The 55674-nt window shown below is 59.9% G+C and carries 55 protein-coding genes (1 of these 55 only partly in view); 34 read left to right on the forward strand and 21 right to left on the reverse strand.

The features are described 5' to 3' along the window. Window positions 1-693 precede the first annotated feature (693 nt). Window positions 694-2418 (forward strand): ABC transporter ATP-binding protein/permease, encoded by a 1725-nt coding sequence (locus tag BMH52_RS06835; RefSeq protein WP_073843250.1) that lies wholly within the window; start codon window positions 694-696, stop codon window positions 2416-2418. 195 nt (window positions 2419-2613) lie between these two features. On the opposite strand, the gene BMH52_RS06840 is transcribed toward BMH52_RS06835, so the two are convergent. Beyond that, window positions 2614-3051 carry a YhcB family protein gene (locus BMH52_RS06840; RefSeq protein ID WP_003171734.1) on the reverse strand — a complete coding sequence of 146 codons (438 nt, stop codon included), beginning with the start codon at window positions 3049-3051 and terminating at the stop codon, window positions 2614-2616. A 146-nt stretch (window positions 3052-3197) separates the two neighbouring features. Here BMH52_RS06840 and BMH52_RS06845 point away from each other — a divergent pair, with 146 nt between their 5' ends. The 3 genes from BMH52_RS06845 (at window position 3198) to zapE (ending at window position 6373) form a co-directional block, all read left to right on the forward strand. Next, window positions 3198-3827 carry an alpha/beta hydrolase gene (locus tag BMH52_RS06845; protein WP_073843252.1) on the forward strand — a complete coding sequence of 210 codons (630 nt, stop codon included), beginning with the start codon at window positions 3198-3200 and terminating at the stop codon, window positions 3825-3827. 16 nt (window positions 3828-3843) lie between these two features. Beyond that, window positions 3844-5199 carry a tryptophan--tRNA ligase gene (locus BMH52_RS06850; RefSeq protein ID WP_014716906.1) on the forward strand — a complete coding sequence of 452 codons (1356 nt, stop codon included), beginning with the start codon at window positions 3844-3846 and terminating at the stop codon, window positions 5197-5199. A 79-nt stretch (window positions 5200-5278) separates the two neighbouring features. Beyond that, on the forward strand, window positions 5279-6373 hold the full coding sequence (gene zapE, locus BMH52_RS06855; protein ID WP_014716907.1) for a cell division protein ZapE: 1095 nt from the start codon (window positions 5279-5281) through the stop codon (window positions 6371-6373). Between the two features lie 138 nt (window positions 6374-6511). Here zapE and BMH52_RS06860 read toward each other — a convergent pair whose 3' ends face one another. Next, the gene (locus BMH52_RS06860; protein WP_169918830.1) at window positions 6512-7432 is read right to left on the reverse strand and encodes a GlxA family transcriptional regulator; all 921 of its coding nucleotides are present in this window, start codon (window positions 7430-7432) and stop codon (window positions 6512-6514) included. Window positions 7433-7652: 220 nt separating this feature from the next. On the opposite strand from BMH52_RS06860, the gene BMH52_RS06865 reads away from it, so the two are divergent. Next, window positions 7653-8789, forward strand: coding sequence for an acyl-CoA dehydrogenase family protein (locus tag BMH52_RS06865; protein WP_073843254.1), 1137 nt, complete (start codon window positions 7653-7655; stop codon window positions 8787-8789). A gap of 144 nt (window positions 8790-8933) precedes the next feature. On the opposite strand, the gene BMH52_RS06870 is transcribed toward BMH52_RS06865, so the two are convergent. Beyond that, window positions 8934-9974, reverse strand: a complete 1041-nt coding sequence (locus tag BMH52_RS06870; protein WP_073843257.1) for an NADP(H)-dependent aldo-keto reductase — start codon at window positions 9972-9974, stop codon at window positions 8934-8936. 250 nt (window positions 9975-10224) lie between these two features. On the opposite strand from BMH52_RS06870, the gene rplM reads away from it, so the two are divergent. The 8 genes from rplM to BMH52_RS06910 all read left to right on the forward strand — a co-directional run bounded on the left by rplM (window position 10225) and on the right by BMH52_RS06910 (window position 16022). Continuing rightward, window positions 10225-10653 carry a 50S ribosomal protein L13 gene (rplM, locus tag BMH52_RS06875; protein ID WP_003188508.1) on the forward strand — a complete coding sequence of 143 codons (429 nt, stop codon included), beginning with the start codon at window positions 10225-10227 and terminating at the stop codon, window positions 10651-10653. 14 nt (window positions 10654-10667) lie between these two features. Continuing rightward, complete coding sequence (rpsI, locus tag BMH52_RS06880) at window positions 10668-11060, forward strand: 30S ribosomal protein S9 (RefSeq protein ID WP_002555064.1); 393 nt, start codon at window positions 10668-10670, stop codon at window positions 11058-11060. Window positions 11061-11326: 266 nt separating this feature from the next. Continuing rightward, window positions 11327-11920, forward strand: a complete 594-nt coding sequence (gene petA / locus BMH52_RS06885; protein WP_003188524.1) for a ubiquinol-cytochrome c reductase iron-sulfur subunit — start codon at window positions 11327-11329, stop codon at window positions 11918-11920. Next, window positions 11920-13131, forward strand: coding sequence for a cytochrome bc complex cytochrome b subunit (locus tag BMH52_RS06890; protein WP_003188526.1), 1212 nt, complete (start codon window positions 11920-11922; stop codon window positions 13129-13131). Before petA ends, BMH52_RS06890 begins: the two co-directional genes overlap by 1 nt. Next, window positions 13131-13910, forward strand: coding sequence for a cytochrome c1 (locus BMH52_RS06895; protein WP_014716911.1), 780 nt, complete (start codon window positions 13131-13133; stop codon window positions 13908-13910). Before BMH52_RS06890 ends, BMH52_RS06895 begins: the two co-directional genes overlap by 1 nt. A 148-nt stretch (window positions 13911-14058) precedes the next feature. Next, window positions 14059-14676 carry a glutathione S-transferase N-terminal domain-containing protein gene (locus BMH52_RS06900; RefSeq protein WP_003188529.1) on the forward strand — a complete coding sequence of 206 codons (618 nt, stop codon included), beginning with the start codon at window positions 14059-14061 and terminating at the stop codon, window positions 14674-14676. A gap of 17 nt (window positions 14677-14693) precedes the next feature. Beyond that, on the forward strand, window positions 14694-15113 hold the full coding sequence (locus BMH52_RS06905) for a ClpXP protease specificity-enhancing factor (RefSeq protein WP_014716912.1): 420 nt from the start codon (window positions 14694-14696) through the stop codon (window positions 15111-15113). 159 nt (window positions 15114-15272) lie between these two features. Next, window positions 15273-16022: a FadR/GntR family transcriptional regulator gene (locus BMH52_RS06910; protein ID WP_003188534.1), complete on the forward strand. Its 750-nt coding sequence runs from the start codon at window positions 15273-15275 to the stop codon at window positions 16020-16022. 141 nt (window positions 16023-16163) lie between these two features. Here the strand turns inward: BMH52_RS06910 and BMH52_RS06915 are convergent, their stop codons facing one another. Continuing rightward, window positions 16164-17321, reverse strand: coding sequence for a phospholipase (locus BMH52_RS06915; protein ID WP_072434179.1), 1158 nt, complete (start codon window positions 17319-17321; stop codon window positions 16164-16166). 233 nt (window positions 17322-17554) lie between these two features. Here BMH52_RS06915 and kdgD point away from each other — a divergent pair, with 233 nt between their 5' ends. From kdgD to BMH52_RS06940, 5 genes are all read left to right on the forward strand, one after another. After that, the gene (kdgD, locus tag BMH52_RS06920) at window positions 17555-18466 is read left to right on the forward strand and encodes a 5-dehydro-4-deoxyglucarate dehydratase (RefSeq protein WP_003188537.1); all 912 of its coding nucleotides are present in this window, start codon (window positions 17555-17557) and stop codon (window positions 18464-18466) included. Between the two features lie 54 nt (window positions 18467-18520). After that, the gene (locus BMH52_RS06925) at window positions 18521-19966 is read left to right on the forward strand and encodes an aldehyde dehydrogenase family protein (protein WP_072447070.1); all 1446 of its coding nucleotides are present in this window, start codon (window positions 18521-18523) and stop codon (window positions 19964-19966) included. Window positions 19967-20149: 183 nt separating this feature from the next. After that, window positions 20150-21514 carry an MFS transporter gene (locus BMH52_RS06930; protein ID WP_014716915.1) on the forward strand — a complete coding sequence of 455 codons (1365 nt, stop codon included), beginning with the start codon at window positions 20150-20152 and terminating at the stop codon, window positions 21512-21514. Between the two features lie 10 nt (window positions 21515-21524). After that, window positions 21525-23078, forward strand: coding sequence for a galactarate dehydratase (garD, locus tag BMH52_RS06935; RefSeq protein ID WP_032903376.1), 1554 nt, complete (start codon window positions 21525-21527; stop codon window positions 23076-23078). Window positions 23079-23251: 173 nt separating this feature from the next. Next, on the forward strand, window positions 23252-24193 hold the full coding sequence (locus BMH52_RS06940) for an AEC family transporter (protein WP_073843259.1): 942 nt from the start codon (window positions 23252-23254) through the stop codon (window positions 24191-24193). 124 nt (window positions 24194-24317) lie between these two features. Here the strand turns inward: BMH52_RS06940 and BMH52_RS06945 are convergent, their stop codons facing one another. From BMH52_RS06945 to gatC, 6 genes are all read right to left on the reverse strand, one after another. Beyond that, window positions 24318-24701 (reverse strand): carboxymuconolactone decarboxylase family protein, encoded by a 384-nt coding sequence (locus BMH52_RS06945; protein ID WP_073843261.1) that lies wholly within the window; start codon window positions 24699-24701, stop codon window positions 24318-24320. Continuing rightward, window positions 24698-25777 carry a calcium/sodium antiporter gene (locus BMH52_RS06950; RefSeq protein WP_014716918.1) on the reverse strand — a complete coding sequence of 360 codons (1080 nt, stop codon included), beginning with the start codon at window positions 25775-25777 and terminating at the stop codon, window positions 24698-24700. Before BMH52_RS06950 ends, BMH52_RS06945 begins: the two co-directional genes overlap by 4 nt. 26 nt (window positions 25778-25803) lie before the next feature. Continuing rightward, window positions 25804-26175: a septal ring lytic transglycosylase RlpA family protein gene (locus BMH52_RS06955; RefSeq protein ID WP_014716919.1), complete on the reverse strand. Its 372-nt coding sequence runs from the start codon at window positions 26173-26175 to the stop codon at window positions 25804-25806. Between the two features lie 160 nt (window positions 26176-26335). Continuing rightward, window positions 26336-27781: an Asp-tRNA(Asn)/Glu-tRNA(Gln) amidotransferase subunit GatB gene (gene gatB / locus BMH52_RS06960; protein WP_005784800.1), complete on the reverse strand. Its 1446-nt coding sequence runs from the start codon at window positions 27779-27781 to the stop codon at window positions 26336-26338. A 10-nt stretch (window positions 27782-27791) separates the two neighbouring features. Beyond that, entirely contained in the window at window positions 27792-29243 is a 1452-nt protein-coding gene (gene gatA / locus BMH52_RS06965) for an Asp-tRNA(Asn)/Glu-tRNA(Gln) amidotransferase subunit GatA (protein ID WP_014716920.1), read from the reverse strand. Between the two features lie 16 nt (window positions 29244-29259). Then, window positions 29260-29547: an Asp-tRNA(Asn)/Glu-tRNA(Gln) amidotransferase subunit GatC gene (gatC, locus tag BMH52_RS06970; RefSeq protein ID WP_003188556.1), complete on the reverse strand. Its 288-nt coding sequence runs from the start codon at window positions 29545-29547 to the stop codon at window positions 29260-29262. 210 nt (window positions 29548-29757) lie between these two features. Here gatC and mreB point away from each other — a divergent pair, with 210 nt between their 5' ends. The 8 genes from mreB to tldD all read left to right on the forward strand — a co-directional run bounded on the left by mreB (window position 29758) and on the right by tldD (window position 40915). After that, a complete protein-coding gene (gene mreB, locus BMH52_RS06975; protein WP_002555108.1) occupies window positions 29758-30795 on the forward strand; it encodes a rod shape-determining protein MreB in 1038 nt (345 codons plus the stop codon). Between the two features lie 139 nt (window positions 30796-30934). Next, the gene (gene mreC / locus BMH52_RS06980; protein WP_072434182.1) at window positions 30935-32002 is read left to right on the forward strand and encodes a rod shape-determining protein MreC; all 1068 of its coding nucleotides are present in this window, start codon (window positions 30935-30937) and stop codon (window positions 32000-32002) included. Then, window positions 32002-32490 (forward strand): rod shape-determining protein MreD, encoded by a 489-nt coding sequence (gene mreD / locus BMH52_RS06985; protein ID WP_003188558.1) that lies wholly within the window; start codon window positions 32002-32004, stop codon window positions 32488-32490. Before mreC ends, mreD begins: the two co-directional genes overlap by 1 nt. A gap of 50 nt (window positions 32491-32540) precedes the next feature. Then, complete coding sequence (locus tag BMH52_RS06990; protein WP_038448932.1) at window positions 32541-33137, forward strand: nucleoside triphosphate pyrophosphatase; 597 nt, start codon at window positions 32541-32543, stop codon at window positions 33135-33137. A gap of 70 nt (window positions 33138-33207) precedes the next feature. Beyond that, window positions 33208-34665, forward strand: a complete 1458-nt coding sequence (gene rng, locus BMH52_RS06995) for a ribonuclease G (protein WP_003188562.1) — start codon at window positions 33208-33210, stop codon at window positions 34663-34665. A gap of 78 nt (window positions 34666-34743) precedes the next feature. Next, window positions 34744-38559, forward strand: coding sequence for a YhdP family protein (locus tag BMH52_RS07000; protein WP_020301267.1), 3816 nt, complete (start codon window positions 34744-34746; stop codon window positions 38557-38559). Between the two features lie 48 nt (window positions 38560-38607). Continuing rightward, entirely contained in the window at window positions 38608-39456 is an 849-nt protein-coding gene (locus BMH52_RS07005) for a carbon-nitrogen hydrolase family protein (protein ID WP_072434183.1), read from the forward strand. 16 nt (window positions 39457-39472) lie between these two features. Continuing rightward, window positions 39473-40915 (forward strand): metalloprotease TldD, encoded by a 1443-nt coding sequence (tldD, locus tag BMH52_RS07010; RefSeq protein WP_003188566.1) that lies wholly within the window; start codon window positions 39473-39475, stop codon window positions 40913-40915. Between the two features lie 45 nt (window positions 40916-40960). Here the strand turns inward: tldD and yjgA are convergent, their stop codons facing one another. After that, window positions 40961-41482 carry a ribosome biogenesis factor YjgA gene (yjgA, locus tag BMH52_RS07015; protein WP_003188568.1) on the reverse strand — a complete coding sequence of 174 codons (522 nt, stop codon included), beginning with the start codon at window positions 41480-41482 and terminating at the stop codon, window positions 40961-40963. A 108-nt stretch (window positions 41483-41590) separates the two neighbouring features. Between yjgA and pmbA the strand changes: the two genes are divergently transcribed. The 6 genes from pmbA to BMH52_RS07045 all read left to right on the forward strand — a co-directional run bounded on the left by pmbA (window position 41591) and on the right by BMH52_RS07045 (window position 46844). Then, window positions 41591-42937: a metalloprotease PmbA gene (gene pmbA, locus BMH52_RS07020; RefSeq protein WP_014716925.1), complete on the forward strand. Its 1347-nt coding sequence runs from the start codon at window positions 41591-41593 to the stop codon at window positions 42935-42937. Between the two features lie 147 nt (window positions 42938-43084). After that, window positions 43085-43480, forward strand: coding sequence for a hypothetical protein (locus tag BMH52_RS07025; RefSeq protein ID WP_003188570.1), 396 nt, complete (start codon window positions 43085-43087; stop codon window positions 43478-43480). Continuing rightward, on the forward strand, window positions 43473-44849 hold the full coding sequence (locus BMH52_RS07030) for a lyase family protein (RefSeq protein ID WP_073843263.1): 1377 nt from the start codon (window positions 43473-43475) through the stop codon (window positions 44847-44849). Before BMH52_RS07025 ends, BMH52_RS07030 begins: the two co-directional genes overlap by 8 nt. Window positions 44850-44876: 27 nt before the next feature. Further along, entirely contained in the window at window positions 44877-45305 is a 429-nt protein-coding gene (locus tag BMH52_RS07035; RefSeq protein ID WP_014716928.1) for a hypothetical protein, read from the forward strand. Window position 45306: 1 nt separating this feature from the next. Beyond that, a complete protein-coding gene (locus BMH52_RS07040; RefSeq protein WP_014716929.1) occupies window positions 45307-45918 on the forward strand; it encodes a superoxide dismutase in 612 nt (203 codons plus the stop codon). Window positions 45919-45950: 32 nt separating this feature from the next. Beyond that, window positions 45951-46844 carry a ZIP family metal transporter gene (locus BMH52_RS07045; RefSeq protein WP_014716930.1) on the forward strand — a complete coding sequence of 298 codons (894 nt, stop codon included), beginning with the start codon at window positions 45951-45953 and terminating at the stop codon, window positions 46842-46844. Window positions 46845-46957: 113 nt separating this feature from the next. On the opposite strand, the gene BMH52_RS07050 is transcribed toward BMH52_RS07045, so the two are convergent. The 10 genes from BMH52_RS07050 to BMH52_RS07095 all read right to left on the reverse strand — a co-directional run bounded on the left by BMH52_RS07050 (window position 46958) and on the right by BMH52_RS07095 (window position 53966). Beyond that, complete coding sequence (locus BMH52_RS07050) at window positions 46958-47230, reverse strand: HPr family phosphocarrier protein (RefSeq protein ID WP_014716931.1); 273 nt, start codon at window positions 47228-47230, stop codon at window positions 46958-46960. Between the two features lie 16 nt (window positions 47231-47246). Further along, window positions 47247-48104, reverse strand: coding sequence for an RNase adapter RapZ (rapZ, locus tag BMH52_RS07055; RefSeq protein ID WP_019816957.1), 858 nt, complete (start codon window positions 48102-48104; stop codon window positions 47247-47249). 2 nt (window positions 48105-48106) lie between these two features. Beyond that, a complete protein-coding gene (ptsN, locus tag BMH52_RS07060) occupies window positions 48107-48571 on the reverse strand; it encodes a PTS IIA-like nitrogen regulatory protein PtsN (protein ID WP_014716933.1) in 465 nt (154 codons plus the stop codon). A 10-nt stretch (window positions 48572-48581) separates the two neighbouring features. Next, window positions 48582-48887 carry a ribosome hibernation-promoting factor, HPF/YfiA family gene (hpf, locus tag BMH52_RS07065; RefSeq protein ID WP_003171804.1) on the reverse strand — a complete coding sequence of 102 codons (306 nt, stop codon included), beginning with the start codon at window positions 48885-48887 and terminating at the stop codon, window positions 48582-48584. A 75-nt stretch (window positions 48888-48962) separates the two neighbouring features. Continuing rightward, window positions 48963-50456, reverse strand: a complete 1494-nt coding sequence (locus BMH52_RS07070; RefSeq protein WP_014716935.1) for an RNA polymerase factor sigma-54 — start codon at window positions 50454-50456, stop codon at window positions 48963-48965. A gap of 184 nt (window positions 50457-50640) precedes the next feature. Then, window positions 50641-51366, reverse strand: coding sequence for an LPS export ABC transporter ATP-binding protein (gene lptB, locus BMH52_RS07075; protein WP_003188582.1), 726 nt, complete (start codon window positions 51364-51366; stop codon window positions 50641-50643). Next, on the reverse strand, window positions 51366-51899 hold the full coding sequence (gene lptA, locus BMH52_RS07080) for a lipopolysaccharide transport periplasmic protein LptA (protein ID WP_020301264.1): 534 nt from the start codon (window positions 51897-51899) through the stop codon (window positions 51366-51368). The genes lptB and lptA overlap by 1 nt, the downstream gene beginning before the upstream one ends. Beyond that, window positions 51886-52458: an LPS export ABC transporter periplasmic protein LptC gene (lptC, locus tag BMH52_RS07085; RefSeq protein ID WP_073843265.1), complete on the reverse strand. Its 573-nt coding sequence runs from the start codon at window positions 52456-52458 to the stop codon at window positions 51886-51888. The genes lptA and lptC overlap by 14 nt, the downstream gene beginning before the upstream one ends. A gap of 8 nt (window positions 52459-52466) precedes the next feature. Next, window positions 52467-52991 carry an HAD family hydrolase gene (locus tag BMH52_RS07090; protein WP_003188588.1) on the reverse strand — a complete coding sequence of 175 codons (525 nt, stop codon included), beginning with the start codon at window positions 52989-52991 and terminating at the stop codon, window positions 52467-52469. Further along, complete coding sequence (locus tag BMH52_RS07095) at window positions 52992-53966, reverse strand: KpsF/GutQ family sugar-phosphate isomerase (protein WP_014716939.1); 975 nt, start codon at window positions 53964-53966, stop codon at window positions 52992-52994. It lies immediately after the preceding gene. Window positions 53967-54276: 310 nt separating this feature from the next. On the opposite strand from BMH52_RS07095, the gene BMH52_RS07100 reads away from it, so the two are divergent. Both BMH52_RS07100 and mlaE read left to right on the forward strand, forming a co-directional pair. Then, window positions 54277-55086 carry an ATP-binding cassette domain-containing protein gene (locus tag BMH52_RS07100; protein WP_003188590.1) on the forward strand — a complete coding sequence of 270 codons (810 nt, stop codon included), beginning with the start codon at window positions 54277-54279 and terminating at the stop codon, window positions 55084-55086. After that, window positions 55086-55674, forward strand: partial view of a lipid asymmetry maintenance ABC transporter permease subunit MlaE gene (gene mlaE / locus BMH52_RS07105; RefSeq protein ID WP_003188592.1) — the 5' portion only. Its footprint extends 209 nt past the window's final position; 589 of the gene's 798 nt are visible here — the first part of the coding sequence; it begins with the start codon at window positions 55086-55088; its stop codon lies beyond the right edge, outside the window. The genes BMH52_RS07100 and mlaE overlap by 1 nt, the downstream gene beginning before the upstream one ends.

Raw genomic sequence — 55674 nt, forward strand, 5'->3', positions numbered from 1 at the left:
TTCTTGTTGAACGCTTTTGAGGTCGTCGCTTATCTTTTGTGTGACTGGGTCGACGCTAGTGTTTGGGCCAAGGTCGACGGTCGCGGGGGCTTTCTGCTCCATCCCGACGCTTTTGCCCGGATCAGGGTTAACAGTGATTTGAGTATATCCATTGCCTGAGTCTGGCACGGTCTCCTTCACTAGTTCCTGTTTTTGAGGTGGACTGGAATCGATTGCACGTCTATGGCGCTGAGGTGTCGTTACTTTCTGATGATCGTTGCTATCGGAAGGTAGCGCTGGCTGAGTTGGCTGGCGGTAGGTGGTAACGGGGGAAAGGGTCGTTTGCATTAGAGAAGGCCAGGCGTTTTAGTGGGATGTCAGTTGCCTGCTGTGTGGTCTGTGCCGCTAGTAAGGTTCCTGAATTTTTACTCTATGAGGTAGGACCTTTGTCCCACTTCTGCATTTTTTGGCTGTTTGCAACACTTTTGCCGGCGGCGGGGACGACAACGGTAGCCACGTAAAACCACCTCGCGATAATGCCTCCGTTTTTTTCCCTATGACCAATTGCTGTTGTGTCTTACGCGATTGGCTGCAGTACCGCTGAACTGGCGCTGAACGCTGACTGAACAATCTGCTTCAGGTCGGGCAGAGCGCTGAACCGATCGTCTATGATCTGTTCAAACGCCCGTCACATTTTCTTACAAGGCCACAGCGATGAATAAGAACGCTGAATACCGCGCGGTCAACGATGCGGTGCGTGGGCAATTCTTCCGCCGAACCTGGGCGATGATCACACCCTATTGGCGCAGTGAAGAGAAGGGCAGGGCCTGGCTGCTGCTGGCAGCAGTGATTGGCCTGTCGCTGTTCAGCGTGGCGATCTCCGTGTGGATCAACCACTGGTACAAAGACTTCTACAACGCCCTGGAGAAGAAGGACAACGCGGCCTTCTGGCAGTTGATCGGCTATTTCGGCGGGATCGCGGCGGTGGCGATACTCGGCGCGGTATACCGCCTTTACCTGACCCAGATGCTGACGATCCGCTGGCGCGCCTGGCTCACCGAAAAACACTTCAGCCGTTGGCTGGCCCACAAGAATTACTACCAGCTGGAGCAGGGCGGCTACACCGATAACCCGGACCAGCGGATTTCCGAAGACCTCAACAACTTCACGTCCGGTACCTTGAGCCTGGGCCTTGGGTTGCTGCGTAACGTGGTCAGCCTGGTGTCATTCTCGATCATCCTGTGGGGTGTCTCGGGCAGCATCGAAGTGTTCGGCATCACCATTCCCGGCTACATGTTCTGGTGTGCGTTGCTGTACGCCGCCGTGGGCAGTTGGCTGACGCACCTGATCGGCCGGCGCTTGATTGGCCTGAGCAACCAGCAACAACGCTTTGAAGCGGACCTGCGTTTTTCCATGGTGCGGGTGCGTGAGAATGTCGAAAGTATCGCCCTGTACAACGGCGAGCCGAATGAAAGGCAGCGCCTGAGCACCCGCTTCGGCAAAGTCTGGCAGAACTTCTGGGACATCATGAAAGTGTCCAAGCGCCTGACCTTTTTCACCGCCGGCTACAGCCAGATCGCAATCATCTTCCCCTTTATCGTCGCCGCGCCGCGCTATTTCACCGGCAAGATCGAGCTGGGCGAGCTGATGCAAATCAACTCGGCGTTCGGCAACGTGCAAGAGAACTTCAGCTGGTTTATCAACGCCTATTCGGAGCTGGCGACATGGCGCGCCACCAGCGACCGTCTGCTGAGTTTCCAGCAAGCCATGAGCGACAACGAGCAGCGTACGCCGGCGATCGACGTGCGCCCTGAAGGCGAGTGCCTGGTGATCAAGGACCTGGGCATGGACCTGGCCGACGGCCGTCACCTGCTCACCGATGCTGACATGACCGTGGAGCCTGGCGAGCGCGTCATGCTCAGCGGGCGTTCCGGCAGCGGCAAGAGCACTTTGCTGCGGGCGATGGGGCATCTGTGGCCCGCCGGTCATGGCAGCATTCGCTTACCGGCGACGCGCTATCTGTTCCTGCCACAGAAGCCTTACTTGCCGATTGGTACGCTCAAGGCCGTGTTGAGTTATCCACAGGACGACAGCGTCTATCCGGCAGAACGTTATGCACAGGTCCTGGAGACTTGCCGCCTGCCGCACCTGGTCAATCGCCTGGATGAAGCCAACCACTGGCAACGCATGCTCTCGCCGGGTGAGCAACAGCGCCTGGCCTTTGCCCGTGCGCTGTTGTTTGCACCGCGATGGCTGTACATGGATGAGGCAACCTCGGCCATGGATGAAGAAGACGAAGCAACCTTGTACCAGGCGTTGATCGATCAGTTGCCGGGGTTGAGCATCGTCAGCGTCGGCCACCGCAGCAGCCTAAAGCGTTTCCATGGGCGGCATGTGCGCATCGACGGTGGGCGGTTGCAGGAACAGCCTGTGTCTTAAGGCTCAAACGCGGTCAAAAATGTGGGAGCGGGCTTGCTCGCGAATGCGGTGTATCAATCAAAACCTCAGTGACTGACACTGCGCATTCGCGAGCAAGCCCGCTCCCACATTGGATCTGCGTTGGCATGGAAATGAGGCAACAAAAAGCCCGGCTGATCATCGATCAGCCGGGCTTTTTTATTGCCCGAAGATGACTTACTTCTTCAAGCCGTAATGCTCATCCAACATGCCTGGAGCGTTCGGCGTCTTTGGCGCGTAGTCCCGTGGTGGCTCCTGGTTTTCCCGAGGCGGGGTCAGGCGTTCCCGTGGGGTTTGCGGTGCATCGGAATGCAGCGCGGCCAGCAGGCGCTGGCGGGTGATGTCGTCGAGGGCCAGGCGGTTAGCGCCATCGGCGAGGTGATCCTGTACTTCCTGGTAGCTCTGGGTGAGCTTCTTGACCAGGGTCGCGGTGCTGTTGAAGTGGGTAACAACCTCGTTCTGATAACTGTCAAAACGTTCCTGAATGTCATCCAGCTGACGCTGCGTGCGGTTAGGCGCGGCATTCGGCAGCAGGCGGGCAACCAGGAAACCAATGGCGACACCGGCAACCAGGGCAAGAGTCGGCAACAACCAAACTAAGAGCGAGTGTTCCACGAGTCCTTCCTCTATAAACGGCTTTGCTTTACGTTAACGGCTCAAACCTGCGCTGTATACCGCGATTAAGCTCGCAATGATGCCATGCACAGACTTTTAGCTAGACGAGTCGACCCCTTGAGAGGTCACGGAGTTCATCCTTGCTCATGCGTGAAACCCCCGTTTTGATCGATGGCCCGGTGGGCCAATTGGAAGCCCTGTACCTGGATCACCCCGAACCACGTGGCCTGGCGCTGGTTTGCCACCCTAACCCGGTGCAGGGTGGCACCATGCTCAATAAAGTCGTCTCGACCCTGCAACGCACTGCCCGCGATGCGGGTTTGATTACTTTGCGTTTCAATTACCGGGGCGTGGGTGCCAGTGCCGGTACTCACGATATGGCCACCGGTGAGGTCGACGACGCTGAAGCGGCCGCCACCTGGCTGCGGGAAAAGCACCCGGACCTGCCAATCACCTTGCTGGGTTTTTCCTTCGGCGGTTACGTGGCTGCCAGTCTCGGCGGGCGTTTGGAAGCCAAGGGCGAAAAGCTCGCACACCTGTTCATGATCGCCGCTGCGGTGATGCGCCTGCGCGATACCGACGCGTTACCGCTGGGCTGCCCGTTGACCCTGATCCAACCGGAAAGCGACGAAGTGGTTGACCCGCAGTTGGTGTACGACTGGTCCGCCGCCCTCAAACGCCCCCATGAGTTGCTGAAAGTGGCAGAATGCGGACACTTTTTTCACGGCAAGCTGACCGATCTCAAGGATCTGGTGCTGCCACGCCTTTCGAATTGATGACAAGCGATCACCCATGACGACCCGTACCCGTATCCTCACCGGCATCACCACCACCGGCACGCCGCACCTGGGCAACTACGCCGGTGCGATTCGCCCGGCGATCCTCGCCAGCGAAGACGCGAATGCCGATTCCTTCTACTTCCTGGCCGACTACCACGCCCTGATCAAATGCGATGACCCGCAGCGCATCCAGCGCTCGCGTATGGAAATCGCCGCGACCTGGCTGGCCGGTGGCCTGGATGTGAACCGGGTGACCTTCTACCGCCAGTCGGACATCCCGGAAATTCCCGAGCTGACCTGGCTGCTGACCTGCGTTGCCGCCAAGGGCCTGCTCAACCGCGCCCATGCCTACAAGGCCTCGGTGGACAAGAACGTGGAGAACGGCGAAGACCCGGATGCGGGCATCAGCATGGGCCTGTACAGCTACCCGGTGCTGATGGCCGCGGACATCCTGATGTTCAACGCGCACAAGGTGCCGGTGGGCCGCGATCAGATCCAGCACGTGGAAATGGCCCGCGACATCGGCCAGCGTTTCAACCACCTGTTCGGCAACGGTAAAGAATTCTTCACCATGCCCGAGGCGCTGATCGAAGAAAGCGTGGCCACCTTGCCGGGCCTGGATGGCCGCAAGATGTCCAAGAGCTACGACAACACCATCCCGTTGTTCACCAGCGCCAAGGACATGAAGGACGCGATCTCGCGGATCGTCACCGACTCCCGCGCGCCAGGCGAACCCAAGGATCCGGACAATTCGCACCTGTTCACCCTTTACCAGGCGTTCGCGACCAAGGCCCAGGAAGCCGAATTCCGTGGTCAGTTGCTAGAAGGCCTGGGCTGGGGCGAGGCAAAGAACCGTCTGTTCCAACTGCTCGACGGCCAGCTCGGCGAAGCGCGCGAGCGTTACCACCAACTGATGTCGCGCCCATCGGACATGGAAGACCTGCTGCAGGTCGGCGCGAAAAAAGCCCGTGCCGTGGCGGCACCGTTCCTGGCCGAGCTGCGTGAAGCGGTGGGCCTGCGTTCGTTCGTCAACCAGGCGGCGGCGCCGGTCGCCACCAAGAAAAAAGCAGCGAAGGCTGCGCGGTTTGTGAGCTTCCGTGAAACTGACGGCAGCTTCCGCTTCCGCCTGCTGGCCGCTGATGGCGAGCAACTGCTGCTGTCGCGCAACTTTGCCGATGGCAAAGCAGCCGGCGCGGTGACCAAGCAACTGCAAAGTGGTGATGCGCTGGACGTACGCGCCGAGGCCCTGGGCTTCAGCGTATGGCTGGACGGCGCCGCAGTCGCTGACAGTGCCGAGTATGCCGATCAAGCATCGCGTGACGCGGCCATCGAAGCCTTGCGCGTTGCGTTGACCCCAATCGAGGATTAACCCGACCAAGGGTTGATTGCCATTATCCAGGGCCGTCGTTACAGTGTCGGCCCGTTTTTGTTGCCTTGCTAACGAAATTATGACGCCCCTAGAACGATATCAAGCTGATCTGAAACGCCCCGAGTTCTTCCACGACGCGGCCCAGGAAAATGCCGTGCGTCATTTGCAGCGCCTGTACGAGGACCTCGTGGCCGCGTCGCAAAGCAAGCCAGGGATGTTCAGCAAGCTGTTTGGCAAGAAAGACCACACGCCGGTCAAGGGCCTGTATTTCTGGGGCGGCGTGGGTCGGGGCAAGACTTACCTGGTAGACACCTTCTTTGAAGCGCTGCCGTTCAAGGAAAAAGTGCGTACGCACTTCCACCGCTTCATGAAGCGCGTGCACGAAGAGATGAAGACCCTGCCGGGCGAGAAAAACCCGCTGACCATCATCGCCAAGCGTTTCGCCCAAGAGGCCCGGGTGATCTGCTTCGATGAATTCTTCGTCTCCGACATCACCGACGCCATGATCCTTGGCACCCTGATGGAAGAACTGTTCAAGAACGGTGTGACCTTGGTGGCCACGTCGAACATCGTGCCCGATGGCCTGTACAAGGACGGCCTGCAACGTGCACGCTTCCTGCCGGCCATTGCGCTGATCAAGCAGAACACCGATATCGTCAACGTCGACAGCGGCGTCGACTACCGCTTGCGTCATCTGGAGCAAGCCGAGCTGTTCCACTTCCCGCTCAACGAAGCGGCGCACGAAAGCCTGAAGAAAAGCTTCCGTGCGCTGACGCCGGAATGCACGCAAGCGGTGGAAAACGACAAGCTGATGATCGAGAACCGCGAAATCATCGCGCTGCGCACCTGCGATGACGTGGCCTGGTTCGAGTTCCGCCAACTGTGCGATGGGCCACGCAGCCAGAACGATTACATCGAGCTGGGCAAGATCTTTCACGCCGTGATCTTGAGTGGTGTGGAACAGATGGGCGTGACCACCGACGATATCGCCCGACGGTTCATCAACATGGTCGATGAGTTCTACGACCGTAACGTCAAGCTGATCATCTCGGCGGAAGTCGAACTCAAGGATCTCTATACCGGTGGTCGCTTGAACTTCGAATTCCAGCGCACCTTGAGTCGCCTGCTGGAAATGCAGTCCCACGAGTTCCTGTCGCGCGGCCACAAGCCTTAAGCAATCTCCAGCTCAATGGAGAGCTAATGTGGGAGCCGGGCTTGCCCGCGATGGGGGTGTATCAGCCAACTATAGGCTGGCTGATACACCGTCATCGCAGGCAAGCCAGCTCCCACAATGGTTTGTGTTGGTCTGAGCTCAGGCGGCTTGCTGGAATTGCTGCCTGTACTGGTTCGGCGACAACTCCGTGTGCTGCCTGAACAACCGCGCAAAGAAACTCGCATCGTCGTAACCCACCTCGTAGCTGATGGTCTTGATGCTCTTGCGGCTGCCCGAGAGCAAGCCCTTGGCCGTTTCGATGCGTAGGCGCTGCAGGTAATGCAGCGGCTTGTCACCGGTGGCGGTCTGGAATCGGCGCATGAAGTTGCGGATGCTCATGCCGTGTTCCCGGGCGACGTCTTCAAAGCGGAATTTGTCGGCAAAGTGCTCTTCAAGCCAGTGCTGGATCTGCAGGATGATCACGTCCTGATGCAGCTTCTGCCCGCCAAACCCGATCCGCCCCGGTGAATAGTTGCGCTGCACCTCATAGAGAATGTCGCGGGCCACCGCCTGGGCGATGTTGGCGCCGCAGAAGCGTTCGATCAGGTAGATATAAAGGTCGCAGGCCGACGTGGTGCCGCCGGCGCAGTACAGGTTATCGGCATCCGTGAGGTGCTTGTCCTGGTTGAGTTGCACCTTGGGGAAGCGCTCGCTGAAGGCATTGAAGAAGCGCCAGTAGGTGGTCGCCTCCTTGCCATCGAGCAGCCCGGCTTCGGCCAGCCAGAACACCCCGGTGGCCTCGCCGCAGAGTACGGCGCCGCGGGCGTGCTGTTCGCGCAGCCACGGCAGCACTTGCGGGTAGCGGGAGCACAGGGCATCGAAGTCGTCCCAGAAGGCCGGCAGCACAATGATGTCGGCGTCTTCGAGGCCGCCGTCCACTGGCATGATCACATCGCTGAAGCTGCGCACGGACTGGCCGTCGGGGCTGACCAGGCGCGTTTCGAACCCTGGGGTCAGGCCCAGCCCTTGCTGTTTGCCATGGCGCAGGCTGGCGAGATGGAAGAAATCCTTGGCTTGCATGAGGGTTGAAGCGAATACCCGATCAATGGCCAAAATGCTGACGCGCCGCAACGGCGTGGAGATTTGGTTAGACATAATTTCATTTATTCTTATAGGGGAAAGTGGTCACCAGACGGCTGGATCGTCTTATTTTTTGTCGCATGTGTCCAGTGTCCCGTGACGCCTTCGGGGCATAGGCTCTGTGGGCTCGTCCTTGTCCGACAATCCACGCAGGTGACCCATGATCCCCAGAACCTTGTTCAGCTCGGAGCACGAACTCTTCCGTGAGAGCGTACGCACTTTCCTCGAAAAGCATGCCGTGCCCTTCCATGGGCAATGGGAAAAGCAGGGCTATATCGACCGTAACTTGTGGAACCAGGCGGGGGAGGCGGGCATGTTGTGTTCCCACCTGCCAGAGGAGTATGGCGGGCTGGGCGCGGACTTTCTCTATAGCGCGGTGGTGATCGAAGAAGTCAGCCGCCTGGGTTTGACCGGCATCGGTTTTTCCCTGCATTCGGATATCGTCGCGCCCTACATCCTGCATTACGGCAGTGAAGCGCTGAAGCACAAGTACCTGCCCCAGTTGATCTCCGGAGAGAGGGTCACAGCCATTGCCATGACCGAGCCGGGCGCCGGTTCCGACCTGCAAGGGATCAAGACCAGCGCAGTGCTGGACGGTGACGAGTATGTGATCAACGGCTCCAAGACCTTTATCACCAACGGTTACCTGGCCGATCTGGTGATTGTCGTCGCCAAGACCGACCCCAAGGCTGGCGCCAAGGGTACCAGTCTGTTCCTGGTGGAAGCCGACACGCCGGGCTTCGACAAAGGTAAGCGCCTGGAGAAAGTTGGCATGAAGGCCCAGGACACCTCGGAGCTGTTCTTCCAGGATGTGCGCGTGCCCAAGGAAAATCTGCTGGGCCAGGCGGGCATGGGCTTTGCCTACCTGATGCAAGAGTTGCCGCAAGAACGCCTGACCGTGGCGATTGGCGCGCTGTCCTCAGCCGAAGCGGCGTTGCAGTGGACCCTGGACTACACCCGTGAGCGCAAGGCGTTCGGCAAGGCGATCGCCGACTTCCAGAACACCCGGTTCAAGCTGGCGGAGATGGCCACCGAGATTCAGATTGGCCGTGTGTTTGTCGACCAGTGCATGGCCTTGCATCTGGAAGGCAAGCTGGACGTGCCCACGGCGGCGATGGCCAAGTACTGGGCCACCGACCTGCAGTGCAAGGTGCTCGATGAGTGCGTGCAGTTGCATGGCGGCTACGGCTTCATGTGGGAATACCCGATTGCCCGGGCCTGGGCGGATGCGCGGGTGCAGCGCATTTATGCGGGGACCAATGAGATCATGAAGGAGATCATTGCGCGGGCACTTTGATTGTTAGGTGCTCTTGATTGATCGTTCCCACGCTCCGCGTGGGAACGCCTCATGTGACGCTCCGCGTCACGACTCTGAAAGCGGACGCAGAGCGTCCAAGGCGGCATTCCCACGCAGAGCGTGGGAACGATCAGTGCGGATCAATCAAGGTGCTGGGTTTGGATGATCCTTCTGAATCGCCTCAATCCCTTCCAACACTTCTTTCGATAATTTCATGTCGGCACTGGCGATGTTGCTGTCCAGTTGTTCCAGCGATGTGGCCCCAATAATATTGCTGGTCACAAACGGTTGCTGCGTCACAAACGCCAGCGCCATCTGCGCCGGGTCTAGGCCATGTTCCCGCGCAAGAGCCACATACCGGCTGCACGCCGCTTCCGATTGCGGGTTGAAGTAGCGGCTGAAGCGGCTGTACTCGGTCAGGCGCGCCTTGGCCGGGCGAGCGCCATTTTCGTACTTGCCACTGAGCATGCCGAACGCCAAAGGCGAATAGGCCAACAAGCCGCACTGTTCACGAATGGCAACCTCCGCCAGGCCCACTTCAAAACTGCGGTTGAGCAGGTTGTAGGGGTTCTGGATCGACACGGCGCGCGGCCAGCCGCGGGCTTCGGCCAGGGCGAGGAACTTCATGGCGCCCCACGGCGTTTCGTTGGACAGGCCAATGTGGCGGATCTTGCCGGCCTTTACCTGTTCATCCAGGGCTTCGAGCGTTTCCTCCAGTGGGGTGAGGTCGTCTTCGTCCTTGTGCTTGTAGCTCAACTGGCCGAAGAAGTTGGTGCTGCGCTCCGGCCAATGCAGTTGGTAGAGGTCGATCCAGTCGGTCTGCAGGCGCTTGAGGCTGGCGTCCAGGGCTGCGGCGATGTGCTTGCGGTTGTGGCGCAGGTGGCCATCGCGGATATAGTCGATGGTGTTGCCGGGGCCGGCGATCTTGCTGGCGAGAATCCAGTCGGCGCGGTCGCCACGGCTTTTGAAGTAGTTGCCGATGTAGCGCTCGGTGGTGGCGTAGGTGTCGGCCTTGGGCGGCACCGGGTACATTTCTGCGGTGTCGAGGAAGTTGATCCCCGCGGCCTTGGCCCTTTCGATCTGCGCGTAGGCCTCTGCCTCGCTGTTCTGCTCGCCCCAGGTCATGGTGCCCAACGCGATCGCGCTGACATTCAGATCGGTGCGGCCCAGCTGTCGGTAATCCATCGGGTACTCCTTCGGGGTAAAACAATCATAAAAGCAGGTTGAATTTTTTTTCGCAATCTGCATAATTGCCCACCTCTTTCTGCAGTGGAAGTGATGCGCCGCCTGCCGAAGAATCTTGCCGTTGAACGGACGCGCCGACCCGAGCCCCCGATAGCGTCTGTATCCGGCTGCCTTTGACCTTGTCAAAGTACGCACTATTCAGTAAGATCCGCCGTCTAAATTTACAGGCGGCCCCTGAGGCTATTAAAGAATGACAACTTTTACTGCAAAACCGGAAACAGTTCAGCGCGACTGGTTTGTCGTCGACGCCGCTGGTCAGACCCTGGGTCGTCTGGCCACTGAAGTCGCCAGCCGTCTGCGTGGCAAGCACAAGCCTGAATACACCCCGCACGTTGATACCGGCGACTACATCGTCATCATCAACGCTGAGCAGGTTCGTGTAACCGGCAACAAAGCAAGCGACAAAATGTACTACCGTCACTCCGGTTTCCCAGGCGGTATCAAGTCTTCCAACTTCGAAGGCCTGATTGCCAAGAAGCCTGAAGCCCCGATCGAAATCGCGGTCAAAGGCATGCTGCCTAAGGGCCCACTGGGTCGCGATATGTTTCGCAAGCTGAAAGTCTATGCGGGCGCTGTACACCCTCATGCTGCTCAGCAGCCCCAAGAACTGAAGTTTTAACGGAATAGTTCATTATGTCGGCGACTCAAAATTACGGCACTGGCCGTCGCAAAACCGCAACCGCACGCGTTTTCCTGCGTCCGGGCACTGGTAACATCTCGATCAACAACCGCTCCCTGGACAACTTCTTCGGTCGCGAAACTGCCCGCATGGTAGTTCGTCAGCCGCTGGAATTGACCGAGACCGTTGAAAAGTTCGACATCTACGTCACCGTTATCGGTGGCGGTGTAAGTGGTCAAGCTGGCGCAATCCGCCACGGTATCACTCGCGCTCTGATGCAGTACGACGAAACCCTGCGTGGCGCTCTGCGCAAAGCTGGCTTCGTGACTCGCGATGCTCGTGAAGTTGAACGTAAGAAAGTCGGTCTGCGTAAAGCGCGTAAGCGTCCGCAGTACTCGAAGCGTTAATTCGCTTTACGTTCCACAAAAACGCCCAGCCTCCTCACGGAGCTGGGCGTTTTTTATTGCCTGCGATTTATGCACATTTTTCGCCGTGACAACTTGCCACATCCGTAGACCCCCTATACTACAAGGCCTGGAGGCGGAGCCCCGGGCAATTCCCTTGTCATACGTGGGGCTTTTCATTACCATCCGTCAAAATTTTTATAAGTAAAGATTCAACACTTAGTAGACGCCTGATTTAACAGGCCAAAAAGCTGATGGGAGAGGACTGAATGAGCAATGACGGCGTGAATGCAGGCCGGCGTCGCTTCTTGGTAGCAGCCACATCCGTGGTGGGTGCTGCAGGAGCGGTGGGGGCTGCGGTCCCGTTCGTGGGGTCATGGTTTCCCAGTGCCAAGGCGAAAGCCGCAGGTGCACCGGTGAAGGTGAATGTCAGCAAGATCGAGCCAGGCCAGCAGATGATTGCTGAGTGGCGCGGCCAGCCGGTTTTCATTGTTCGTCGTACCGAGGAAATCCTGGGGAATCTGAAGAAGATCGAAGGCCAGCTGTCTGACCCGACGTCCGAAAAGTCCGACCAGCCCGCCTACGCCAAGAACGAAGCGCGTTCGATCAAGCCAGAAATTCTGCTGCTGGTTGGTCTGTGTACCCACTTGGGTTGTTCACCTACCTTCCGCCCGGAAGTGGCGCCTGTCGACTTGGGCAAAGACTGGGTCGGCGGTTATTTCTGCCCGTGCCACGGTTCCCACTATGACCTCGCCGGCCGCGTCTACAAATCCCAGCCTGCGCCCCTGAACCTGCCGGTTCCTCCTCACAATTACGAATCTGACGACATCATTGTCATTGGCCTCGACAAGGAGAACGCGTGATGAGCAAGTTCATGGATTGGGTGGATGCGCGTTTCCCCGCCACTAAAATGTGGGAAGACCATCTCAGCAAATATTACGCGCCGAAAAACTTCAACTTCTTCTACTTCTTCGGCTCCCTGGCGCTGTTGGTGCTGGTCAACCAGATCGTCACTGGCGTGTGGTTGACGATGAGCTACACGCCGTCGGCGGAAGAGGCGTTTGCCTCTGTCGAATACATCATGCGTGATGTCGAGTACGGCTCGATCCTGCGCCTGTTGCACTCCACCGGTGCGTCGGCGTTCTTTATCGTCGTCTACCTGCACATGTTCCGCGGCCTGCTCTACGGCTCGTACCAGAAGCCCCGTGAGCTGGTGTGGGTCTTCGGCATGTTGATCTATCTGGCACTGATGGCCGAAGCCTTTATGGGCTACCTGCTACCTTGGGGCCAGATGTCGTACTGGGGCGCCCAGGTGATCATCTCGCTGTTCGGCGCAATCCCGGTGATCGGCAACGACCTGACCCAGTGGATTCGTGGTGACTACCTGATCTCCGGCATCACCTTGAACCGCTTCTTCGCCTTGCACGTGGTGGCCTTGCCGATCGTGATCCTGGGCCTGGTGGTCTTGCATATCCTGGCGCTGCACGAAGTGGGTTCCAACAACCCGGATGGCGTGGACATCAAGAAGCACAAGGACGAGAACGGCATCCCGCTGGATGGCATTCCGTTCCACCCGTACTACACCGTGAAAGACATTGTCGGCGTGGTCGTGTTCCTGTTTGTGTTCTGCTCGATCGTGTTCTTTTTCCCGGAGATGGGCGGTTATTTCCTGGAGAAGCCTAACTTCGAACAGGCCAACGCCTTCAAGACACCTGAGCACATTGCCCCGGTCTGGTACTTCACGCCGTTCTACGCGATCTTGCGCGCGATCCCCGACAAACTCATGGGCGTGATCGCCATGGGCGCGGCCATCGCGGTGCTGTTCGTGCTGCCGTGGCTCGACCGTAGCCCGGTCAAGTCAATGCGCTACAAAGGCTGGCTGAGCAAGATCTGGCTGTGGGTGTTCTGCATTTCGTTCGTGATCCTGGGTGTGTTGGGTGTATTGGCGCCCACCCCTGAGCGGACGTTGCTGTCGCAGGTCTGCACCTTCCTGTACTTCGCCTACTTTATTCTGATGCCGTTCTATACCCGGCTCGAGAAGACCAAACCGGTTCCGGAAAGGGTGACTGGCTGATGAAAAAATTACTCGTTGCATTCGTGCTTGCGGCACTGCCGCTACTGTCCTTCGCTGCCGAACATGGTGCGCAGCTGGAAAAAGTCGATATCGATGTGTCTGACAAAGCCGCCATGCAGGATGGGCTGCGTACATTCACCAACTACTGCATGGGGTGCCACAGCGCCAAGTTCCAACGGTACGAGCGCGTTGCCGATGACCTGGGCATTCCCCATGAAGTGATGCTCAGCCACGCGGTGTTCACGGGTGCCAAGATCGGCGACCACATGAACATCGGCATGCAACCGGCCGACGCCAAGACCTGGTTCGGCGCCGCACCGCCCGACCTTACCCTGGTGGCCCGTGTACGCGGTACCGACTGGCTCTACGGTTACCTCAAGTCCTTCTACGAAGACCCTGCACGCCCCTATGGCGTGAACAACAAAGTCTTCCCGAACGTCGGCATGCCGAACGTTCTGGTCGGCCTGCAGGGGCGCCAAGTGGTAGGATGCAAGCAGGTTCAGGTCGTTGAAGACGGCAAGAAGCAATATGATCCGTTGACCGGCACGCCGCTGACCCATGAAGCGTGCGATCAACTGACCATCGTGCCCAAGACCGGTACGCTGAACGAAGAGCAGTTCGACGAGAAGGTCAAGAACCTGGTGACCTTCCTGGCCTACTCGGCCAACCCGGTCAAACTGCAGCATCAGCGCATCGGTACCTACGTCTTGCTGTACCTGGCTTTCTTCTTCGTATTCGCTTATTTGCTCAAGCGTGAATACTGGAAGGATGTGCATTGATCCAACCGTAAGCAATTGCTGTTAATCTTGCGCGCCCAGCGGCATCTCTGAACACGTAGCGCCGGTTTGAACCGGTCGTTACAGGGATGCTTTCTGGGCGCGCTCGTTTTTGAGCTTTCGATAATTTCAACAAGCGAGGAGGACCGCCATGGGCGTGACCAACCGGTTGGCCTGTTACTCCGACCCCGCCGACCACTATTCCCACCGAGTACGCATCGTGCTCGCAGAGAAGGGTGTCAGCGCCGAGATCATCAGTGTGGAGGCGGGCCGTCAGCCGCCGAAGCTGATCGAAGTGAACCCTTACGGCAGCTTGCCCACCCTGGTCGATCGTGACCTGGCGTTGTGGGAGTCGACCGTGGTGATGGAATACTTGGATGAGCGTTACCCTCATCCGCCTTTGCTGCCGGTGTACCCGGTGGCGCGTGCCAACAGCCGCCTGCTGATCCATCGGATCCAGCGTGACTGGTGCGGGTTGGTGGATGTGATCCTGGATTCGCGTTCCAAAGAAGCCGCTCGGGTGCAGGCGCGCAAGGAATTGCGCGAGAGCCTCACCGGCGTTTCGCCGTTGTTCGCCGATAAACCTTTTTTCCTCAGTGAGGAACAAAGCTTGGTGGATTGCTGCCTATTACCCATACTCTGGCGCTTGCCGATTCTGGGCATTGAACTGCCACGGCCGGCCAAGCCGTTGCTTGATTACATGGAGCGCCAGTTTGCGCGTGAGGCTTTCCAGGCGAGTCTGTCTGGCGCCGAACGCGATATGCGCTAAGGCTTAAGGAGCCGTTGATGAACTCCAGTCGACCTTACCTGGTCCGCGCGCTCTATGAGTGGATTGTGGACAACGATTGCACCCCGCACATGCTGGTCAATTCCGAATTTCCTGCGGTTCAGGTACCCCAGGGTTTTGCCAGTGACGGGCAAATTGTGCTGAACGTATCGCCCAGTGCCGTGCGCCACCTGCACATGGACAACGAAGCGGTGAGCTTCGAAGGGCGTTTCGGTGGTGTGCCCCATACGCTGTTCGTGCCCATCGGTGCCATCCTCGGGATCTACGCCCGGGAAAATGGCCAGGGCATGGTGTTCGATCTGGAGTCGCCTTTAGAGGATGACGAAACGATCGAAGGCGAAGACGGTGATGATGTACCGCCACCGGATACCGAGCCGCCGCGCCCTAGCGGTCGGCCAAGCTTGAAAGTGGTGAAGTAGGCGGATTTCGCTTACAGATCCATCTGAAAAATGCCCCGACGTCGGTCGGGGCATTTTTTTTGCGTGAAGGATATGGATGAAAGTCGCGCCAGAACGGTGATCGTACAACCACCATGGGCTATGATGCGGTCTTTAGTTCGTCGAGAAAGATGGTTCATCATGGAAAACGCCAGCGCCGCCCCACGTCTTCCCCGCAAGCGCCGCAGCCTTGCCCAGGAATTGGTCACGGTGTTGTCCGAGCAGATCCGCGATGGCCAGCTCAAACGCGGCGACAAGCTGCCCACCGAGTCGGCGATCATGGACGCCCATGGCGTCAGCCGGACCGTGGTGCGTGAAGCCATCTCGCGCCTGCAGGCGGCGGGGCAGGTCGAGACTCGCCATGGTATCGGCACCTTCGTGCTGGACACGCCAAGCCCCAGCGGTTTTCGCATAGACCCGGCCACGGTGGTGACCTTGCGTGATGTGCTGGCGATTCTGGAGTTGCGTATCAGCCTGGAAGTGGAGTCTGCGGGCCTCGCGGCGCTGCGTCGCAGCGATGAGCAACTGGCGGCCATGCGTGCGGCCCTCGATGCCTTGAATGAAAGTGCGGCCCACGCCGGCGATGCGGTGGCGTCGGACTTTGCCTTCCACCTGGAAATTGCGCTGTCTACCGGCAACCGCTACTTCACCGACATCATGACCCACCTGGGCACCAGCATCATTCCGCGTACCCGCCTGAATTCGGCGCGCCTGGCCCATGATGACCAACAGCACTACATGAGCCGCTTGAGCCGCGAACACGAAGAGATCTACGAGGCGATTGCCCGCCAGGATTCGGATGCGGCACGGGCGGCGATGCGCTTGCATTTGACCAACAGTCGCGAGCGACTGCGCCATGCCCATGAAGAGGCAGAGGCGCAGCGGGGCTGATCGTTCCCACGCTCTGCGTGGTAACGCCTCTATGGACGCTCCGCGTCCCGATGCGCGTGAATTTCTCAAGCGCTCGCAGGGTGACGCGGAGCGTCATAGGCTGTATTCCCACGCAGAGCGTGGGAACGATCATGCCAGCCGTTAGTTGGCGGGTTGGTTTGGCTTGTAGTCCTTAAGCAATAAGTACGTACTCCATCCCCACCAATCATTGGTCCAGTGCTTGTCGTTCAAATCGTTGACGTCCTTGCGCCGCAGCACCTTGTCCCCCTCTATCTTGAACAGCGGCGAGAAGTTATTCGCCGGGTTCTGCGCGGCGTTCAGGTCGGGCACATACAGCGGTGCCTTGAACTCAGCCGGGGAGGGCGCGATGCCGCTGATGAAGGTTTCGAAGATTTCATCTGCCGAGGCCTGTACCGCCCGTTTGACCTGCACGCGATTGTCGGCGTCAATGCTGTCGAAGTAGCGCTTGTCGCCGTAGGCATGCCACTGAGCGCCCATGGCATTGCGCACCTTGAGCCCGAATTTACTGTCTTCATCGTGCATGAAGCGGCTGATCAGCGAGCCGAGTTCTCCTGGCGTCACCACTGCCGCCAGTTGTTTGCGCGGTACCCGCAGGTGGCCGGCGGAAAACAGATCGGTCAAAAAGTGATCGGCAAAGCTGTTCATGGCGTAAGCCAATTCCAGGGCCTGGTCGGTGCCGGTCTGATGGGCCACCACTGCCTGTTGCAGTGCTGCCGTATGGCCGGCCATGTAGGCCGACAAGGCCCACTCACCGAAGTGGTCGGCGTTGTCCGCTGCCAGTTTCAAGTAGCGGCCCAGTGGCACGAGGGCCGAAACAGCGCTGCCGCCGCCGGTGATGCGGTTCCACTCCTCGGACAACGTATCACCCAGGGCGTCGTAGGCTTCGTGCGGCTGTTTGCCGTCCTTGATCGCCTGGTTGACGGCGTTGATCTCCTTTTGCATCACCGCCAGGATCTTCTGCGCTTCTTCCCGTGAAGCGGGCAACACGGCAAGAGAATTGAAGGCCGCGGTAAAGCGTTGCACGCGCTCGGACGGCGAGTTGCCATCGCTGATCGGTTGGCCGGGGATGCCATAGAAGTCGCCGCCCAGGGCGATTACTTGACCATAGGTCAGCGCGAGCCCGTTGGGCAGGTGCAGTTCGACTTGGCGCGCAGGGATGGCCGGGGCGTCCTTGTTGAAGCGAAGCAGGGTGTCATCGCCGATGGCGGTGTGTTCACCGCCTTCGAAACGCAGGGTAGGCGGGTTTTTTTCGGGTGCTGCGAGTTCAAGACCTGACATGTTAGCTCCTTGCTATGTCGTAGGAATCTTCCGTGATAACTGTATGCATATACAGTTATATGGATCATAGGTGAGAAATTTCCTACGTCAAGAGCCGCGTCTTAAGCCTTCGCAGGAGTACGCCGGATGAATTGCAGTTGACGAATTTATTTATAGTTGTACGATGACGTACGACATCATCAAAACCAACAACAACCTTTCGTTAGAAAGTCTTCGCCCAGGGTGTTCGAATAATGAATCCACAAGAACTGAAGTCCATCCTCTCCCACGGTCTGCTGTCTTTCCCGGTGACCGATTTCAACGCCCAGGGTGATTTCCACCAGGCGGGTTACATCAAGCGCCTGGAATGGCTGGCCCCTTATGGCGCCAGCGCCTTGTTCGCCGCAGGCGGCACAGGTGAGTTTTTCTCCCTGGCGGCCAGCGAATATTCCCAGGTGGTGAAAACCGCCGTGGATACCTGCGCGTCCAGCGTGCCGATCCTGGCCGGTGTGGGCGGTGCTACCCGCCAAGCCATCGAGTACGCCCAAGAGGCCGAACGCCTCGGCGCCAAAGGGTTGCTGCTGCTGCCGCACTACCTCACCGAAGCCAGCCAGGACGGGGTTGCCGCCCACGTTGAAGCGGTGTGCAAGTCGGTCAAGATCGGCGTGGTGGTGTACAACCGCAATGTCTGCCGCCTGACCGCACCGCTGTTGGAGCGCCTGGCCGAGCGCTGCCCGAACCTGATCGGCTACAAGGATGGCCTGGGCGATATCGAATTGATGGTGTCGATCCGCCGTCGCCTGGGCGACCGTTTCAGCTACCTCGGTGGCTTGCCGACCGCAGAGGTTTACGCCGCAGCCTACAAGGCCCTGGGCGTGCCGGTGTACTCCTCGGCGGTGTTCAACTTCATCCCCAAGACGGCGATGGATTTCTATCACGCCATTGCCCGCGAAGATCACGCCACCGTCGGCAAGATCATCGACGATTTCTTCCTGCCGTACCTGGATATCCGTAATCGCAAGGCCGGTTACGCGGTGAGCATCGTCAAGGCCGGTGCGAAAATCGTCGGTTATGACGCCGGCCCCGTGCGCACGCCACTGACCGACCTGCTGCCGGAAGAGTACGAAGCCCTCGCCGCGCTGATCGACAAGCAAGGCGCGCAATAAATTATCCACAAGGCCGCTGAGCAATCAGCGGCCTTTTGCGTCAGGAGAAGATTCGTGTCCCAAGCAAAGCGTTTTGAGAACTACATCAATGGTGAATGGGTAACCGGCGCCGACTACTGCACCAACATCAACCCCTCGGATGTGTCCGACGCCATTGGCGAATATGCCAAAGCCGACGTGGCCCAAGTCAACGCGGCCATCGACGCTGCCCGCGCCGCGTTCCCGGCGTGGTCCACCTCCGGTATCCAGGCGCGTCACGATGCGCTGGATAAAGTCGGCAGCGAGATTCTCGCCCGTCGTGAAGAACTCGGCACCCTGCTGGCCCGGGAAGAGGGCAAGACCCTCCCCGAAGCCATTGGTGAAGTGACCCGCGCCGGCAATATTTTCAAATTCTTCGCCGGTGAGTGCCTGCGCCTGTCGGGCGATTACGTGCCTTCGGTGCGCCCGGGCGTCAACGTTGAAGTGACCCGCGAAGCCCTCGGTGTGGTGGGCCTGATCACCCCGTGGAATTTCCCGATCGCCATCCCCGCGTGGAAAATCGCTCCGGCCCTGGCCTACGGCAACTGCGTGGTGATCAAGCCTGCCGAACTGGTGCCGGGCTGTGCCTGGGCCTTGGCCGAAATCATCTCCCGCGCCGGCTTCCCTGCCGGTGTGTTCAACCTGGTGATGGGCAGTGGCCGTGTGGTCGGCGACGTGCTGGTCAACAGCCCGAAAGTCGATGGCATCAGTTTCACCGGGTCTGTGGGTGTTGGGCGTCAGATCGCCGTCAGCTGTGTATCGCGCCAGGCCAAGGTGCAGTTGGAAATGGGTGGCAAGAACCCGCAGATCATTCTCGACGATGCCGACCTCAAGCAGGCTGTCGAGCTGTCGGTACAGAGTGCGTTCTACTCCACCGGCCAGCGTTGCACCGCCTCGAGCCGCTTGATTGTCACCGCGGGGATCCACGACCAGTTTGTCGCCGCCATGGCCGAGCGCATGAAGTCGATCAAGGTCGGCCACGCTTTGCATAGTGGTACCGACATTGGCCCGGTGGTGTCCCAGGCCCAGTTGGATCAGGACATGAAATACATCGACATCGGCCAGAGCGAAGGCGCCCGGCTGGTGAGCGGTGGCGGCCTGGTCACCTGCGACACCGAAGGCTATTACCTGGCGCCCACACTGTTTGCCGACAGTGAAGCGGCGATGCGCATCAGCCGTGAAGAGATCTTCGGCCCGGTGGCCAACGTGGTGCGCGTGGCGGACTACGAGGCGGCGCTGGCAATGGCCAATGACACCGAGTTCGGCTTGTCGGCCGGCATCGCCACCACCTCGCTCAAATATGCCAACCACTTCAAGCGCCACTCCCAGGCTGGAATGGTGATGGTCAACCTGCCGACGGCGGGGGTGGACTACCACGTTCCATTTGGTGGCCGTAAGGGCTCATCCTACGGTTCGCGTGAGCAAGGTCGCTATGCGCAAGAGTTCTACACCGTGGTGAAAACCAGCTACATCGGTTCGTAACACGCAGCACCCCGTGGCACCGGCTCCAGGTGGGAGCTGGCTTGCCTGCGATAGCCTCACCTCGGTCTCGCTGACACACCGAGGTGCCTGCATCGCGGGCAAGCCCGGCTCCCACATAGTGCGGTTTCCACGGCAAAAAAAATGATTACCCGCAAAAAAAATAATTAGTGGGAGTACTTCTACATGCAAGCGACCAAGCCGACCCATGTCCGCTATTTGATCCTGCTCATGCTGTTCCTGGTGACCACGATCAACTACGCCGACCGGGCCACCATCGCTATCGCCGGCTCCAGCCTGCAAAAAGACCTCGGCATCGACGCGGTCACCCTCGGTTATATCTTCTCTGCATTCGGTTGGGCCTACGTGGCCGGGCAAATTCCCGGTGGCTGGCTGCTCGACCGTTTCGGCTCGAAAAAAGTCTATGCCCTGAGCATCTTCACCTGGTCGCTGTTCACCGTGCTGCAAGGCTATGTCGGTGAGTTTGGCGTCTCCACTGCGGTGGTCGCGCTGTTCATGCTGCGCTTTATGGTGGGCTTGGCCGAGGCGCCGTCGTTTCCGGGAAATGCCCGTATTGTTGCGGCGTGGTTTCCTACGGCGGAACGCGGCACTGCGTCGGCGATCTTCAACTCGGCCCAGTATTTCGCCACGGTGTTGTTCGCGCCGTTGATGGGCTGGATCGTCTATCGCTTTGGCTGGCAGCACGTGTTTATCGTGATGGGCGTGATCGGCATTGTTTTCTCGCTGATCTGGCTGAAAGTTATCCACAGCCCGCGCCAGCATCCGATGATCAACGAGGCCGAGTTCAATCACATCGCCGCCAATGGCGCGATGGTCGATATGGATCAGGACAAGGGCAAGGGTAAGAAAACCGACGGGCCCAAGTGGGATTACATCCGCCAGCTTCTGACCAACCGCATGATGCTTGGCGTCTACCTGGGCCAGTATTGCATCAACGGTATCACCTACTTCTTCCTGACCTGGTTTCCGGTGTACCTGGTGCAGGAGCGTGGCATGACCATCCTCAAAGCCGGCTTCATTGCCTCGTTACCGGCGATCTGCGGCTTTATCGGCGGGGTGCTCGGCGGGGTGATTTCCGACTACCTGCTGCGCAAAGGCCATTCGCTGACCTTCGCACGCAAGGCGCCGATCATCGGTGGCCTGCTGATTTCCAGCAGCATCGTGGCGTGCAATTACGTGGACATCGAATGGATGGTGGTGGGCTTCATGGCCTTGGCCTTCTTCGGCAAAGGCGTTGGCGCATTGGGTTGGGCGGTGGTGTCCGACACCTCGCCGAAACAAATCGCCGGGCTCAGTGGCGGCTTGTTCAACACCTTCGGTAACCTGGCGTCGATCACCACACCGATTGTGATTGGCTACATCATCAGCACCACCGGCTCGTTCAAATGGGCGCTGGTGTTCGTCGGCGCCAACGCGCTGGTGGCGGTATTCAGCTACCTGGTGATTGTCGGCCCGATCAAGCGCGTGGTGCTCAAGGAGCCGCCCACCAAAGGCCCGGAGTTGACCAACCTTTCCCAAGCGCATTCCTGAGGTTCGTGTGATGCAGTTGATTGAACATGCTGACTCGCCGCGCTCGATCCGTTTGCACGAGCGCGACAATGTGGTGATCGTGGTGAACGATCAAGGGGTACCCGCCGGTACCGAGTTTCCCGACGGCCTGGTCACCGTGGATTTCATCCCGCAGAGCCACAAGGTGACGCTGGAAGACATCCCCGAGGGCGGCCAGATTATTCGCTACGGCCAGACCATCGGTTATGCCCTGGCGCCGATTCCTCGCGGCAGTTGGGTGCAGGAGGACCAGTTGCGCATGCCCACCGCACCGCCGCTGGACAGCTTGCCGCTGTCCACCGAGGTGCCTGAAACCCAGGCGCCCCTGGAGGGGTTTACCTTCGAGGGCTATCGCAATGCAGACGGCACCGTGGGCACGCGCAATATCCTCGGCATTACCACCACCGTGCAATGCGTTACCGGCGTGCTGGACCATGCGGTCAAGCGCATCAAGGACGAGTTGCTGCCCCAGTACCCGCATGTCGATGATGTGGTGGCGCTGACCCACAGCTACGGCTGCGGCGTGGCGATTACGGCGACGGATGCCTATATCCCCATCCGCACCGTGCGCAACCTGGCGCGCAACCCCAACCTGGGCGGCGAGGCCTTGGTGATCAGCCTGGGCTGCGAAAAGCTTCAGGCAGGGCAGGTGATGCACGATAACGACAGCTCCGTGGACCTCAGCGAGCCATGGCTGTATCGCTTGCAGGATTCCAGCCACGGCTTTACTGAAATGATCGAGCAGATCATGGCCCTGGCCGACGTGCGCTTGAAAAAACTCAACCAGCGTCGCCGCGAAACCGTGCCGGCCTCCGAGTTGATCCTGGGCATGCAGTGCGGCGGCAGCGATGCGTTTTCCGGCATCACCGCCAACCCGGCGCTGGGGTATGCCTCGGATCTGTTACTGCGTGCCGGCGCGACGGTGATGTTTTCCGAAGTGACTGAAGTGCGCGATGCGATTTACCTGCTGACGTCACGCGCGAAGAACCCGGACGTTGCCCGCGAGCTGGTCCGGGAAATGGACTGGTATGACCGTTACCTGGCCAAGGGCGAGGCAGACCGCAGCGCCAATACCACGCCGGGTAACAAGAAGGGCGGGCTGTCGAATATTGTCGAGAAGTCGTTGGGCTCCATCGTCAAATCCGGCAGCAGTGCCATCAACGGCGTGCTTGGCCCTGGCGAGCGCTTCAAGGAAAAGGGCCTGATCTTTTGCGCCACACCGGCCAGTGATTTTGTCTGCGGCACCTTGCAACTGGCGGCGGGGATGAACCTGCACGTGTTCACCACCGGGCGCGGCACGCCGTACGGGCTGGCGATGGCGCCGGTGGTGAAGGTCTCCACCCGCACCGAACTGGCCCAGCGTTGGCCGGACCTGATCGATATCGACGCCGGGCGCATTGCCACGGGGCGGGCGAGTATCGAGGAGTTGGGCTGGGAGCTGTTCCACTTCTATCTGGATGTGGCCAGCGGCAAGAAGCAGACCTGGGCAGAGCGGCATAAGCTGCATAACGACATCACGCTGTTCAACCCGGCGCCGATTACCTGAGACCGTGTCGCTGCCTTCGCGAGCAAGCCCGCTCCCACTTTTGACCGAGTTCTACCTTTGGAATGCGACTAAATGTGGGAGCGGGCTTGCTCGCGAAAGCGCCCTACCAGACGCCACAGGCTCTATGGCTTATCATTAGCCAACTAACGACGCCCACCAAGGTTCTCTCCGGCATGCTGGCAATCTTCCTCACCACCCTCACCATCACCGCGCCGGTGTTTGCCATGCTGTTCCTGGGCGTGTTTCTAAAGCGCATCAACTGGATCAATGACAACTTTATCCACACCGCATCGTCCCTGGTGTTCAACGTGGCCATGCCGGCGCTGCTGTTCCTTGGCATTCTGCATGCCGACCTGCACTCGGCGCTCAAGCCGGGCCTGCTCATCTACTTCTGCGTCGCCACCCTGGTGAGCTTTGCCGTGGCCTGGGGTTGGGCGATCTTTCGCTGCAAGCGCGAAGACCGAGGCATCTACGCCCAAGGCGCGTTTCGTGGCAATAACGGGGTCATCGGCCTGGCACTGGCGGCCAGTATGTACGGCGACTACGGCATATCCCTGGGCGCGATCCTCGCCGCGCTGGTGATCCTCTTTTACAACACGCTGTCGACCATTGTGCTGGCGGTCTATAGCCCGGTGATCAAGTCCGACCCGTGGAGCATCTTCAAAAGCGTATTGGCCAACCCGCTGATTATCAGCGTGATCGTCGCTACGCCGTTCGCGTACTTCCAGATCGGCGTGCCCGGTTGGCTTGAGAAATCCTTGCAGTACCTGTCCGATACCACGCTGCCGCTGGCGTTGATTTGCATCGGTGGCACCTTGTCCATGGCCGCGCTGCGCAAGAGCGGCAACATGGCGTTGAGCGCGAGCCTGATGAAGATGATCTGGCTACCAGTGATCGCCACGTTGGGCGCTTGGTTGCTGGGGTTCCGGGGGCCGGAGTTGGGGATTCTGTTTCTGTATTTCGGCGCGCCCACGGCCGCCGCGAGCTTTGTAATGGCCAGGGCGGCGGAGGGTAATCATGAGTTGGCGGCCGCGATTATCGTGATCACCACGTTGATGGCGGCGGTGACCACGAATATCGGGATTTTTGTGTTGCAGGCGGGTGGTTGGATCTGAAATAGGCGGGCAGCTTGAGGCCCCATCGCAGCGATGCGGCGACCCGACAAGCCAGCTCCCACATGTGGATGTGTGAATACTCTCAAGTGTGGGAGCTGGCTTGCCTGCGATAACTATCTGGCAGTCACTGCTGATCGGCCTGATACGCCTCAATCACTTCCTGCGCCGCCCGAAACGCATCAATCGCCGCCGGCACCCCGGCATACACCGCGCAATGCAGCAGCGCTTCGCGGATCTCCTCCACCGTACAGCCATTATTCAGTGCACCGCGCACATGGCCCTTGAGTTCCTGCGGGCACTTGAGGGCGGTGAGGGCGGCGAGGGTGATCAGGCTGCGGGTCTTGAGCGGCAAACCCTCGCGGTTCCAGACGCTGCCCCACGCGTGCTCGTTGACGAAGTCCTGCAGCGGCTGGGTGAACGCCGTGGCATTGTCCAGGGCGCGGTCGACGAACGCATCGCCCATGACCTGGCGACGTACTTCAACCCCGGGTTTTTTCTGATCGGTCATTGCGATTCCCTCTTGTGTTGGCGGTGCCAGGCGCGCAGTGAGGTGAACAACAGCAAAACCACTAACGCTGGCAGGACGTAATACAGCATCAATTGTTCAAGCTTGTTGGCCAGCGGCATGCCCGTGGTGAAGGCCATGACATGCAGCCCGTACGCCAGGTACAGCCCCAGCAGCACCAGCCCTTCGATACGTGTTACCCGATAGCCGGTATAGAACACCGGCAGGCACAGGATGATGGCGCCGAGCATCACCGGTAAATCGAAGTCCAGGGCGTTGGGTGATACCGAAAGCGGTGTCGGCGCCACCAGTGCGGTAAAACCCAGCACGCCGAGCAGGTTGAACAGGTTGCTGCCGATCACGTTGCCTACGGCAATCTCCCGTTCGCCACGCAACGCGGCGATCAGCGACGTGGCAAGGCACGGCAGCGAGGTGCCGACGCCGATCAACGTGAGGCCGATGACGCGCTCCGACAATCCGAGATCGCCCGCCACCTCCACCGCTGCGCCGAGCAACAAATGCCCGGCCAGCACCAGCACCAGCAAACCGCCGAGCATCAGCAGCACACTGCTCAGCCATGGCGCCTTCGCCACGGTGTCCAGAGTGCGCGGGCGGCGGGAATGACGCGTCTGGTAATGCAATACGCCAAGGTAGGCCACCAGCGCCACCAGCAGCACGGCGCCATCGAAGGGCGTCAGCATTTCGTTAGCCGCCAGGATAAATACCAGCAGGCCGGCGACGATCATCACCGGGATATCCACGCGCACCAGCTGCCGCGAGACCCGCAGCGGAATGATCAGTGCGGACAAACCCAGGGTCACAAGGATATTGAAGATGCTGCTGCCGATGACGCTGCCTACGGCAATGTCCGTGTTGCCAGCCAGCGTGGCCTGAAGACTGACGGTCATCTGTGGCGCACTGCTGCCGAAGGCGACGATGCTCAAGCCGATGATCAGTGGCCGCACCTTGAGGCTCGCCGCCAGGCGTACCGCGGCGCGTACCAGGATTTCAGCGCCGATGATCAGCAAGATCAGGCCGCCCACCAGTTCGAGCAGGCTCCAGGGTGAGAGGGCGTTCAATCCGAAAATGCTCAAGGCTGCCTCGATCAGTTGTTCAGGGCTTGCACGCGTACCCGTGCGGTACCGCTGCGCAGCATGCGCAACTGCTCGGCAGCCTTGCGTGAAAGGTCGATCAGGCGCCCACGGGTATGCGGGCCGCGATCAGTGATACGCACCACGACAGAACGGTTGTTGTCGAGGTTGGTCACCTTGACCTGGGTGCCGAAGGGCAGGCGCCGATGGGCGGCGGTCAAGGCGTTCTGGTTGAAAGGTTCACCGCTGGCGGTTTTCTTGCCATGGTGCTTGGCGCCGTAATAAGACGCGGTGCCGGTTTCGTCGTAGCCGTTGGGGTCGATGAGGCCGCTGGCGCAACCGGCCAGCAGGGAGGACAGGGCCAGGAGGCCGAGTAGACGCTTCATTTCAGATATGCCCCGGTAACAAATGTGGGAGCGGGCTTGCTCGCGAATGCGGTAGAACATTCAACATATATGTTGGCTGTCAGTCCGCTTTCGCGAGCAAGCCCGCTCCCACAGGAGTTAGAGCCAGAATTTGGATTCTGCTCCAACCATTTCACTGCAATCAGCCTTCGAGCTTGCTTTTGAGCAGTTCGTTCACCTGTTGCGGGTTGGCTTTGCCCTTGGAGGCTTTCATCGCCTGGCCGACAAAGAAGCCGAACATCTTGCCGCGCTTGGCTTCGTCTGCCGCACGGTATTGCTCGACCTGCTCGGCATTGGCCGCGAGCATTTCATCGAGTACGGCCGAGATGGCGCCGCTGTCGGTGACTTGCTTGAGGCCACGCTTCTCGATGATCTCGTCGGCATTGCCTTCACCTGCGGCCATCGCTTCAAACACCGTCTTGGCAATTTTGCCGGAGATGGTGTTGTCCTTGATGCGCAGCAGCATGCCACCCAGTTGTTCGGCGGTGACCGGCGCTTCGTCGATTTCCAGGCCTTGTTTGTTCAACAGGCTGCCCAGCTCGACCATCACCCAGTTGGCCGCCAGCTTGGCGTCGCCGGCAATGCTCACGACTTTTTCGAAGTAGTTGGCTTGTTCACGGCTGGAGGCCAGGACGCTGGCATCGTAGACCGACAGGCCGAACTGCTCCTGGAAGCGCTCGCGTTTTTGCTGCGGCAGTTCCGGCAGGGTGGCGCGGATGTCATTGAGGAAGGAATCCTCCAGCACCACCGGCAACAGGTCCGGGTCGGGGAAGTAACGGTAGTCGTTGGCTTCCTCTTTGCTGCGCATGGCGCGGGTTTCGTCTTTGTTCGGGTCGTACAGGCGCGTTTGCTGGATCACCTTGCCGCCGTCTTCGATCAGCTCGATCTGGCGACGTACTTCGCTGTTGATCGCTTTCTCGATGAAGCGGAACGAGTTGACGTTCTTGATCTCGCAGCGGGTGCCGAACTCGACCTGGCCCTTGGGGCGGATCGACACGTTGCAGTCGCAACGCAGCGAGCCTTCGGCCATGTTGCCGTCGCAGATGCCCAGGTAGCGCACCAGCGCGTGGATGGTCTTGACGTAGGCCACGGCTTCCTTGGCGCTGCGCATGTCCGGCTCGGACACGATCTCCAGCAGCGGCGTGCCAGCACGGTTCAGGTCGATACCGGTAGCGCCCGGGAATTCTTCGTGCAGGCTTTTGCCGGCGTCTTCTTCCAGGTGCGCACGGGTGACGCCGACGCGCTTGATGGTGCCGTCTTCCAGGGGAATGTCCAGGTGGCCCTTGCCGACAATCGGCAGTTCCATCTGGCTGATCTGGTAGCCCTTGGGCAGGTCCGGGTAGAAGTAGTTCTTGCGCGCAAACACGTTGTGCTGGCCGATCTCGGCGTCAATCGCCAAGCCGAACATCACGGCCATGCGCACCGCTTCCTGGTTCAGCACCGGCAGCACGCCGGGCATGCCCAGGTCGACCAGGCTGGCCTGGGTATTGGGTTCGGAGCCGAACGTGGTGGCGCTACCGGAGAAAATCTTCGATTGGGTGGCGAGCTGGGTATGAATCTCCAGCCCGATCACAACTTCCCATTGCATAGTGTTCTCCTCAGAAGCCGGTAGGGGTGCGGGTGTGCCAGTCGGTATTCAACTGGTACTGGTGCGCCACATTGAGCAGGCGGCCTTCCTGGAAATACGGGGCGAGCAATTGCACGCCCACCGGCAGGCCATCGACGAAACCTGCGGGCATGGACAAGCCCGGCAAGCCCGCGAGGTTGGCGGTGATGGTGTAGAGGTCTTCCAGGTACTCGGCGATCGGGTCGCCGGTCTTGGCGCCGATCTTCCACGCCAGGTTTGGCGCGGTCGGGCCGAGGATCACATCGACTTCTTCAAAGGCGGCCATGAAGTCGTTCTTGATCAGGCGACGGATTTTTTGCGCCTTGAGGTAGTACGCGTCGTAGTAGCCGGCGGACAGGGCATAAGCACCGACCATGATCCGGCGCTGCACTTCACTGCCGAAGCCTTCGCCGCGGGAGCGTTTGTACAGGTCGGTGAGGTCTTTCGGGTTCTCGCAGCGATAGCCGAAGCGCACGCCGTCGAAACGCGACAGGTTGGAAGAGGCCTCTGCTGGCGCGATCACGTAGTAGGCGGGAATCGCGTGCTGGTTGTTCGGCAGGCTGATTTCCTTGATCACGGCGCCAAGCTTTTCGAGCTCTTTGATGCTGTTTTGCACCAGTTCGGCGATACGCGGGTCGAGGCCAGCGCTGAAGTATTCCTTCGGCACGCCGATGCGCAGGCCCTTGATCGAGGTGTTCAGGCTGGCGCTGTAGTCCGGCACTGGCTCGTCGATGCTGGTGGAGTCCTGTTTATCGAAGCCTGCCATGCCTTGTAACAATATTGCGCAGTCTTCAGCCGTGCGTGCCAGAGGGCCGCCCTGATCGAGACTTGAGGCGTAGGCGATCATGCCCCAGCGGGAAACGCGACCATAGGTCGGCTTCAGGCCGGTGAGGTTGGTGAAGGCGGCTGGCTGGCGGATCGAACCGCCGGTATCGGTGGCGGTAGCGGCCGGCAGGAAGCGCGCGGCCACGGCCGCCGCCGAACCACCGGACGAACCACCCGGGACGTGTTCCAGGTTCCACGGGTTTTTCACCGCGCCGTAGTAGCTGGACTCGTTGGCCGAACCCATGGCGAATTCGTCCATGTTGGTCTTGCCAAGGGTCACGGCGCCGGCGGCGGCCAGCTTGGCGACCACAGTGGCGTCGTAGGGCGCCTTGAAGTTGTCGAGCATCTTCGAGCCGCAGCTGGTGCGAATGCCCTGGGTGCAGAACAGGTCCTTGTGGGCGATCGGTGCGCCGAGCAGCGCACCATTCTCACCGTTGGCGCGACGGGCGTCGGCGGCCTTGGCCTGGCTCAGGGCCAGCTCCTCGGTGAGGCTGATGAAGCTGTTGACCTTCGGATCGAGCGCGGCGATACGCGCCAGCAAGGTCTGGGTCAGCTCTTCGGAAGAAAACGATTTGTCGGCGAGACCGCGGGCGATCTCGGCCAGAGTCATGTGATGCATGAAAGGCTCTTTCCCTTTAGTCGATGACTTTCGGAACCAGGTACAGGCCGTTTTCGACCGCTGGCGCGATGGACTGGTAGGCCTCGCGATTATTGCGTTCGGTCACGACGTCTGCGCGCAGGCGCTGGCTGGCTTCCAGTGGGTGAGCCAGGGGCTCGATGCCGTCGGTATTCACGGCCTGCATTTGGTCGACCAGCCCGAGAATGCTGTTCAGGGCTGCGGTGGTCTGTGGAAGATCGGCATCATTAAGGCCAAGCGAGGCCAAATGTGCGATTTTTTCCACGTCGGAGCGTTCAAGCGCCATGGGATTCTCCAGTGGAAAACAGAACGGAGGGCGTCCGTGTGTTAGATTGTCGGAACACTACCGCATTTCTACGGTCATAAGGCCGCGATTGTGGGGGTTGGTGCACAGAAAGTCGGCCAATTTAGCACATTGGCGCCTTGCCCAAAATCCCTGTCGTTGTTAGAGTTTGCCGCACTTTTTTACCCACGCGTTGCCTAGGGTCCTTTCCCCATGTTCAAGAAACTGCGTGGCATGTTTTCCAGCGATCTCTCCATTGACCTGGGCACTGCCAACACCCTTATTTACGTGCGCGAGCGCGGAATCGTTCTGAATGAGCCATCGGTTGTGGCCATTCGGACCCATGGTAATCAGAAAAGTGTCGTTGCCGTTGGCACCGAGGCCAAGCGCATGCTCGGCCGTACACCAGGCAATATTGCTGCCATTCGTCCGATGAAGGATGGCGTGATCGCCGATTTCAGCGTCTGCGAAAAGATGCTGCAGTACTTCATCAACAAAGTTCACGAAAACAGTTTTCTGCAGCCCAGCCCTCGCGTGCTGATCTGCGTTCCGTGCAAGTCCACCCAGGTGGAGCGTCGCGCCATCCGTGAATCGGCCCTTGGCGCCGGTGCCCGTGAAGTATTCCTGATCGAAGAGCCGATGGCGGCTGCGATCGGTGCCGGCCTGCCGGTGGAAGAAGCGCGCGGTTCGATGGTGGTGGATATCGGTGGTGGTACTACCGAAATCGCCCTGATTTCCCTGAACGGTGTGGTGTATGCCGAATCCGTGCGCGTGGGCGGCGACCGCTTCGACGAAGCGATCATCACTTATGTGCGTCGTAACTACGGCAGCCTGATCGGCGAATCCACCGCCGAGCGCATCAAGCAGGAAATCGGCACCGCTTACCCAGGCGGCGAAGTGCGCGAAGTCGATGTGCGCGGTCGCAACCTGGCCGAAGGCGTTCCACGTGCCTTCACCCTGAACTCCAATGAAGTGCTGGAGGCTCTGCAAGAGTCCCTGGCCACCATCGTTCAGGCTGTGAAAAGTGCCCTGGAGCAATCGCCGCCGGAGCTGGCTTCCGATATCGCCGAGCGTGGCCTGGTACTGACCGGTGGTGGCGCCTTGTTGCGCGACCTCGACAAGTTGCTGGCCCAGGAAACCGGCCTGCCGGTGATCGTCGCCGAAGACCCGTTGACCTGCGTTGCCCGTGGCGGTGGTCGTGCGCTGGAAATGATGGATAAACACACCATGGACCTGCTCTCCAGCGAATAAGATTGCCTGGATGGTTCATGCTTCGTCGGCAGGCAGCACTTTGCAGTGCTGCCTGTTGGCGTTTATCTTCTTCAATCTGCATCCAGGCCGGTTTGATGCCGTATGAATAAAGAGAACATTTGCCTGGGAGGAGCGGCTTATTAAACCGCTTTTCGCCAAAGGCCCCTCATTGGGTGTGCGCTTATTGGTGCTGACCGTGCTTTCGGTCGCGCTGATGGTGGTCGATGCCCGCTTTGCACTGCTCAAGCCGGTGCGCAGCCAGATGTCGCTGGTGTTGATGCAGACCTACTGGATCACCGACCTGCCGCAACGTCTCTTCCAGGGCGTGTCCAGCCAATTTGGCAGCCGCACCGAACTGGTCGCCGAGAACGAAAAACTCAAGACTGAAAACCTGCTGTTGCAGGGGCGCATGCAAAAGCTGGCGGCCCTCACCGAGCAGAACGTTCGGCTGCGCGAGTTGCTCAATTCTTCCGCACTGGTCAACGAAAAGGTCGAAGTGGCCGAACTGATCGGTATGGACCCCAACCCCTTTACCCACCGCATCATCATCAACAAGGGTGAGCGCGACGGTGTGGTGCTTGGTCAGCCGGTGCTCGACGCCCGTGGCCTGATGGGCCAGGTGGTGGAGTTGATGCCCTACACCTCGCGGGTGCTGTTGCTGACGGACACTACCCATAGCATTCCGGTACAGGTCAACCGTAACGGTTTGCGCGCGATTGCCAGCGGCACCGGTAACCCGGAACGCCTGGAACTGCGCCATGTGGCCGACACCGCTGACATCAAGGAGGGCGACCTGTTGGTCAGCTCTGGCCTGGGCCAGCGCTTCCCGGCGGGTTATCCGGTGGCGACGGTCAAAGAGGTGATCCACGATTCCGGCCAGCCGTTCGCTATCGTTCGGGCGGTACCGACTGCCGCGCTGAACCGCAGCCGTTACCTGCTGCTGGTGTTCAGCGACAACCGCACCCCGGAAGAGCGCGCTAACGACGCTGCCCAGGCCCAGGAAGCGGAGGACCAGCAGAATGGCACCGCGCCTATCGTGCCGGCCACGGTGCCAAAACCTGCTTTTGTTGGTCCGCCTGCACCCGCGCCAGCCACGTCACCTGCACCGGCAGCACCTGTGACAACGCCGGCCAAACCTGCCGCGCATAACGCGCGCCCGGCTAAACCGACCGCCGCTCCGGCCACCACACCGCAGAGGGGGGACTAATGGCGGGTACTCATTCACGCAATGGCTGGATCGTCTGGCTGACCTTCGCCATCGGCTTGCTGCTCAGCGTTTCGCCGCTGCCGCAGTTCATGGAAATCCTGCGCCCGCTCTGGCTGGCCTTGTTGCTGGCGTTCTGGTCGTTGAACCTGCCGCACAAGGTGGGCATGGTCACGGCCATGTGCCTGGGGTTGGCCGAAGATGTGCTGTATGGCACCTTGCTGGGCCAGAACGCGTTGATCCTGACACTGATTACCTTCCTGGTGCTGTCGTTGCAACAGCGCCTGCGCATGTTCCCGATGTGGCAGCAGTGCCTGGTGATCCTGGTGATCTTCGGCCTGGCGCAGTTGGTGCAACTGTGGCTGAGCGCCTTGACCGGCAACCGTCAGCCTACGCTCGCGTTGGTCTTGCCGGCGCTGGTCAGTGCATTGTTGTGGCCCTGGATCAGTTTTGGCCTGCGCGGGCTGCGTCGGCGCTATAAAATCAATTGAATGGTTGCGAGGCTCTGCCTGGTTATCGAACTCAACAGGGAGAGGCTGCAATGAATTCGCTTTACCTGGCCTCGGGCTCCCCGCGGCGACGTGAGCTGTTGACCCAGATCGGTGTGCCCTTCACCGTGGTCAGCGCCGCTATTGATGAAACCCCTCTTGCCAACGAGCCTGCCGTTGCCTATGTCGAGCGCCTTGCGCGCGGCAAGGCGACGGCGGGCTTTATTGCGCTTGGCCATACCTTGGGCGCCTGTGTATTGGGGGCCGATACGGCTGTGATCGTGGATGGCCAGATCCTGGGCAAGCCCGTTGACCAGGCCGATGCGCTGGCGATGCTGATGGCACTTTCCGGTCGAGAACATGAAGTGCTCACCGCCATTGCCCTGACTGACGGCCAGCGTTGCGAAACCCGATGTGTAAGCAGTCGTGTACGTTTTCGCGAGGTTTCTGATCAGGAGGCTACCGCCTACTGGCACAGTGGTGAACCGCAGGACAAGGCCGGCGGCTATGCTATCCAGGGGTTGGGTTCGGTGTTCGTTGCCGGGCTCAATGGCAGTTATTCCGCGGTGGTGGGCCTGCCTGTGTGCGAAACCGCGCAACTCCTGGCGCAATTCGGCATACCCTGTTGGCAAAACCTTACCGTGTGCTGAACGCCGTATTCCAGCGCCAAGCCTTAAGCGACCGGTCACTATTGTGAAAACGCCTGAACGAGACCCAGCCATGAGTGAAGAGATTCTGATCAATATCACGCCGATGGAATCGCGCGTGGCGGTGGTAGAGAACGGTGTTCTGCAAGAAGTGCATGTCGAACGCACCCAAAAGCGCGGGATCGTCGGCAATATCTACAAAGGCAAGGTGGTGCGTGTATTGCCGGGCATGCAGGCGGCCTTCGTCGACATCGGCCTGGACCGTGCAGCGTTTATCCATGCCTCGGAAATTTCCCTGCGCGAGGGCCCTGCGGTGGAAAGCATCAGCGCTCTGGTGCACGAGGGCCAGAGCCTGGTGGTGCAAGTCACCAAGGACCCTATCGGTTCCAAGGGAGCCCGCTTGACCACCCAGTTGTCGATTCCCTCGCGATACCTGGTGTACATGCCGCGCACTGCCCATGTGGGCATTTCCCTGAAGATCGAAGATGAAGCCGAGCGCGAGCGCCTGAAGAAGGTGGTCAGCGACTGCGTCGCCGCCGAGGGCATCAAGGAAGCGGGCGGGTTTATCCTGCGCACCGCCGCAGAAGGCGCTGGCGCTGACGAGATCCTCATGGATATTCGCTACCTGCGGCGCCTGTGGGATCAGATCGACGCGCAGATCAAGACCATCGGCGCGCCCAGCGTCATTTATGAAGACCTTGGCTTGGCGCTGCGCACGCTGCGCGACCTGGTCAGCCCGAAGATCGAGAAAATTCGCATCGACTCGCGGGAAACCTTCCAGCGCACCACGCAATTTGTCGCTGAGTTGATGCCAGAAATCGCCGATCGCCTGGAACACTACCCCGGCGAGCGGCCGATATTCGACCTGTATGGCGTCGAAGACGAAATCCAGAAAGCCCTGGAACGCAAGGTGCCACTCAAGTCCGGCGGCTACCTGGTGGTAGACCCGGCAGAAGCCATGACCACCATCGACGTCAATACCGGCGCATTCGTGGGCCATCGCAACCTTGAAGAGACCATCTTCAAGACCAATCTCGAGGCGGCTACCGCTATTGCCCGCCAACTGCGCCTGCGCAACCTGGGCGGCATCATCATCATCGACTTCATCGACATGGAAGATGAAGAGCACCAGCGCCAGGTGCTGCGTACGCTTGAGAAGCAACTGGAGCGCGATCACGCCAAGACCAACATCATCGGCATCACCGAGTTGGGCCTGGTGCAGATGACTCGCAAGCGCACGCGTGAAAGCCTGGAACAGGTCCTGTGCGAGCCGTGCAGCAGTTGCCAAGGGCGCGGCAAACTGAAGACCCCGGAAACGGTTTGCTACGAGATTTTCCGCGAGATCCTGCGGGAGGCACGCGCCTATCAGGCCGAAGGTTATAGAGTACTTGCCAATCAGAAAGTGGTGGATCGCCTGCTGGACGAAGAGTCCGGTAACGTCGCCGAACTGGAAAGTTTTATCGGTCGCACGATTCGCTTCCAGGTCGAAACCATGTATTCCCAGGAACAATACGACGTGGTGTTGCTCTGATCCCCAACTGTGCACTTTCTTCGAGACCGGCAGACCTTGATCTGCCGTCCGCTAACTGTTTTTTGAGGGTCGCCTGACATGGAGCGTCTGATACGCTTTTTTGCCGCTTTGACCCGTTGGGGCCTGGGCCTGTGTGCGTTGTCGCTGGTATTGGCGGCGGTGTATGTGAGCCTGGGGCGCGAACTCACCCCGCTGGTGGCTGAATACCGCGCCGAAGTCGAGGCCAAGGCCCAGGCTGCGCTGGATACGCCGCTGCACATCGGTAGTCTTGAAGGCCGTTGGAGCGGGTTTGCCCCGGTATTGCTGGCCCACGACGTCATGGTCGGCGAGGGCAGCAGTGCCTTGCGCCTGGACCAGGTGGAAGTGGTGCCGGATATGTGGGCCAGCCTGATGGCCCGCGAAGTGCGTATCGCCCATCTGCAAGTCAGTGGCTTGCAACTGAGTGTCAAGGAGAACCAGGACGGCCGCTGGACCCTGCAAGGCTTGCCGGTGCAGGACGACCAGCCGTTGGACCCGCAACAACTGCTGACGCGCATGCAAATGGTCAAGCGCGTGTCGGTGCTGGACAGCCAGGTGACCCTGCAACCCTTCGACCAGGCACCAGTGACCGTGACCTATGTGGGCCTGAGCCTGCACACCGGCATGAGCCAGCAGCGTCTGGACGCTCGCCTGACATTGCCCGATGGCCAACCGTTGGCGGTCAGCCTGCGCAGCCGCATTCGCGCCAGTCAGTGGAAAGACGCTGAGGTCGATGCCTACCTGAGTTTGCCGCAAAGCGACTGGGCCAAGTGGATTCCCGCCAGGCTGACCCAGCAATGGAAGCTGACGCAATTGAAGGCCGGCGGTGAGTTTTGGCTCAGTTGGGCCAAAGGCACGGTGCAAAGCGCGGCGGTACGCCTCAATTCGCCCCAAGTGAAGGGCAGCTACGCCGACCGTAAGCCGGTGCACCTTGAAAACCTGGCCCTGACCGCCTACCTGCAACGCAGTGACACTGGCCTCAAGGTGCTGTTTGATTCCCTGGCGATGAACATTGGCGAAACCCGCTGGGAATCGCGCCTGCAATTGCAGCAAAACCTGGCGACCGACAAAGAACAGGAGGTGTGGAAATTGCAGGCCGACCGTCTCGACCTGGCCCCCATTACCCCGCTGCTCAACGCCTTGGCGCCGCTGCCGGACGGTTTCGCCAAGGCCGTCGAACACCTCAAAGCCACTGGCCTGTTACGCAATGTGCTGGTGGACTTCCGACCGCAAGACACCACCGACCGAAAACTCAGTTTTGCCGCCAACCTGGAACGTGTCGGCTTCGATGCCTACTTTGGCGCGCCAGCCGCACGCAATGTGTCCGGCAGCATCAGTGGCGACCTGGGCCAGGGCGAGTTGCGCATGGACAGCAAGGACTTTTCCTTGCATCTGTATCCGATCTTCGCCAAGCCGTGGCAGTACATCCAGGCCAATGCACGCCTGACCTGGAAGCTGGACAAGCAAGGCTTCACCCTGATCGCCCCATATATCAAGGTACTGGGCGAGGAAGGCAAGGTGGCGGCGGACTTCCTGATTCGCCTGCATTTCGACCACAGCCAGGAAGACTACATGGACCTGCGGGTCGGCATGGTCGATGGCGATGGCCGTTTCACCCCCAAGTACCTGCCCGCCGTGTTGAGCCCGGCGCTGGATGAGTGGTTGCGCACGGCGATCCTCAAGGGCGCGGTGGACGAAGGCTTCTTCCAGTACCAGGGTTCGCTCAGCCACAATGCACTGCCCGCGTCGCGCAATATCAGCCTGTTCTTCAAGGTGCATGATGCCGAACTCGCCTTCCAGCCGGGCTGGCCGCACGTGAACAAGGTCAATGGCGAAGTGTTTGTCGAGGAAAGCGGCGTACGCATTCTGGCGAGCAAGGGCCAATTGCTCGACACCCAGGTCAAGGATGTCTACGTCAATATCCCCCACGCCCCAGCGGGCGGGGACAGTCATCTGCTGCTCACAGGCGGGTTTTCCGGCGGTTTGGGCGACGGCCTGAAGATCCTTCAAGAAGCGCCGATTGGCACGGCGTCTACGTTCGCTGGCTGGAAAGGCGAGGGCGACCTGCAAGGTAGCCTGGACCTGGACGTACCGCTGGCCAAAGGCACTGAGCCCAAGATCGTGGTGGACTTCAAGACCGACAAAGCGCGCCTGCAATTGGCGGAACCGCCGCTGGACCTGACCCAGCTCAAGGGTGATTTTCGCTTCGACAGCGCCAAGGGCCTGAGCGGGCAGAAGATCTCGGCCCAGGCGTTCGACCGCCCCATCACGGCGCAGATCTTTGCCGAAGGCAAACCGGGTAATATCAGCACGCGGGTGACTGCCAATGGCCAGGTCACCGTCAAGCGCCTTACGGACTGGTTGAAAATCAGCCAGCCGTTGCCGGTCTCCGGCGATATTCCGTACCAGTTGCAAGTGATCCTCGACGGCGCGGACAGCCAATTGATGGTCAACTCCAACCTCAAGGGTGTCGCGGTGGACCTGCCGGCACCGTTCGGCATGCCGGCCAGCCAAGGACGTGACAGCACCTTCCGCATGACTTTGCAGGGCGCTGAACGCCGTTACTGGTTTGATTACGGCGAGCTGGCTAACTTCACCTTTGCTGCGCCGCCGGACAAGTTCAATGATGGCCGTGGCGAACTGTTCCTCGGCGACGGTGATGCCGTGCTGCCCGGTGCCAAGGGCCTGCGCATTCGTGGCGTGCTGTCGGAACTGGATATCGATCCCTGGAAGAAACTTGTGGATCGCTACGCGGGCAATGATCCAGGTGGCAATGCCAAGCAACTGCTCAGCGGTGCGGACTTCAAAGTGGGCAAGCTGACCGGGTTTGGTACCCAGTTTGACCAGGTCAGCTTGCAGCTCGATCGCAAACCAGCGGCCTGGGGCCTGCAACTCGATAGCCAGCAAGCCAAGGGCGCGGTGAACCTGCCGGACGCCAAAGGCGCGCCGATTGCGGTCAACCTCAAGTATGTGAAATTGCCTGCGCCAGACCCGACCGCGCAGGCGGACGAAAACGCGCCGGACCCGCTGGCCGATATCGACCCCAAGAGCATTCCGGCACTGGATATTGCCGTCGACCAGCTGTTCCAGGGCTCGGACCTGATCGGAGCCTGGTCGCTGAGAATCCGCCCGACCGCCAAGGGCCTGGCCTTCAATAACCTCGACCTTGGCCTCAAGGGCATGCTGCTCAAGGGCGCTGGGGGTTGGGAAGGTGCGCCAGGCGCCAGCAGCAGTTGGTACAAGGGCCGCCTCGATGGGCGCAACATTGCCGACGTGCTCAAGGGCTGGGGTTTTGCGCCTACGGTGACCAGCGAAGACTTTCATCTGGACGTGGATGGCCGCTGGCCGGGGTCGCCGGCCTGGGTCGGGCCCAAGCGGTTTTCCGGCAGCCTGGATGCCGCGTTCCGTAAAGGTCAGTTCGTCGAAGTGGAGGGCGGGGCCCAGGCATTGCGAGTGTTTGGCCTGCTTAACTTCAACTCCATTGGCCGGCGTTTGCGTTTGGACTTTTCCGACTTGTTCGGCAAGGGCTTGAGCTACGACAGGGTCAAGGGCTTGTTGGCCGCCAGTAATGGCGTGTTCGTGACCCGCGAGCCCATCACCATGACCGGGCCTTCCACCAATCTGGAGCTTAACGGCACCCTGGATCTGGTTGCCGATCGCGTCGACGCCAAATTGCTGGTCACCTTGCCTGTGACCAACAACCTGCCGATTGCGGCGCTGATTGTCGGTGCGCCGGCCATTGGTGGTGCGCTGTTTTTGATCGACAAGCTGATCGGTGACCGGGTTTCGCGCTTCGCCAGTGTGCAATACAAGGTGCAAGGCCCCTGGAAGGATCCAAAAATCACCTTCGACAAGCCATTTGAAAAGCCAAACTGAGAGCCTGTGGAGTAGCATGGCCCCATGCCCTGTATGGAGTGTCGGCCCATGTCCTTTGCGGTAATTCAAATGGTCAGCCAGAGTGACGTGCTGGCCAACCTCGCCCAGGCGCGTCGCCTGCTGGAGCAGGCGGCGGCCGATGGCGCGAAACTCGCGGTGCTGCCAGAGAATTTCGCCGCCATGGGGCGCCGCGATGTGGCCGACATTGGCCGCGCCGAGGCGTTGGGGCAAGGCCCTGTGCTGCCCTGGTTGAAACAGGCCGCCCGCGACCTCACCTTATGGATAGTGGCCGGCACCTTGCCGCTGCCACCCAAGGACCAGCCCCACGCCAAACCCAATGCTTGCTCGCTGCTGATCAACGATCAGGGTGAAATCGTCGCTCGCTACGACAAACTCCACCTGTTTGATGTGGACGTAGCGGATGCTCGCGGTCGTTATCGCGAATCTGACGACTATGCTTTCGGTAACCAGGTGGTGGTGGCGGATACGCCGGTGGGCCGTGTGGGGTTAACGGTGTGCTACGACCTGCGGTTCCCCGAGCTGTACAGCGAGTTACGTGCGGCGGGGGCTGAACTGATTACCGCGCCCTCGGCCTTCACGGCAGTGACCGGGGCTGCGCATTGGGATGTGCTGATTCGCGCACGTGCCATCGAAACCCAGTGCTACCTGCTGGCAGCTGCCCAGGGCGGTGTGCACCCAGGCCCACGGGAAACCTTTGGCCACGCGGCGATTGTCGACCCTTGGGGCCGAGTGCTGGCGCAACAGGATCAAGGCGAGGCGGTGTTACTGGCCGAACGCGATAGCAGTGAACAGGCGTCGATACGGGCGCGCATGCCGGTGGCCAATCACCGGCGCTTTTTCTCGCAGGGCGCGCGGCGGCCTGCTTCAGAACGATGAATTTAAGGCCAAACCTATGAGCGAGTTGTTGTCCTCAGTCAGTGATCACCTCCTGGCACCCGGTGGCGTGACCATCGAAAGCCTGCAAACCGTGCTCGGCGATCTGGCCGGGCCGGGTATCGATGCGGCTGACCTGTATTTCCAGGGGCAGATTTCCGAGTCCTGGGCGCTGGAAGATGGGATCGTCAAGGAAGGCAGTTTCAACCTTGACCAGGGCGTAGGCGTTCGCGCGCAATCGGGTGAGAAAACCGGCTTTGCCTACAGCAATGCGATCACCCTGGAGGCCCTAGGCCTGGCGGCGCGTGCCGCCCGTTCGATTTCCCGTGCCGGGCAGAATGGCACGGTGCAGGCGTTCAGTACCCAGGACGTGGCGCAGTTGTATGCGCCGGATAACCCCTTGGAAGTGATCAGCCGTGCGGAAAAGGTCGAGCTGCTCAAGCGAATCGACGCAGCCACCCGCGCCTTGGACCCGCGTATCCAGCAAGTGACCGTGAGCATGGCGGGCGTGTGGGAGCGCATCCTCGTGGCGTCCACAGACGGTGGGCTGGCGGCGGATGTACGGCCGCTGGTGCGTTTCAATGTGAGTGTGATCGTCGAACAGAACGGGCGCCGCGAGCGCGGTGGGCATGGCGGCGGCGGGCGCACCGACTACCGTTATTTCCTCGCTGACGACCGTGCCATGGGCTATGCCCGTGAGGCGCTGCGCCAGGCATTGGTCAACCTGGAAGCGATTCCGGCACCCGCCGGCACCTTGCCGGTGGTGCTGGGCTCGGGTTGGTCTGGCGTGTTGCTCCACGAAGCCGTGGGCCATGGCCTGGAAGGCGATTTCAACCGCAAGGGCAGTTCCGCCTACAGTGGGCGCATGGGCGAAATGGTTGCGTCCAAGCTGTGCACCATTGTCGATGACGGCACCCTGGCCGGCCGCCGTGGTTCGCTGAGTGTCGATGACGAAGGCACGCCGACCGAATGCACCACCCTGATCGAAAACGGCGTGCTCAAGGGCTACATGCAAGACAAGCTCAACGCGCGCCTGATGGGCGTGGCGCGCACCGGTAATGGTCGTCGTGAATCCTATGCGCATCTACCAATGCCGCGCATGACCAACACCTACATGCTCGGTGGCCAAAGCGATCCGGCAGAAATCATTGCCTCGGTAAAACGCGGTATCTACTGCGCCAACCTCGGCGGCGGCCAGGTGGACATCACCAGCGGCAAGTTCGTGTTCTCCACCAGCGAGGCGTACCTGATCGAAGACGGCAAGATTACCGCGCCGGTCAAAGGGGCGACGCTGATTGGTAACGGCCCGGAAGCCATGAGCAAGGTGTCGATGGTCGGTAACGACCTGTCGCTGGACAGCGGGGTGGGCACGTGCGGCAAGGATGGGCAGTCGGTGCCGGTAGGTGTCGGCCAGCCAACCTTGAAAATCGATGCGATCACCGTGGGTGGTACGGGATCGTAGGAACGCAAGCTTCGGGTGGCGAAGACCGCCACCCGGGGAAGAGGATCAGCGCAGGCCGCGTTGAGTCTCGTCCAGCTCACGGATGTATTTGAAGATTTTACGGCTGGTGGCCGGCGCCTTGTTATGCGCCAGCTCGTGCTGGGCCTGACGGATCAGGGAGCGCAATTGCTGGCGGTCCGCGTCCGGGTAGTCCAGTACGAATTTCTCCAGCACCGCGTCATCGCCCGAGATCAGGCGGTCACGCCAACGTTCCAGGTTGTGGAAGCGTTCGTTGTACTGGCGAGTGGAGGCATCGGTTTGATCGAGCAAAGTCAGAATGGCGTCAATGTCTTGGTCGCGCATCAGTTTGCCGATAAACGAGATGTGCCGTTTACGCGCGATATTCGCGGTGTGCTTGGGCGCATCCGCCAGGGCCCGACGCATTTCGTCGGTCAGTGGCAGTTTGGCGACCAAATCCTTTTTGAGCGTTGTAAGGCGCTCGCCAAGGTCAACCAGAGCATGCAGCTCACGTTTGACCTGGGTTTTGCTTTTCTCCCCATCGAGGGAGTCGTCGTAAGAATCAACCATGGTGGCAGTCCGCAAAGAAACGCCGCCATGATAACCAGTCGGGGGCCGCTTGTCCGGCCCGGTCGCTCGATGGCCATTACCGAAAGCAGAATTTGAGTGGAGAAAACCATGAGTGCAGCCCAAAGCGTCGGTCCACAAGCGTTACCGGCCCTGCAGGAACAAGTCGAGCAGATCCTTGCCGAGGCCAAGCGCCAGGGGGCCAGCGCCTGTGAAGTGGCGGTGTCGCTGGAGCAAGGGTTGTCGACTTCGGTGCGCCAGCGGGAAGTGGAAACGGTTGAATTCAATCGCGACCAAGGGTTTGGCATTACCTTGTATGCGGGCCAGCGAAAAGGCTCGGCCAGCACTTCCGCCAGTGGCCCTGAGGCGATTCGCGAGACCGTCGCCGCAGCGCTGGCGATTGCCAAGCACACCTCCGAGGATGAAAGCTCGGGCCTGGCCGACAAGGCGTTGATGGCCAAGGATGTGCAGGATTTTGACCTGTTCCACGCCTGGGATATCACGCCTGAGCAAGCCATCGAGCTGGCGCTGACCTGCGAAGCGGCAGCCTTCGATGCCGATGCCCGCATCAAGAATGCGGACGGCACCACCTTGAGCACCCATCAGGGCTGCCGCGTCTACGGCAACAGCCATGGCTTTATCGGTGGCTATGCGTCCACGCGTCACAGCCTCAGTTGCGTGATGATCGCCGAAGCCAACGGGCAGATGCAGCGTGATTACTGGTATGACGTAAACCGCCAAGGCGATTTACTGGCAGACCCTGCAAGCATTGGCCTGCGTGCGGCGCAACGGGCTGCGAGCCGCCTGGGCGCGCGCCCGGTGCCGACCTGCGAAGTGCCTGTGCTGTTTTCCGCAGAGCTGGCCGGTGGTTTATTCGGCAGCTTTCTCGGCGCGATTTCCGGTGGCAACCTGTATCGCAAGTCTTCGTTCCTGGAAGGCGCCATCGGCCAGAAGCTGTTCCCTGAGTGGCTGACCATCGACGAGCGCCCGCATCTGATGCGCGCGATGGGCAGTTCGTCGTTCGACGGCGATGGCCTGGCGACTTATGCCAAGCCGTTTGTCGAGCAAGGTGAGCTGGTGTCCTATGTGCTGGGCACTTATGCCGGTCGCAAGCTGGGCCTGCCAAGCACCGCTAACGCAGGCGGCGTGCATAACCTGTTCGTGACGCACGGTGATGAAGACCAGGCGGCGTTGTTGCGGCGGATGGGGCGTGGGTTGCTGGTGACTGAATTGATGGGCCATGGCCTGAACATGGTCACCGGTGACTACTCGCGTGGTGCGGCGGGCTTCTGGGTGGAGAATGGCGAGATTCAGTTCGCCGTCCAGGAAGTGACCATCGCGGGCAATATGCGCGATATGTTCAAGCAGATCGTTGCCGTGGGTAACGACCTGGAACTGCGCAGCAATATCCGCACGGGTTCGGTGCTTATTGAACGCATGACGGTCGCTGGCAGCTAATCCCTCCCGCACGTTCTGAAAGGCGCGCCATCGCAAAGATGGCGCGCCTTTTTTATTGCGCCTCTTTTGACAGGATTAATGGGCCACTCTTGTTTTGATTCTCAATATCATTTAATAATAAATATCATTACCGAATGAGTGTGTCTCATGAGTTCTGTCTTGCATGAGGATCCCTATCTGGAAAGCTGGCGTTGGATGAGCCGCCAGATTCGCTGTGGCCTGGATCCCAATGAACCCCGCCTGATTGAGCATTACCTGAACGAAGGTCGGTACCTGGCGTGTTGCACCGCAACCCATCCGTGGACCATCGCTGAAACCTCATTTCGTTTGTTGATCGACACCGCCGCTGATGTCGCCTTGCCCTGGCATTGGCGCTCCCTGTGTCTGGACCAGGCCTGGCGACCACTGCGCGACCTGGAAAAACTCTCCCACTGTGCCTGCCGCCTCAAGCGCTGGCAGACCTTTGCCTGGCAATTGGCGAGCTGCGAATTACTGCCTTCGATTTCCGTTTCTGACTTGGTGCAAGGATCTAATGATGAGTAACACCCGTATCGAACGCGACAGCATGGGCGAACTGCATGTGCTGCAAGAAGCTTTGTATGGCGCACAAACACAGCGTGCGGTGAACAACTTTCCGATCAGTCATCAACCCATGCCGGCGCAATTCATCCGCGCGCTGATCCTGGCCAAGACAGCCGCGGCCAAGGTCAACGTCGACCTCAAGCAAATCAGCGAAGGGCAGGGCAAGGCTATTGTCGATGCTGCCCAAGGCTTGCTGGAAGGCGACTACATGCAGCACTTCCCGGTGGATATCTTCCAGACCGGCTCCGGCACCAGCTCCAACATGAACGCCAATGAAGTGATCGCGACCCTTGCCAGCCGTTTGCTGGGCGAGGCGGTCAACCCCAACGATCATGTGAATTGCGGCCAGAGCAGCAACGACATCATCCCCACCACCATCCACGTCAGTGCCGCGTTGGTGCTGCACGAGCAAACGTTGCCGGCCCTGCTGCATCTGGTGCAAGTCATCGAGCAAAAAGCCGAGGCGGTTCACCCGTTCATCAAGACCGGCCGCACGCATTTGATGGACGCCATGCCGGTGCGCATGAGTCAGGTGCTGAACGGCTGGGCGCAGCAGCTCAAGGCCAATATCGGCCACTTGCAGGACCTGCTTCCGGCGCTGCAAGCATTGGCTCAGGGCGGCACGGCGGTCGGTACCGGGATCAATGCGCACCCCGAGTTTGCCGGGCGTTTCAGCCAGCAACTGAGCCTGTTGACCGGAGTGAAGTTCACACCCGGCAAGAACCTGTTTGCGCTGATTGGCTCCCAGGACACCGCCGTTGCGGTCTCTGGTCAGTTGAAAGCCACGGCGGTGTCGCTGATGAAGATCGCCAATGACCTGCGCTGGATGAACTCCGGGCCATTGGCCGGCCTGGGTGAAATCGAACTGGAGGCGCTGCAGCCGGGCTCGTCGATCATGCCGGGCAAGGTCAACCCGGTCATCCCGGAAGCGACCGCCATGGTGGCCGCCCAGGTCATCGGCAATGACACAGTGATCACGGTGGCCGGCCAGTCGGGCAATTTCGAGCTGAATGTGATGCTGCCGATCATTGCCCAAAACCTGCTCAGCAGCCTGGAGTTGCTGGCCAATGCCAGCCGGTTGCTGGCGGACAAGGCCATTGCCAGCTTCAAGGTCAACGAACCCAAGCTCAAGGAAGCGCTGTCACGCAATCCGATCCTGGTCACCGCACTTAACCCGATCATCGGCTACCAGAAAGCCGCTGAAATCGCCAAGAAGGCGTATCAGCAAGGCCGCCCGGTGATCGATGTCGCCCTCGAACACACCGACCTGCCGCGCAGCCAACTGGAAGTCCTGCTGGACCCGGAAAAGCTCACCGCTGGCGGCGTGTAATCAACGACCCTGCTCTGGAGGCTCACCATGGAGCACTGGAAACGCACGATCGAACGGGCCAATCGCTGCTTTATGGCAGGCGAGTTGGTTGACGCTCGCGAGGCCTATCTGCAAGCCCTGGCCCTGGCCCAAGTGTTGTTCGAACGCTGGGCGGATGCTGACGAAGCAGTGGCGGCTTGCGTCATTTCCCATCACAACCTGGCGGACCTGCACTTGCGCCTGAACCAGCCTGAGGAAAGCGCGGAATACCTCTGCGCTATCCATCAGCGCCTCTTACAGACCATGCAGAACCCGCGACTCAGCCCGTCACTGCGCGAGGCCGCGCTGCGCCAAAGCAGCAAGACCTACGTCGAGCTGCTGAATTTCATCAGCGATCACGGCGAATACCCACGCACTCATCGGCTGCTGGGCAGTGCTGCGACGCCAACGTCCACGTCCCACTATGGAGCACATTGATATGACCTATACCTTGCCGGCCTTGCCTTACGCCTACGACGCCCTCGAGCCGCATATCGACGCGCAAACCATGGAAATTCACTACACCAAGCACCACCAGACCTACATCAATAACCTCAATGCTGCGGTCGAGGGGACTGAGTTCGCCGGCTGGCCGGTGGAGAAGCTGGTGTCCAGCGTCCAAACATTGCCGGAGAAATTACGCGCTGCTGTGGTCAACCAAGGAGGCGGGCATGCGAACCACTCGTTGTTCTGGGCAGTCATGTCACCGACAGGGGGCGGCAAACCCGAGGGCGCGCTGGGCAAGGCTATCGACGAGCAATTGGGTGGTTTCGACAGCTTCAAGGAGGCGTTCACCAAGGCGGCCTTGACGCGATTCGGCAGCGGTTGGGCCTGGCTGAGCGTTACGCCACAAAAAACGCTGGTGGTGGAAAGCAGCGGCAACCAGGACAGCCCGCTGATGAGCGGCAATACGCCGGTGCTGGGCCTGGACGTCTGGGAGCACGCTTACTACCTGCAATATCAAAACCGACGACCGGAGTACATCAATGCATTCTATAGCGTCATCAACTGGCCGGAGGTTGCCGCGCGCTATCAGGCCGCTTTGGCCTGACATTCACTACATAACAAGATCTAAGGCCGACTATGGGCACTCAAACACTGGCGATCGGTAGCGTGCGAATGTTTCGTTATGCGTTTGGCACGCTGCTGCTATTGGCAGGTACTGCGTTATTGGTGGCCCATGGGCTGGCCTGGTTGAACCTGGAACCGCGCATACTGCGTGCTTTGCAGGGTGGGGCGATCTGCGCGCTTGGCACGGCGCTGGGCGCGGTGCCGGTGTTGGTGATTCGGCGCATGCCGATGGCGCTTAGCGACACCCTGCTGGGCTTTGGTGCCGGTGTGATGCTGGCGGCGACTGCGTTTTCTCTGGTGGTACCGGGCATCGCCGCCGCCGAAAGCCTGGGACTGTCACCTTGGGGCGCCAGTGGCTTGATCAGCTTCGGCATCATGCTCGGGGCGTTCGGCCTGTACCTCGTAGACCGCAAGGTTTCTGGCGCCAGCCCGGAAATGCTGGTGGGTACACCGGATAAACCGGTTATCCCGCCGCGTATTTGGTTGTTCGTGTTTGCCATCATTGCGCACAACATTCCGGAAGGCATGGCTGTGGGGGTTTCTGCGGGCGGAGGCATGGCGGATGCCGACAGCCTCGCCATGGGCATTGCCCTGCAGGATGTGCCTGAAGGGCTGGTGATTGCGCTGGTATTGGCTGGGGCGGGAATGTCGCGGATCAAAGCCTTTTTGATTGGCGCTGCATCAGGCTTGGTTGAGCCGGTATTTGCGGTGCTCTGTGCATGGCTGGTGAGCCTTGCCGAAGTGTTGTTGCCGCTGGGTTTGGCGTTGGCCGCCGGGGCAATGTTGCTGGTCGTGACTCATGAAGTCATCCCCGAGTCGCGCCGCAATGGCCATGAAAATCTCGCCAGCCTTGGGCTGTGCCTCGGGTTTTGCCTGATGATGGTGATGGATACGGCGTTAGGCTGAGGGTGGTTCCCTGTAGGAGGGAGCCTGCTCGCAAAAAAAACTGAGAGCACTGCGTTAACCAGGATGCCCGCGTTATCGTTGACGTTTTTCGCGAGCAAGCTCCTACAGTAGGGTTATTCGCCTTCGTCGAAGTAGTTGTTGATCAACGCGACCAGTGCGGCCATTGCTTCGTCTTCTTGCTCGCCTTCGGTGCGCAGATGGATTTTGGTGCCTTTGCCGGCCGCCAACATCATCATCGCCATGATGCTTTTGCCATCGACCATGGACTCTGGCGTACGCCCAGCACGGATCTGGCAGGGGAACTGCCCGGCCACGCCGACGAATTTAGCCGACGCCCGGGCGTGCAAGCCCAGCTTGTTGATGATTTCAATTTCCAGAGCAGGCATCGCGCAGGTGTTCCTTTCAACTCAGGTCGCGGTGGCGAACCTGGACGTTCTTGAGGGTTTGTTGCAGCACCTGGCCCAGCCGTTCAGTCAAATAGACCGAGCGGTGGTGGCCGCCGGTGCAGCCAATGGCAATGGTGACATAGGCTCGATTGCTGGCGGCAAAGCGCGGCAACCATTTGAGCAGGTAGCTGGAGATGTCCTGGAACATCTCTTCCACATCCGGTTGTGCGGCCAGGTAGTCGATCACAGGCTGATCCAGCCCGGACTGATCGCGCAACTCCGGCTTCCAGTAAGGGTTGGGCAGGCAGCGCACATCGAACACTAGGTCGGCATCTACCGGCATGCCGCGCTTGAAGCCAAATGACTCGACCAGAAACGCCGTCCCCGGCTCAGGCTGGTTCAGCAGGCGCAGCTTGATCGCGTCGCGCAACTGATACAGGTTCAGATTGGTGGTGTTGATCTTCAGGTCGGCCAGGTCAATGATCGGCCCGAGCAGCTTGGTCTCGTCCTCGATGGCTTCGGCCAGGGAGCGGTTGGCGCTGCTGAGGGGGTGGCGTCGACGGGTTTCGGAGAACCGCTTGAGCAAGGTCTCTTCGTCGGCATCCAGGTACAGCACATCGCAATGAATGTGCTTGGCACGCACTTCTTCCAACAGTTCCGGGAACCGCGAGAGGTGGCTAGGCAGGTTGCGCGCATCAATCGAGACCGCCACCAGCGGCTGCGCCAATTCGGTATGGATCAGTGCGCGTTCCGCCAACTCTGGCAGCAGGCCGGCGGGCAGGTTGTCGATGCAATAGAAGCCGTTGTCCTCAAGCACATTGAGGGCGGTGCTCTTACCCGAGCCGGAGCGACCGCTGACGATGATCAAACGCATGATTACTGCCCGTTTTGTTCATCCAGGACAACTTGGTACAACGCTTCATTGCTGGAGGCGCTGCGCAGTTTGTCGCGTACATCCTTGCGGTCCAGCATGCTGGCGATCTGCCGGAGCAGTTCCAGGTGCGCATCGGTGGCGGCTTCCGGGACCAGCAGCACGAAGAGCAGGTCGACCGGGGCGCCGTCGATGGCGTCGAAATCAATGGGGTGATCCAAGTGCAGCAAGGCGCTCACAGGTGTTTCACAGCCTTTGAGGCGGCAGTGCGGAATGGCGATGCCGTTGCCAAAACCGGTGGAACCGAGTTTTTCACGGGCAATCAACGCTTCGAAGACATCTTGCATCTCCAGATCCGGCACTTCGCGTGCGATCAGGTTGGCAATTTGTTCGAGGGCTTTTTTCTTGCTGCCGCCCGGCACGTTCACGAGGGAACGGCCGGGGGTCAGGATGGTTTCAAGTCGGATCATGGGGGGAGAGTTAACGACCTGTACCTTGCATCAGGTGCAGATTCTTTTCCTTATGCTTTATGAGTTGGCGGTCGAGCTTGTCGTAGAGGGAGTCAATGGCCGCGTACATATCTTCATGTTCCGCATTGGCGACGAGCTTGGCATTCGGTACGTGCAGGGTGGCCTCGATTTTCTGCTTGAGCTTATCGACCTCCATGATGACCTGCACGTTGGTGATCTTGTCAAAATGCCCCGCAAGCTTGTTCAGTTTGCTCTCGGTGTATTCACGCAGGGGCTTGGTGACTTCCAGCTGGTGTCCACTGATGTTGACTTGCATACAGCTTCTCCTTCGTTGCCAGTGCATAAAGCGGTGGGCAGGAATACCCACCACTGGAACGCTGTGGCCCGCCCGTCACATCAAACGCTTACGCTCGCTGGAAGGCGCGATCCCTAGGGACTCGCGGTACTTGGCGACGGTTCGACGGGCGACCTGAATGCCTTGTGCCTCCAGTAAACCAGCGATCTTGCTGTCACTCAACGGCTTTTTCTGATTTTCAGCGGCAACCAGTTTTTTGATGATCGCGCGGATCGCCGTGGACGAGCATTCACCGCCTTCAGAGGTGCTGACGTGGCTGGAGAAAAAGTATTTCAACTCATAAATACCCCGTGGGGTATGCATGAATTTCTGCGTGGTAACCCGGGAAATCGTCGATTCATGCATGCCGACGGCTTCGGCGATGTCGTGCAGCACGAGAGGCTTCATGGCCTCGTCGCCGTACTCCAGGAAACCGCGCTGGTGTTCGACGATCTGGGTTGCGACTTTCATCAGGGTTTCGTTGCGGCTTTGCAGGCTCTTGATGAACCACCGCGCTTCCTGCAACTGGTTGCGCATGAAGGTGTTATCGGCGCTGGTATCAGCGCGGCGCACAAAACCTGCGTATTGCGGGTTGACCCGCAGGCGCGGTACCGACTCCTGGTTCAGCTCCACCAGCCAACGTTCGTTGTCCTTGCGCACAATGACATCGGGCACCACATATTCGGCTTCGCTGGATTCGATCTGCGAGCCTGGGCGCGGGTTGAGGCTTTGCACCAGCTCGATGACCTGGCGCAAGTCATCTTCCTTGAGCTTCATACGGCGCATCAGTTGGCTGTAGTCGCGACTGCCCAACAGGTCGATGTAGTCGCTGACCAGGCGTTGCGCTTCGGTGAGCCATGGGGTCTTGGCCGGCAATTGGCGCAGTTGCAGCAACAGGCACTCGCTGAGTGTGCGGGCACCAATGCCGGCGGGCTCGAATTGCTGGATGCGGTGCAGGACGGCTTCGATTTCGTCCAGTTCGATATCCAGTTCCGGGTCGAAGGCCTCAAGGATCTCCTCGAGGGTTTCGTCCAGGTAGCCCTGGTTGTTGATGCAGTCGATCAGGGTGACCGCGATCAGGCGATCGGTATCGGACATCGGCGCCAGGTTCAGTTGCCACAACAGGTGGCTCTGCAGGCTCTCGCCCACCGACGTACGGGTGGTGAAGTCCCACTCGTCATCATCGTTGCTCGGCAGGCTGCTGGCGCTGGTCTGGTAGACGTCTTCCCACGCGGTATCCACGGGAAGCTCGTTGGGAATGCGTTCGTTCCAGTCGCCTTCCTCCAGGTTGTCCACCGTCGGGGCGGTTTCCTGATAGGAGGGTTCCTGCACGTCGGGATTGGGTTTTTGCTCGATGTTGTCGGCCAGCGGGTCTGCATTATCGAAGTCGTCGCCTTCTTCCTGGCGTTCGAGCATCGGATTGGACTCCAGGGCCTCCTGGATTTCCTGTTGCAGGTCCAGGGTCGACAATTGGAGCAGGCGGATGGCCTGTTGCAGCTGCGGTGTCATCGTCAGCTGCTGGCCCATTCTCAGGACTAGCGATGGTTTCATGGCAGGGGCTTAACACCTTATTCGCCGGCGCAATGCGCCATCCACGACAGGGCGCGTGAGCGCCAAACATAAGCAAATTATATGCCTGATCTCGGGGCCTTTGCCTAGAGCGCGGTAACAATAAAAAAACCGAGGTTTCCATTGACTCCCGCGCGCTCCAGGGAAAAGCGCGATACCCCTGTGTTTACAGGCGGAACTCGTGACCCAGGTACACTTCCTTCACCAGCTCGTTAGCCAGGATAGTCTCGGCATCGCCTTCGGCAATCAGCTGACCATCGTTGACGATATACGCTGTTTCGCAGATATCGAGGGTTTCGCGCACGTTGTGGTCGGTGATCAGCACGCCAATGCCCTTGGCCTTGAGGTGATGGATGATCTGCTTGATGTCACCCACCGAAATCGGGTCGACACCGGCAAAGGGTTCATCCAGCAGGATGAATTTCGGCGCGGTCGCCAGGGCGCGGGCGATTTCCACGCGGCGGCGCTCACCACCGGACAGGCTCATGCCGAGGTTGTCGCGAATATGGTTGATGTGGAATTCCTGCAGCAGGCTTTCCAGCTCCTGGCGGCGGCCATCGCGATCGAGTTCCTTGCGGGTCTCGAGAATCGCCATGATGTTATCGGCTACCGACAGTTTGCGGAAGATCGACGCTTCCTGAGGAAGATAGCCGATACCTGCCCGTGCACGACCGTGCATGGGTTGATGGCTGACATCCAGGTCGTCGATCAATACACGACCCTGGTCTGCCTGGACCAGCCCGACGATCATATAGAAGCAAGTGGTTTTGCCGGCACCGTTGGGGCCGAGCAAACCGACGATCTGGCCGCTGTCGATCGACAGGCTGACGTCGCGTACCACCTGGCGGCTTTTATAGGCCTTGGCCAGATGCTGGGCTTTCAGGGTTGCCATTACTCGGCCTTCTTCTTCGGCTGGATAACCATGTCGATGCGCGGGCGCGGTGCAGTGACCTTGGAGCCGTTGGCGCGACCGGCGTTGGCGATCTGCTTGACGGTGTCATAGGTGATCTTTTCACCTTCGGTCGAGTTGCCGTCTGGGCTCAGTACCTTGGCCTGGTCGATCAACACGATACGATTCTGCTGGGCGTGATACTGGATAGTCTTGCCGTAGCCTTTCATCGGGCCGGTGTCGGTAGCGGACTGCTTCTGCTCGAAATAAGCCAGGTTGCCCACCGACGTCACCACGTCAATGTCGCCTGTCTGGGTGCGCGTCAGAGTCACCGTGTTGCCGGTGATCTTCATCGAGCCCTGGGTGATGATCACGCCGCCTGTATAGGTGGCAACACCTTTCTTGTCATCGAGCTGTGCATCGTCAGCCGAAATATGGATCGGTTGCTGGCTATCGTTCGGCAGAGCCCAGGCGCTCACGCTTCCCAGTGCTGCGCCCAGACCGAGCAAAATAGGGAGGGTTTTAACGAGCCTCATACTGTCCTCTTACGTTCGATAGCAGGTGTATCCTGCTTTCTTTCAAATACGCTTTCATTCCCTTGCCAGTCGATACACCGCCAGCGCCGTCGATTCTAACGTCTTGCTCGGTCTGCGCATATTGCTTCTGTGGGAATACGGTCATGCGACTGCTGGTAATGATGGTGTCGCGGTTCTGCGCGTCTGTACGTGCGACGCGAACCGAGTCGATCAGTTCAACTTCGGTGCCATCCGGGTTGACCTCGCCACGCTTGCTGGTGACGTGCCAGGGAAATTCGGTGCCGCGATACAGGTTCAGGTCCGGATTGGTCAGCAGGCTGACTTCGGAAGCCTTCAAGTGCTCGACCTTGTCCGATGTCATCTCATACTGCACCTTGCCGTCAGGCAGGTACTGAATGCTGTAGGCATTGATGGCGTAATAGTCGATAAGACCTTCGTCAACCTGCGCAACAGGCTTGTCGAGGAAGCGCTCCGGGCTGATATTCCAGTAGCCCACCGCCAGGAGCAGCGCGGCGATGACCCCGAATAACAGGAAGTTGCGAATCTTTTTGCTCAGCATATAACGCTCTATAGGTAGGCGGCGTGGGCCGCTTCAAGGCTGCCCTGGGCACGCAGGATCAACTCGCAGAACTCGCGGGCGGCACCTTCGCCGCCACGGGCGGTGGTGATGCCATGGGCGTGTTCGCGGACAAACGCCGCGGCATTCGCGACGGCCATGCCCAGGCCCACCCGGCGAATCACCGGCAGGTCTGGCAGGTCGTCGCCCAGATAGGCGACCTGTTCATAGCTTAGGTTGAGTTGGCCAAGAAGCTCGTCCAGCACCACCAGTTTATCCTCGCGGCCCTGATACAGGTGAGGAATACCAAGGTTTTGTGCGCGGCGTTCCACAACCGGTGTTTTTCGACCGCTGATAATTGCGGTTTGCACGCCCGCTGCCATCAGCATTTTGATGCCTTGGCCATCGAGGGTGTTGAAGGTCTTGAATTCGCTGCCGTCTTCGAGGAAGTACAGGCGGCCATCCGTCAGCACGCCGTCAACGTCGAAAATCGCCAGTTTGATGTTTTTACCGCGTTGCATCAGGTCGCTGGTCATTTACATCACTCCTGCGCGCAGCAAGTCGCCTAGGTTTAGGGCCCCGATCGGCCGATCATCGTGGTCGACCACGATCAGTGCGCCTATCCGGTGGTCTTCCATGATTTTCAACGCTTCAGCCGCGAGCATTTCGGCGCGGGCGGTCTTGCCGTGAGGGGTCATCACGGCGTCGATGGTTGCGGTATGGATATCAATGGTGCGGTCAAGGGTACGACGCAGGTCGCCGTCGGTGAATATCCCGGCCAGCCGGCCATCGGTTTCGACGATGGCGGTCATGCCCAAGCCCTTGCGCGTCATTTCCATCAGCGCATCCCGAAGCAGAGTGCCGCGTGGAACGCTCGGCAGCTCGGCGCCGCGATGCATGACATTTTCCACTTTCAGCAGCAGGCGACGGCCCAGTGCGCCACCCGGATGTGAAAATGCGAAGTCCTCGGCCGTAAACCCGCGGGCCTCCAGCAATGCCACCGCCAGGGCATCGCCCATTACCAGCGCGGCGGTGGTGGAGGAGGTGGGCGCCAGATTCAGTGGGCAGGCTTCGTGGGTCACGTGCACGTTCAGGTTGACGTCGGCAGCCTTGGCCAACGTTGACTCAGGGTTACCTGTGAGGCTGATCATCTGGATGCCCAGGCGCTTGATCAGCGGCAACAGGGTCACGATTTCGTTGGTGGTGCCGGAGTTGGATAGCGCCAAAATCACGTCATCCTTGGTGATCATGCCCATGTCGCCGTGGCTGGCTTCGGCCGGGTGCACGAAAAACGCAGTGGTCCCCGTGCTTGCCAAGGTCGCCGCGATCTTGTTGCCAATGTGGCCGGACTTGCCCATGCCGACCACCACAACGCGGCCCTTGCTCGCCAGAATCATCTCGCAGGCGCGCACGAAATCCGCGTCGATATGGGCCAGCAAGCCTTCTACGGCTTCAAGCTCAAGGCGTATGGTGCGTTGTGCGGATTGAATAAGGTCGCTGGATTGGCTCATGTCTGAAATCGTATAGCCTGACGAAAAGTCGGCGATTATAGCGGTAATGATCGATTCCCTCACGCAAGTTCGTCAGGCTTTGTGCGCGGGATAACTGAAAAGCACCGTGGGCAACATAGCAAGCAACGTTTTTTCCCTGTCTCAAATCTGAACCAGCGCTGTTCCGGCCTTGGGCGCTCTGTACCAGCAGTGATATAGTTCGCCGCCAGTTCGGTCCGCCCAACCCATGTGCTCAACTATTGCGCATCTGTTGAAAACCAAAGTCGCACACATGGTGTCTGAGTGAAAGGCTGCATCCCAAGGAGATTAGATGAGTGCCGATAACGCCTACGCGGTCGAGCTGAAGGGTCTTACCTTCAAGCGCGGGACGCGCAGCATCTTCAATAACGTCGATATTCGCATTCCTCGCGGCAAGGTCACGGGCATCATGGGGCCTTCCGGTTGCGGCAAGACCACCCTGTTGCGCCTGATGGGCATGCAGTTGCGCCCCAGTGCCGGGGAAGTGTGGGTCAACGGCCAGAACCTGCCGACGCTGTCGCGCAGCGATCTGTTCGATGCGCGCAAGCATATGGGCGTGCTATTCCAGAGCGGCGCGCTGTTTACCGACCTCGATGTGTTCGAAAACGTGGCCTTCCCGCTGCGGGTGCACACCCAGCTGTCCGATGAAATGATTCGTGACATCGTGTTGCTGAAACTGCAGGCCGTAGGCCTTCGCGGCGCCATCGACCTGATGCCGGACGAGTTGTCCGGTGGCATGAAGCGCCGTGTCGCCCTGGCGCGGGCCATTGCCCTCGACCCACAGATCCTCATGTATGACGAGCCATTCGTGGGGCAGGACCCGATCGCCATGGGCGTGTTGGTGCGCCTGATCCGCCTGCTCAACGATGCATTGGGGATCACCAGTATCGTGGTGTCCCACGACCTGGCCGAAACCGCGAGCATCGCCGACTACCTGTATGTAGTGGGTGATGGTCAGGTGCTGGGGCAGGGTACGCCTGAAGAGTTGATGAACGCCGATAATCCGCGCATTCGCCAATTCATGACCGGCAACCCCGATGGCCCGGTGCCTTTTCACTTTCCGGCAGCGGACTACCGCTCAGATCTTCTGGGGAAGCGCTGATGCGCAAGACATCTCTTATCGAGAAGGTTCGCCTTTTCGGTCGTTCGGGCATCGACATCGTCGAAGTGCTGGGGCGTTCGACCATTTTCCTGTTTCACGCCTTGCTGGGGCGCGGCGGCATCGGCGGCGGCTTTGGCCTGCTGGTCAAGCAACTGCACTCGGTGGGGGTGATGTCCCTGGTGATCATCGTGGTCTCCGGCGTATTCATCGGCATGGTGCTGGCGCTGCAGGGTTTCAATATCCTGTCCAGCTACGGCTCGGAGCAGGCGGTAGGGCAGATGGTGGCCCTGACCCTGTTGCGTGAGCTTGGCCCGGTGGTTACCGCCTTGTTGTTCGCGGGGCGTGCAGGTTCGGCGCTGACCGCTGAAATCGGCAATATGAAATCCACTGAGCAGCTGTCCAGCCTGGAAATGATCGGCGTGGACCCGCTCAAGTACATTGTTGCCCCGCGCCTGTGGGCCGGCTTCATTTCCCTGCCACTGCTGGCAATGATCTTCAGCGTGGTGGGTATCTGGGGTGGTTCGTGGGTGGCGGTTGACTGGCTGGGGGTCTACGACGGCTCCTACTGGGCCAACATGCAAAACAGCG

The sequence above is a fragment of the Pseudomonas sp. BTN1 genome, from assembly GCF_001907715.1.
In the GTDB taxonomy this organism is placed as follows: domain Bacteria; phylum Pseudomonadota; class Gammaproteobacteria; order Pseudomonadales; family Pseudomonadaceae; genus Aquipseudomonas; species Aquipseudomonas paracarnis.

Excerpts from the sequence above, each read along its gene's own strand:
- pmbA (WP_014716925.1), top strand. The coding sequence starts at position 41,591 with ATGAGTGCAGCCCAAAGCGTCGGTCCACAAGCGTTACCGGCCCTGCAG.
- BMH52_RS07050 (WP_014716931.1), bottom strand. The coding sequence starts at position 47,230 with ATGCCTGCTCTGGAAATTGAAATCATCAACAAGCTGGGCTTGCACGCC.
- BMH52_RS07090 (WP_003188588.1), bottom strand. The coding sequence starts at position 52,991 with ATGACCAGCGACCTGATGCAACGCGGTAAAAACATCAAACTGGCGATT.
- BMH52_RS06870 (WP_073843257.1), bottom strand. The coding sequence starts at position 9,974 with ATGGATTACCGACAGCTGGGCCGCACCGATCTGAATGTCAGCGCGATC.
- BMH52_RS07000 (WP_020301267.1), top strand. The coding sequence starts at position 34,744 with ATGGAGCGTCTGATACGCTTTTTTGCCGCTTTGACCCGTTGGGGCCTG.
- lptC (WP_073843265.1), bottom strand. The coding sequence starts at position 52,458 with ATGCTGAGCAAAAAGATTCGCAACTTCCTGTTATTCGGGGTCATCGCC.
- BMH52_RS07025 (WP_003188570.1), top strand. The coding sequence starts at position 43,085 with ATGAGTTCTGTCTTGCATGAGGATCCCTATCTGGAAAGCTGGCGTTGG.
- BMH52_RS06915 (WP_072434179.1), bottom strand. The coding sequence starts at position 17,321 with ATGTCAGGTCTTGAACTCGCAGCACCCGAAAAAAACCCGCCTACCCTG.
- BMH52_RS07030 (WP_073843263.1), top strand. The coding sequence starts at position 43,473 with ATGAGTAACACCCGTATCGAACGCGACAGCATGGGCGAACTGCATGTG.
- BMH52_RS06900 (WP_003188529.1), top strand. The coding sequence starts at position 14,059 with ATGGGCGTGACCAACCGGTTGGCCTGTTACTCCGACCCCGCCGACCAC.
- yjgA (WP_003188568.1), bottom strand. The coding sequence starts at position 41,482 with ATGGTTGATTCTTACGACGACTCCCTCGATGGGGAGAAAAGCAAAACC.
- BMH52_RS06850 (WP_014716906.1), top strand. The coding sequence starts at position 3,844 with ATGACGACCCGTACCCGTATCCTCACCGGCATCACCACCACCGGCACG.
- kdgD (WP_003188537.1), top strand. The coding sequence starts at position 17,555 with ATGAATCCACAAGAACTGAAGTCCATCCTCTCCCACGGTCTGCTGTCT.
- BMH52_RS06845 (WP_073843252.1), top strand. The coding sequence starts at position 3,198 with ATGCGTGAAACCCCCGTTTTGATCGATGGCCCGGTGGGCCAATTGGAA.
- lptB (WP_003188582.1), bottom strand. The coding sequence starts at position 51,366 with ATGGCAACCCTGAAAGCCCAGCATCTGGCCAAGGCCTATAAAAGCCGC.
- BMH52_RS07045 (WP_014716930.1), top strand. The coding sequence starts at position 45,951 with ATGGGCACTCAAACACTGGCGATCGGTAGCGTGCGAATGTTTCGTTAT.
- hpf (WP_003171804.1), bottom strand. The coding sequence starts at position 48,887 with ATGCAAGTCAACATCAGTGGACACCAGCTGGAAGTCACCAAGCCCCTG.
- gatB (WP_005784800.1), bottom strand. The coding sequence starts at position 27,781 with ATGCAATGGGAAGTTGTGATCGGGCTGGAGATTCATACCCAGCTCGCC.
- BMH52_RS06835 (WP_073843250.1), top strand. The coding sequence starts at position 694 with ATGAATAAGAACGCTGAATACCGCGCGGTCAACGATGCGGTGCGTGGG.
- BMH52_RS07035 (WP_014716928.1), top strand. The coding sequence starts at position 44,877 with ATGGAGCACTGGAAACGCACGATCGAACGGGCCAATCGCTGCTTTATG.
- gatC (WP_003188556.1), bottom strand. The coding sequence starts at position 29,547 with ATGGCGCTTGAACGCTCCGACGTGGAAAAAATCGCACATTTGGCCTCG.
- rpsI (WP_002555064.1), top strand. The coding sequence starts at position 10,668 with ATGTCGGCGACTCAAAATTACGGCACTGGCCGTCGCAAAACCGCAACC.
- BMH52_RS06945 (WP_073843261.1), bottom strand. The coding sequence starts at position 24,701 with ATGACCGATCAGAAAAAACCCGGGGTTGAAGTACGTCGCCAGGTCATG.
- BMH52_RS06865 (WP_073843254.1), top strand. The coding sequence starts at position 7,653 with ATGATCCCCAGAACCTTGTTCAGCTCGGAGCACGAACTCTTCCGTGAG.
- BMH52_RS06890 (WP_003188526.1), top strand. The coding sequence starts at position 11,920 with ATGAGCAAGTTCATGGATTGGGTGGATGCGCGTTTCCCCGCCACTAAA.
- BMH52_RS06905 (WP_014716912.1), top strand. The coding sequence starts at position 14,694 with ATGAACTCCAGTCGACCTTACCTGGTCCGCGCGCTCTATGAGTGGATT.
- mreD (WP_003188558.1), top strand. The coding sequence starts at position 32,002 with ATGGCGGGTACTCATTCACGCAATGGCTGGATCGTCTGGCTGACCTTC.
- BMH52_RS06940 (WP_073843259.1), top strand. The coding sequence starts at position 23,252 with ATGCTGGCAATCTTCCTCACCACCCTCACCATCACCGCGCCGGTGTTT.
- BMH52_RS06910 (WP_003188534.1), top strand. The coding sequence starts at position 15,273 with ATGGAAAACGCCAGCGCCGCCCCACGTCTTCCCCGCAAGCGCCGCAGC.
- BMH52_RS07070 (WP_014716935.1), bottom strand. The coding sequence starts at position 50,456 with ATGAAACCATCGCTAGTCCTGAGAATGGGCCAGCAGCTGACGATGACA.
- petA (WP_003188524.1), top strand. The coding sequence starts at position 11,327 with ATGAGCAATGACGGCGTGAATGCAGGCCGGCGTCGCTTCTTGGTAGCA.
- garD (WP_032903376.1), top strand. The coding sequence starts at position 21,525 with ATGCAGTTGATTGAACATGCTGACTCGCCGCGCTCGATCCGTTTGCAC.
- rng (WP_003188562.1), top strand. The coding sequence starts at position 33,208 with ATGAGTGAAGAGATTCTGATCAATATCACGCCGATGGAATCGCGCGTG.
- BMH52_RS06860 (WP_169918830.1), bottom strand. The coding sequence starts at position 7,432 with ATGCAAGCCAAGGATTTCTTCCATCTCGCCAGCCTGCGCCATGGCAAA.
- BMH52_RS07100 (WP_003188590.1), top strand. The coding sequence starts at position 54,277 with ATGAGTGCCGATAACGCCTACGCGGTCGAGCTGAAGGGTCTTACCTTC.
- lptA (WP_020301264.1), bottom strand. The coding sequence starts at position 51,899 with ATGAGGCTCGTTAAAACCCTCCCTATTTTGCTCGGTCTGGGCGCAGCA.
- BMH52_RS07095 (WP_014716939.1), bottom strand. The coding sequence starts at position 53,966 with ATGAGCCAATCCAGCGACCTTATTCAATCCGCACAACGCACCATACGC.
- rplM (WP_003188508.1), top strand. The coding sequence starts at position 10,225 with ATGACAACTTTTACTGCAAAACCGGAAACAGTTCAGCGCGACTGGTTT.
- tldD (WP_003188566.1), top strand. The coding sequence starts at position 39,473 with ATGAGCGAGTTGTTGTCCTCAGTCAGTGATCACCTCCTGGCACCCGGT.
- BMH52_RS06990 (WP_038448932.1), top strand. The coding sequence starts at position 32,541 with ATGAATTCGCTTTACCTGGCCTCGGGCTCCCCGCGGCGACGTGAGCTG.
- BMH52_RS06955 (WP_014716919.1), bottom strand. The coding sequence starts at position 26,175 with ATGAAGCGTCTACTCGGCCTCCTGGCCCTGTCCTCCCTGCTGGCCGGT.
- mreB (WP_002555108.1), top strand. The coding sequence starts at position 29,758 with ATGTTCAAGAAACTGCGTGGCATGTTTTCCAGCGATCTCTCCATTGAC.
- BMH52_RS06930 (WP_014716915.1), top strand. The coding sequence starts at position 20,150 with ATGCAAGCGACCAAGCCGACCCATGTCCGCTATTTGATCCTGCTCATG.
- zapE (WP_014716907.1), top strand. The coding sequence starts at position 5,279 with ATGACGCCCCTAGAACGATATCAAGCTGATCTGAAACGCCCCGAGTTC.
- rapZ (WP_019816957.1), bottom strand. The coding sequence starts at position 48,104 with ATGCGTTTGATCATCGTCAGCGGTCGCTCCGGCTCGGGTAAGAGCACC.
- BMH52_RS07040 (WP_014716929.1), top strand. The coding sequence starts at position 45,307 with ATGACCTATACCTTGCCGGCCTTGCCTTACGCCTACGACGCCCTCGAG.
- BMH52_RS07005 (WP_072434183.1), top strand. The coding sequence starts at position 38,608 with ATGTCCTTTGCGGTAATTCAAATGGTCAGCCAGAGTGACGTGCTGGCC.
- ptsN (WP_014716933.1), bottom strand. The coding sequence starts at position 48,571 with ATGATCCGACTTGAAACCATCCTGACCCCCGGCCGTTCCCTCGTGAAC.
- gatA (WP_014716920.1), bottom strand. The coding sequence starts at position 29,243 with ATGCATCACATGACTCTGGCCGAGATCGCCCGCGGTCTCGCCGACAAA.
- BMH52_RS06895 (WP_014716911.1), top strand. The coding sequence starts at position 13,131 with ATGAAAAAATTACTCGTTGCATTCGTGCTTGCGGCACTGCCGCTACTG.